The organism is Methylobacterium persicinum (assembly GCF_022179525.1).
Taxonomy (GTDB): Bacteria; Pseudomonadota; Alphaproteobacteria; order Rhizobiales; family Beijerinckiaceae; genus Methylobacterium; species Methylobacterium persicinum.
On sequence record NZ_BPQX01000011.1, the window covers coordinates 56,932 to 114,433 of the forward strand.

49 protein-coding genes (1 of these 49 cut by a window edge) are annotated in these 57,502 nt (G+C 70.4%); 22 read left to right on the forward strand and 27 right to left on the reverse strand.

What is annotated here, in order from left to right:
• Both MFF22_RS02590 and MFF22_RS02595 read right to left on the reverse strand, forming a co-directional pair.
• Positions 1-1,477 carry the 5' portion of a PAS domain S-box protein gene (locus MFF22_RS02590; RefSeq protein WP_238247512.1) on the reverse strand. Its footprint begins 785 nt before the window's first position, so 1,477 of the gene's 2,262 nt are visible here — the first part of the coding sequence; it begins with the start codon at positions 1,475-1,477; the stop codon falls past the left edge of the window.
• Positions 1,478-2,005: 528 nt separating this feature from the next.
• Positions 2,006-2,206, reverse strand: a complete 201-nt coding sequence (locus MFF22_RS02595; protein ID WP_163006056.1) for a hypothetical protein — start codon at positions 2,204-2,206, stop codon at positions 2,006-2,008.
• Positions 2,207-2,407: 201 nt separating this feature from the next.
• Between MFF22_RS02595 and MFF22_RS02600 the strand changes: the two genes are divergently transcribed.
• Positions 2,408-2,776, forward strand: a complete 369-nt coding sequence (locus tag MFF22_RS02600) for a hypothetical protein (RefSeq protein ID WP_238247513.1) — start codon at positions 2,408-2,410, stop codon at positions 2,774-2,776.
• A gap of 308 nt (positions 2,777-3,084) precedes the next feature.
• Here the strand turns inward: MFF22_RS02600 and MFF22_RS02605 are convergent, their stop codons facing one another.
• From MFF22_RS02605 to MFF22_RS02620, 4 genes are all read right to left on the reverse strand, one after another.
• Positions 3,085-3,459 (reverse strand): response regulator, encoded by a 375-nt coding sequence (locus tag MFF22_RS02605; protein ID WP_122160872.1) that lies wholly within the window; start codon positions 3,457-3,459, stop codon positions 3,085-3,087.
• 97 nt (positions 3,460-3,556) lie between these two features.
• Positions 3,557-5,794: a PAS domain S-box protein gene (locus MFF22_RS02610; RefSeq protein ID WP_209649739.1), complete on the reverse strand. Its 2,238-nt coding sequence runs from the start codon at positions 5,792-5,794 to the stop codon at positions 3,557-3,559.
• Positions 5,795-6,826: 1,032 nt separating this feature from the next.
• The gene (locus MFF22_RS02615) at positions 6,827-8,278 is read right to left on the reverse strand and encodes a HAMP domain-containing sensor histidine kinase (RefSeq protein ID WP_122162806.1); all 1,452 of its coding nucleotides are present in this window, start codon (positions 8,276-8,278) and stop codon (positions 6,827-6,829) included.
• Complete coding sequence (locus tag MFF22_RS02620; protein ID WP_122160874.1) at positions 8,271-8,948, reverse strand: response regulator transcription factor; 678 nt, start codon at positions 8,946-8,948, stop codon at positions 8,271-8,273. Before MFF22_RS02620 ends, MFF22_RS02615 begins: the two co-directional genes overlap by 8 nt.
• Before the next feature lie 166 nt (positions 8,949-9,114).
• On the opposite strand from MFF22_RS02620, the gene MFF22_RS02625 reads away from it, so the two are divergent.
• The 3 genes from MFF22_RS02625 to MFF22_RS02635 all read left to right on the forward strand — a co-directional run bounded on the left by MFF22_RS02625 (position 9,115) and on the right by MFF22_RS02635 (position 13,958).
• Positions 9,115-10,488, forward strand: coding sequence for an efflux RND transporter periplasmic adaptor subunit (locus MFF22_RS02625; RefSeq protein ID WP_370877481.1), 1,374 nt, complete (start codon positions 9,115-9,117; stop codon positions 10,486-10,488).
• A gap of 4 nt (positions 10,489-10,492) precedes the next feature.
• Positions 10,493-13,630, forward strand: coding sequence for an efflux RND transporter permease subunit (locus tag MFF22_RS02630; RefSeq protein WP_122160876.1), 3,138 nt, complete (start codon positions 10,493-10,495; stop codon positions 13,628-13,630).
• A gap of 103 nt (positions 13,631-13,733) precedes the next feature.
• Positions 13,734-13,958 carry a hypothetical protein gene (locus MFF22_RS02635; protein WP_238247514.1) on the forward strand — a complete coding sequence of 75 codons (225 nt, stop codon included), beginning with the start codon at positions 13,734-13,736 and terminating at the stop codon, positions 13,956-13,958.
• Positions 13,959-14,397: 439 nt separating this feature from the next.
• Here MFF22_RS02635 and MFF22_RS02640 read toward each other — a convergent pair whose 3' ends face one another.
• Complete coding sequence (locus MFF22_RS02640) at positions 14,398-15,771, reverse strand: sensor histidine kinase (RefSeq protein ID WP_209735460.1); 1,374 nt, start codon at positions 15,769-15,771, stop codon at positions 14,398-14,400.
• Positions 15,755-16,435: a winged helix-turn-helix domain-containing protein gene (locus MFF22_RS02645; RefSeq protein WP_122162807.1), complete on the reverse strand. Its 681-nt coding sequence runs from the start codon at positions 16,433-16,435 to the stop codon at positions 15,755-15,757. Before MFF22_RS02645 ends, MFF22_RS02640 begins: the two co-directional genes overlap by 17 nt.
• Before the next feature lie 316 nt (positions 16,436-16,751).
• Here MFF22_RS02645 and MFF22_RS02650 point away from each other — a divergent pair, with 316 nt between their 5' ends.
• From MFF22_RS02650 to MFF22_RS02715, 14 genes are all read left to right on the forward strand, one after another.
• Positions 16,752-16,949 carry a hypothetical protein gene (locus tag MFF22_RS02650; protein ID WP_238247515.1) on the forward strand — a complete coding sequence of 66 codons (198 nt, stop codon included), beginning with the start codon at positions 16,752-16,754 and terminating at the stop codon, positions 16,947-16,949.
• Between the two features lie 50 nt (positions 16,950-16,999).
• Positions 17,000-17,404 carry a hypothetical protein gene (locus tag MFF22_RS02655; RefSeq protein ID WP_209650961.1) on the forward strand — a complete coding sequence of 135 codons (405 nt, stop codon included), beginning with the start codon at positions 17,000-17,002 and terminating at the stop codon, positions 17,402-17,404.
• Entirely contained in the window at positions 17,404-18,267 is an 864-nt protein-coding gene (locus tag MFF22_RS02660) for a MipA/OmpV family protein (protein WP_163006058.1), read from the forward strand. The genes MFF22_RS02655 and MFF22_RS02660 overlap by 1 nt, the downstream gene beginning before the upstream one ends.
• A 334-nt stretch (positions 18,268-18,601) precedes the next feature.
• Positions 18,602-19,009 carry a Ros/MucR family transcriptional regulator gene (locus tag MFF22_RS02665; protein WP_122162808.1) on the forward strand — a complete coding sequence of 136 codons (408 nt, stop codon included), beginning with the start codon at positions 18,602-18,604 and terminating at the stop codon, positions 19,007-19,009.
• 328 nt (positions 19,010-19,337) lie between these two features.
• Positions 19,338-19,997 (forward strand): response regulator transcription factor, encoded by a 660-nt coding sequence (locus MFF22_RS02670; protein ID WP_122160881.1) that lies wholly within the window; start codon positions 19,338-19,340, stop codon positions 19,995-19,997.
• Positions 19,994-21,289: a sensor histidine kinase gene (locus MFF22_RS02675; protein ID WP_122160882.1), complete on the forward strand. Its 1,296-nt coding sequence runs from the start codon at positions 19,994-19,996 to the stop codon at positions 21,287-21,289. Before MFF22_RS02670 ends, MFF22_RS02675 begins: the two co-directional genes overlap by 4 nt.
• 92 nt (positions 21,290-21,381) lie before the next feature.
• Positions 21,382-22,158 carry a COG4705 family protein gene (locus tag MFF22_RS02680; RefSeq protein ID WP_122160883.1) on the forward strand — a complete coding sequence of 259 codons (777 nt, stop codon included), beginning with the start codon at positions 21,382-21,384 and terminating at the stop codon, positions 22,156-22,158.
• Positions 22,159-22,226: 68 nt separating this feature from the next.
• Positions 22,227-22,634, forward strand: coding sequence for a histidine kinase (locus tag MFF22_RS02685; RefSeq protein WP_122160884.1), 408 nt, complete (start codon positions 22,227-22,229; stop codon positions 22,632-22,634).
• 29 nt (positions 22,635-22,663) lie between these two features.
• Positions 22,664-23,446: a COG4705 family protein gene (locus tag MFF22_RS02690; RefSeq protein WP_238247516.1), complete on the forward strand. Its 783-nt coding sequence runs from the start codon at positions 22,664-22,666 to the stop codon at positions 23,444-23,446.
• Between the two features lie 29 nt (positions 23,447-23,475).
• Complete coding sequence (locus MFF22_RS02695; protein WP_122160885.1) at positions 23,476-24,255, forward strand: COG4705 family protein; 780 nt, start codon at positions 23,476-23,478, stop codon at positions 24,253-24,255.
• Positions 24,256-24,545: 290 nt separating this feature from the next.
• Entirely contained in the window at positions 24,546-26,171 is a 1,626-nt protein-coding gene (locus MFF22_RS02700) for an anti-phage dCTP deaminase (RefSeq protein ID WP_238247517.1), read from the forward strand.
• A gap of 128 nt (positions 26,172-26,299) precedes the next feature.
• On the forward strand, positions 26,300-26,710 hold the full coding sequence (locus tag MFF22_RS02705) for a hypothetical protein (protein WP_238247518.1): 411 nt from the start codon (positions 26,300-26,302) through the stop codon (positions 26,708-26,710).
• 540 nt (positions 26,711-27,250) lie between these two features.
• Complete coding sequence (locus MFF22_RS02710) at positions 27,251-29,554, forward strand: argonaute/piwi family protein (protein WP_209649733.1); 2,304 nt, start codon at positions 27,251-27,253, stop codon at positions 29,552-29,554.
• On the forward strand, positions 29,542-30,849 hold the full coding sequence (locus MFF22_RS02715) for a PD-(D/E)XK nuclease domain-containing protein (RefSeq protein ID WP_238247519.1): 1,308 nt from the start codon (positions 29,542-29,544) through the stop codon (positions 30,847-30,849). The genes MFF22_RS02710 and MFF22_RS02715 overlap by 13 nt, the downstream gene beginning before the upstream one ends.
• A gap of 680 nt (positions 30,850-31,529) precedes the next feature.
• Here the strand turns inward: MFF22_RS02715 and MFF22_RS02720 are convergent.
• Both MFF22_RS02720 and MFF22_RS02725 read right to left on the reverse strand, forming a co-directional pair.
• Positions 31,530-33,101, reverse strand: a complete 1,572-nt coding sequence (locus tag MFF22_RS02720) for a MarR family winged helix-turn-helix transcriptional regulator (protein WP_122160891.1) — start codon at positions 33,099-33,101, stop codon at positions 31,530-31,532.
• Between the two features lie 64 nt (positions 33,102-33,165).
• Positions 33,166-34,476, reverse strand: a complete 1,311-nt coding sequence (locus MFF22_RS02725) for a hypothetical protein (protein ID WP_122160892.1) — start codon at positions 34,474-34,476, stop codon at positions 33,166-33,168.
• Positions 34,477-34,851: 375 nt separating this feature from the next.
• Here MFF22_RS02725 and MFF22_RS02730 point away from each other — a divergent pair, with 375 nt between their 5' ends.
• Together MFF22_RS02730 and MFF22_RS02735 are read left to right on the forward strand one after the other, a co-directional pair.
• Positions 34,852-35,196: a hypothetical protein gene (locus MFF22_RS02730; protein WP_122160893.1), complete on the forward strand. Its 345-nt coding sequence runs from the start codon at positions 34,852-34,854 to the stop codon at positions 35,194-35,196.
• A gap of 1,499 nt (positions 35,197-36,695) precedes the next feature.
• On the forward strand, positions 36,696-37,946 hold the full coding sequence (locus MFF22_RS02735; RefSeq protein ID WP_238247520.1) for a hypothetical protein: 1,251 nt from the start codon (positions 36,696-36,698) through the stop codon (positions 37,944-37,946).
• A gap of 6 nt (positions 37,947-37,952) precedes the next feature.
• On the opposite strand, the gene MFF22_RS02740 is transcribed toward MFF22_RS02735, so the two are convergent.
• The 5 genes from MFF22_RS02740 to MFF22_RS02760 all read right to left on the reverse strand — a co-directional run bounded on the left by MFF22_RS02740 (position 37,953) and on the right by MFF22_RS02760 (position 43,733).
• Positions 37,953-39,197 (reverse strand): hypothetical protein, encoded by a 1,245-nt coding sequence (locus tag MFF22_RS02740; RefSeq protein ID WP_012753011.1) that lies wholly within the window; start codon positions 39,195-39,197, stop codon positions 37,953-37,955.
• 1,567 nt (positions 39,198-40,764) lie between these two features.
• Positions 40,765-42,132, reverse strand: coding sequence for a ThiF family adenylyltransferase (locus MFF22_RS02745; RefSeq protein WP_012753009.1), 1,368 nt, complete (start codon positions 42,130-42,132; stop codon positions 40,765-40,767).
• Entirely contained in the window at positions 42,129-42,599 is a 471-nt protein-coding gene (locus MFF22_RS02750; protein ID WP_009865918.1) for a Mov34/MPN/PAD-1 family protein, read from the reverse strand. Before MFF22_RS02750 ends, MFF22_RS02745 begins: the two co-directional genes overlap by 4 nt.
• Positions 42,596-43,033, reverse strand: coding sequence for a putative metal-binding protein (locus tag MFF22_RS02755; RefSeq protein ID WP_043766874.1), 438 nt, complete (start codon positions 43,031-43,033; stop codon positions 42,596-42,598). The genes MFF22_RS02750 and MFF22_RS02755 overlap by 4 nt, the downstream gene beginning before the upstream one ends.
• Positions 43,026-43,733, reverse strand: a complete 708-nt coding sequence (locus MFF22_RS02760; RefSeq protein WP_238247521.1) for a multiubiquitin domain-containing protein — start codon at positions 43,731-43,733, stop codon at positions 43,026-43,028. The genes MFF22_RS02755 and MFF22_RS02760 overlap by 8 nt, the downstream gene beginning before the upstream one ends.
• A gap of 163 nt (positions 43,734-43,896) precedes the next feature.
• Here MFF22_RS02760 and MFF22_RS02765 point away from each other — a divergent pair, with 163 nt between their 5' ends.
• Both MFF22_RS02765 and MFF22_RS02770 read left to right on the forward strand, forming a co-directional pair.
• Positions 43,897-44,286 (forward strand): MbcA/ParS/Xre antitoxin family protein, encoded by a 390-nt coding sequence (locus MFF22_RS02765; RefSeq protein ID WP_012753006.1) that lies wholly within the window; start codon positions 43,897-43,899, stop codon positions 44,284-44,286.
• Entirely contained in the window at positions 44,267-44,989 is a 723-nt protein-coding gene (locus MFF22_RS02770; protein WP_012753005.1) for an RES family NAD+ phosphorylase, read from the forward strand. The genes MFF22_RS02765 and MFF22_RS02770 overlap by 20 nt, the downstream gene beginning before the upstream one ends.
• Before the next feature lie 13 nt (positions 44,990-45,002).
• Here MFF22_RS02770 and MFF22_RS02775 read toward each other — a convergent pair whose 3' ends face one another.
• The 12 genes from MFF22_RS02775 to MFF22_RS02830 all read right to left on the reverse strand — a co-directional run bounded on the left by MFF22_RS02775 (position 45,003) and on the right by MFF22_RS02830 (position 57,478).
• Positions 45,003-45,347: a hypothetical protein gene (locus MFF22_RS02775; RefSeq protein ID WP_012753004.1), complete on the reverse strand. Its 345-nt coding sequence runs from the start codon at positions 45,345-45,347 to the stop codon at positions 45,003-45,005.
• 484 nt (positions 45,348-45,831) lie between these two features.
• Positions 45,832-47,691, reverse strand: coding sequence for a TniQ family protein (locus tag MFF22_RS02780; protein WP_066923656.1), 1,860 nt, complete (start codon positions 47,689-47,691; stop codon positions 45,832-45,834).
• Between the two features lie 10 nt (positions 47,692-47,701).
• Positions 47,702-48,823: an ATP-binding protein gene (locus tag MFF22_RS02785; protein WP_066923658.1), complete on the reverse strand. Its 1,122-nt coding sequence runs from the start codon at positions 48,821-48,823 to the stop codon at positions 47,702-47,704.
• A gap of 10 nt (positions 48,824-48,833) precedes the next feature.
• Positions 48,834-51,080 (reverse strand): TnsB C-terminal domain-containing protein, encoded by a 2,247-nt coding sequence (locus MFF22_RS02790; protein ID WP_082222805.1) that lies wholly within the window; start codon positions 51,078-51,080, stop codon positions 48,834-48,836.
• A gap of 2 nt (positions 51,081-51,082) precedes the next feature.
• The gene (locus MFF22_RS02795) at positions 51,083-51,295 is read right to left on the reverse strand and encodes a hypothetical protein (protein ID WP_066927220.1); all 213 of its coding nucleotides are present in this window, start codon (positions 51,293-51,295) and stop codon (positions 51,083-51,085) included.
• A gap of 4 nt (positions 51,296-51,299) precedes the next feature.
• Positions 51,300-51,986 carry a TnsA endonuclease N-terminal domain-containing protein gene (locus MFF22_RS02800; RefSeq protein WP_012752999.1) on the reverse strand — a complete coding sequence of 229 codons (687 nt, stop codon included), beginning with the start codon at positions 51,984-51,986 and terminating at the stop codon, positions 51,300-51,302.
• Entirely contained in the window at positions 51,986-53,149 is a 1,164-nt protein-coding gene (locus tag MFF22_RS02805; protein WP_238247522.1) for a hypothetical protein, read from the reverse strand. The genes MFF22_RS02800 and MFF22_RS02805 overlap by 1 nt, the downstream gene beginning before the upstream one ends.
• A 91-nt stretch (positions 53,150-53,240) precedes the next feature.
• Entirely contained in the window at positions 53,241-53,393 is a 153-nt protein-coding gene (locus MFF22_RS02810; RefSeq protein WP_009863639.1) for a hypothetical protein, read from the reverse strand.
• 459 nt (positions 53,394-53,852) lie between these two features.
• The gene (locus tag MFF22_RS02815; protein WP_158022375.1) at positions 53,853-54,344 is read right to left on the reverse strand and encodes a hypothetical protein; all 492 of its coding nucleotides are present in this window, start codon (positions 54,342-54,344) and stop codon (positions 53,853-53,855) included.
• Positions 54,345-54,602: 258 nt separating this feature from the next.
• Positions 54,603-55,979, reverse strand: coding sequence for a hypothetical protein (locus MFF22_RS02820; RefSeq protein ID WP_153874032.1), 1,377 nt, complete (start codon positions 55,977-55,979; stop codon positions 54,603-54,605).
• A gap of 206 nt (positions 55,980-56,185) precedes the next feature.
• Positions 56,186-56,584 (reverse strand): hypothetical protein, encoded by a 399-nt coding sequence (locus tag MFF22_RS02825; RefSeq protein WP_153874033.1) that lies wholly within the window; start codon positions 56,582-56,584, stop codon positions 56,186-56,188.
• Between the two features lie 57 nt (positions 56,585-56,641).
• A complete protein-coding gene (locus tag MFF22_RS02830) occupies positions 56,642-57,478 on the reverse strand; it encodes a hypothetical protein (RefSeq protein WP_153874034.1) in 837 nt (278 codons plus the stop codon).
• Positions 57,479-57,502 lie beyond the last annotated feature (24 nt).

Below are 57,502 nucleotides of genomic sequence, written 5' to 3' on the forward strand. Positions count from 1 at the left end.
TCGAGAAGTTGCGGAACGAAAGGTCGCCTTCCCAGAAGCCGCTCTCGCGCGCCGCCGGGAGCGCCTCCTCCAGCACCGTCGACCTGTCGCCGGGCTCGAAGAAGTCCGCCACGTCGTAACGGCGGGCTTCCTCCAGGCTCGCGAGGCCCACGAGCCTGCGCCCCGCCTCGTTCAGGAACTCGGCCTTGCCGCCGAGGCCGGCGAGACCGATGAAGTCGCTCGACTGCTCGACGAGGGCCGCCAGACGGCGCGCGCTCGCCTCGGCGGCTCGGGCCTCGGTGATGTCACGGACCGTCCCGACGAAGCGCACCGGCCGCCCGTCCCGGAAGACGGTGTTGCCCCTCGCGGCCAGCACGCGCTCCACGCCGTCGTGCCGGCCGACGACGCGGTACTCGATGTCGAAGCCGTCGCGCGAGCCGATGGCGGCCTGGACGGCGCGGTCGGCCCGCTCGCGGTCGTCCGGGTGAACCCCCGGAAGGAAGGCGCCTTCGTAGGAGACCGGGTCGTCGTCGGAGAGCCCGAACAGGGCGCGGGTGCGCGCGTCCCAGGTCAGCATGCCGGTGACGAGGTCGTAGTCGTAGATGCCGGTGCCGGCCCCCTCCAGCGCGAGCCGGAGCCGGTCCTCCGCCTCCTGCAAGTCGGCCTGCGCGGCCTGGCGCTCCGCGATGTCGGTGACCATGACGAAGATGCCGTCGACGGTCCCGTCCACGGCCCGGCGCGGGATGTAGCGGATCTCCGATTGGCGGCTTGCGCCGTCGCGGTAGGGCATCAGCCCGTCGAAGGCGATGTCCTCGCCGGCGAGCGCCCGCGCCATGAGGGGCAGTCGCGCCTGGTAGACGGCCTCACCGACGACCTCGCGCACCCGCCGATCGAGGATCTCGCTGGCCGGGCGCCCAAACCAGGTCTCGTAGTAGCGGTTCACGAACCGGTAGACATAATCCCGGTCGATGAAGGAGATCAGCACCGGCAGCGCGTCGGTGACGACCTGGAGCTCGTCCCGGACACGGCGTGTCTCGCCCTCGCTCGCCGTCGCCTCGGTGCGGTCGCGCAGGATCTTGAGGAAGCCCAGGCTGGCGCCCTCGGGCGACCGGAGGGGCATCAGTTCGCCGCTCGCCCAGAAGCGGGTGCCGTCCTTGCGCAGGTGCCAGCGCTCGTCGTTGGCCCGCCCGGTCTCCGCGGCGCACCGCATTTCCGTCTCCGGCCAGCCGGCCACGCGGTCCTCGGGCGTGAAGAAGGTCGAGGTCGGCTGCCCGACCATTTCCCCTGCCGACCAGCCCAGGATGCGTTCGGCACCCGGGTTCCAGGCCGTGACCCGGCCATTCCGGTCCGTGGTGATGATGGCGAAGTCGACGGCGCTGCCGAATATCGCCGCGTAGTGTCCTGCCGGCGACGAGGAGCGGTCGTCCCGAAGCCGCGCCACCTCCGCCTCCAGCTCGCGCTCGCGTCGCCGCAGCCGCTCGATCTCGGCCCCGCTCACGGACGCACCCCGACCCATGCAAAGCATGGGACCCGGCGATCCGGCTCCCGAGAACGCAGGGGCTTGGCCAGGCAAGACGCGGAACGGGAGAACGCGGACGTGATCAAACCGGGTAACCGACGGCAGCGGCAAGGGTGGAATCGCCTGCCTAAGTAGGACGGGCAAGGCTCGGCGGTAGCAGGGGCGTAGGCCAGACCCGTCCCTTTACGCAATCATGCCCCGCCGGAAGCCGGCGCAGGTGTCTCGCGCTTCGGCCCTTGGGGAGGATCACCGGCCGGCCCCCGAGCCCGGCCGCCCTTCGCCTCCACAAGGGCTTGCGAACGGCGCGCCGCGTGGCGCGTTCAGTCCGGACCGGTAAGGCCGGCTCAACCGGTATTCTCGCCGGGGTAGTCCAGGGAGTCCGGGAGGGTTGGCGTTCCAAGGGTCAATCTGCGCCCGGTCGGGAGGGTGCTGCACGCGGCCATCGCGCGGAAGCCCAAGGTTCGCGCCGCGTCCACCAACGCTTGACCGTATCAGGATGGCGAAATGCTAGTCGCCGCTCTCCGCCACGGTGCCTACGGCGGCTTGAAGGACGGCCAGGTTGCCGCGAAGCGCCAGACCGTTGATGCGATGCCGGCGGCCCATGTGGCGGAGCATGTCCGCGGTGGCGTGGTGGCCGTCCTGCTCCAGCTCATGGGCTAGCCCAGCCAACTCGCGGGCCAAGCCCTCTTCCTCGACAATCTCCAGCATTGTCGCGTCCATAACCTGCCTTCGCGTGTCGGGCATGCGTCGTCGTCAGCGTGTGAGGATGCCTCGCGATCTGGGAATTCCCCATGACGGCTCCAATGCTTATGGATGACGACCTGTCCTGCCCCGGCGACATGACCGGCCCCCTGGACGGGACAGCCAAGTCGTAGGCCGGCTGAAGTCTGAACAAGCGGGAAGCCGGCCATGACCGACCGCTCGACCGCCCAGGCCGGGGCACCGGATCAGGGCGGCGGGCTCGCTGAGGAACTGGCCTACCGCCTGCGCCAGCAGCAGCTCACCGCCGAGTACGGGCGCTTCGCGCGCAGGACCCACGATGCCGCCATCTGGACAGGGGGCCGAGGCGGAGACATCCGAGAGCGAATGGCAGAAACCTCACGCTTGGCACCCGTCGCCGAGGACTGCTCGCGACCCATTGCCGGTTCTGCAGAGGCCAGCTTTGAGGCTATCTACGAGGCGGACGCCTACGATAGGTTAGTCTATGAGCAACGCTTGATCACTCAAGGCAAATGCCTACGGTATATCCGTGGCCCAATGCTGGGTGCTTGCGGTTGAAGCAGCGGCTTACGCGGGCCGCCCCATACCACATTGGTTTCCCCGGCCCGACCACCTTAATCGGGTAGATATCAGCGGTTCCGATTGCATTCACACAGGTTTAGTATCGGCCGCAACAGGCGCGAATACCACCTCATGAGAAGCTACTGACCTTTCGCCTATTGCCCGACGCGTCTCTGTTCTTTCGACCTCTGGTCGGATACTGATCGTCAGCCTACGGGCTTATTACCGAAGCCTCCTTTGCACCTTGAGCGGACCCGTGCGTTTGGGTGCCAAGCGCCAGGTTTCGACCATTAGGAAGGCGACGACTAGGCAGCCGTGTCGATGGCCTTCAGGAGCTGCGCCTGGCGGTAGGGCTTGAGCAGGAAGCGCCCGTCGTCCGGCATGTCGGCATCGCGTAGCCCGGCCCGGCCGGACGTCACGACGAGCCGGATATGGGGCCAGCGCTCGGCAACCCGGCTGGCGAGCGCCAAGCCGTCCATCGAGCCCGGCATGTCGATGTCGGTGAACAAAACGCCGACTTCCTCAGCCCTCTCAAGGATCGCCCAGGCGGCGTCGGCCGTGGCGGCCTGCAAGACGGGGAACCCGGCATCCTCCAGCATGTCGACGGCGATTAGGCGGACCAGGCTCTCGTCCTCCACGACGAGGACGGCGGATGGCGTCGCGGTGGGTTCGCTCGTCATTGCTGAGGTGGGGTCCAGGAAGCGGGAAAGGGAGAACCGATTTAACGAGCGTTAGTTTCAGCTTGGCGGATGCCTCGCCGACCCTGCGCGCCGCACCTCAGGCGACGGCCTCGTCGCGCGGCTCCTGCAACGAGGCGAGCGGCGCCTCCAGGCGGCAGGTCAGTCCGGTCGGCGCGTAGGTGAGCTTGACCTCCCCGCCGACCTCGGCCGCGAAACTGCGCTCGATCAGGCGCGAGCCGAAGCCACGGCGCGTGGGCAGGGCGAGGATGGGCGGGCCGCCTTGCTCGGACCACGTTAGGCAGAAGCGGGGCGCGTCGTCCTCGTGCACAACGTGCCAGCGCAGATCGACCATGCCGCGCTCGCTGGAGAGGGCGCCGTACTTGGCGGCGTTGGTCGCGAGTTCGTGCAGCGCCAGCGCCAGCGCGAGGGCCGCCTTCGCGGAGAGGAGCACGTTCGGACCGCTTGTGCGGATGCGGGCCGCGGCGGCCCCCCGATGCACGGCGAGGGCGCCCTCCACGACCTCGGCGATGGGCGCCTCGGTCCAGCTCGACCGCGTCAGGATGTCGTGGGCGCGCCCGAGCGAGATCAGACGCTCGGTGAACGCCTCGCGGGCCGCGTCCAGGTCGGCGGCGTTGCGGAAGGTCTGGCTGGCGATGGCCTGGACCATCGCCAGCGTATTCTTGACCCGGTGCTGCAGCTCGCCCGTGAGCAGGCGCTGCCGCTCCTCCGCCTGGCGCCTGTCGTGGATGTCACTGTTGCTGCCGAGCCAGCCGACCACCGCGCCGCTGGCGTCCCGCAGTGGCTCGGCCCGGATCAGGAACCAGCGATATGCGCCGTCGTGGCGGCGCAGGCGCGCCTCGGTGTCGTAGACGACCTCGTGGGTGCGGGCATGCTCCCATACCCCGAGCAGGCCGGGCAGGTCGTCCGGGTGGATGACTTCGCCCCAGCCGAGGGGCAATGCCTGCTCGGGCGTCTGGCCGGTGTAGGCGTACCAACGGTCGTTCAGGTAGCTGAGGCTGCCGTCGGGGTTGCCGAACCAGATGATGGCCGGCGCAAGCTCGGTGAGCGCCGCGAACCGCTCCTCGGCGACCTTGCGCTCGTGGATGTCGAGGGTCGTGCCGATCCAGCTCGTCAGCGTGCCGGCCTCGTCCCGCACTGGCTTCGCGCGCGACAGGAACCAGCGGTACTGGCCGTCTGCCCGCCGCAGCGGAAATTCGACCTCGTAGGGCCGCCCGCTCTCGGACGCCGCAAGCCACGCCGCGCGGGTGGCCTCGCGGTAGTCGGGATGGATGGCACCCATCCAGCTCGCCTCGCCGGTCTCACCGGGAGGCAGCCCCGTGTAGTCGTACCAGTAGGCGTTGCAGTAGGTGACGTTGCCCGCGGCGTCGCCGAACCACACCACCTGCGGGCTGACCTCGACGAGGGAGCGGTAGCGCAACTCGCTCGCCTTCAGGGCGGCGCCGGCCTCGCGCTGGCCGGTGCGGTCGCGCAGGATCTTGAGGAACCCGAGGAGATCGCCGTCCTCGGAGCGCAGCGGCGTCGTCTCGCCCGATGCCCAGAACCGGGTGCCGTCCTTGCGCACGTGCCAACGCTCGTCGGGCGCGCTGCCGTTCTCCAGCGAGAGCCGCGCCTCCGTACCCGGCCAGCCGGCCGCGCGGTCCTCCGGCGTGAAGAACGCCTCGACCGTGCGGCCCAGCATCTCGGTTTCCGCCCAGCACAGGATGCGCTCGGCGCCGGCGTTCCAGCGGGTGATGCGCCCCTGGGGGTCGGTGGCGATGATGGCGTAGTCGGTGGCGCTGTCGAGGATGCGCTCGTGCAGCAGGCGCTGCTCGGCCTGCTCGCGGAGCGACCGGCGCAGCTCCATCTGCACCATGGTTTGGCGCGCGAGGCGCATCAGGCCCTTGCGCTGCCGCTCGGTGATCGCGTGCGGCTTGGTGTCGAGGACGCAGACCGTGCCGATGGGCTGGCCCTCGTCCGTCTTCAGAAGGGCGCCGGCATAGAAACGCAGGCCGGGCTCGCCGGTGACGAGCGGGTTGCCCTTGAAACGGGGGTCCCGTGTCGCGTCAGGCACGTACAGGAAGTCCTCCTGCAGGATGGCCTGTCGGCAGAAGGAGGTATCGAGCGGGGTCTCGCGGACACCGAGTCCCACCTCGGCCTTGAAGAACTGGCGCCCTTCGCCGATCAGGTTGATCACCGCGATGGGCGCCTCGCACAACTCGGCAGCGGCCTCCGCGATCTCGTCGAAGTCCCGCTCGCGCGGGGTGTCGAGCAGACGGTAGCGGTCGAGGGCGCGAAGGCGTTCGGCTTCAGCCTCGCTGGTACAGGCGCGGTCCATCGTACAGACAGGCTTGAGGGGACTAAGTGGTTCCGTGAGATGAGGCGCCCGGCGGAGAATGCCAGGGCAATCCCCGCAATTGCCTGGGCGCCCGACCGGCCTTGATCCGACTCGATCCGTTAGGCCAGCCTAACTCGGTTCGCGAGGGCGAGCCCGCATGACGTTCGCGAAGCATGTGGGATGAGGAACGCCCTCAAGACGCCCATGTACATATCTGCGCTGTCGTCCTCGCTGACCAACGTGGCTCTCGCGCAGCTTTGGGACCGCGGGCCGACATGGGTCGCGCTACTAATTCGGGCTGCGAACCTCCACTGATTCGGTCGCCGGCAACCTTGAAAAGGCAGGGCCCCCCTCTTTCGAGAGCGGCCCCAGATCTACTCTAGGTTTCACTGATGCGGAACTTCGGTGTCCAAAACCACATCACTGGGTCGGCTATCACTTGTCGGTCCTGCCGCGATCCGCGTGGCCTGCCGGCGCTGTTGTCCACCACGCCGCGTGGGGCCGCCGCCGACATCGGCGAGGAGTTGGCGCCGCACGGTGGCGCGTGCCACGTCGTGGCCAGGCCGATGGCGCCGGCGGTTCCGGCCACTTTGCCGCGCCGGATGCCAGGATCCGGAAGGTTCCGAGCGACCGGGAGACGGAAGACTTGGGCGGCCTCGACTGGCAAGCCCGGCTTTCCAGATCAACTCGATCATCGGATGTATCTCATTTTGGGACCGGGGCGGGCGCTCGGCATCACTACCTCCGTAGCTCCGACCTCCCCGCACGAGAGGATCCGCATCGTCGTAGGCTCTGGAGCGACCGCCGTGTCGGCCGACGTGTTCGGCGGCCGGCGGCCGGAATCGGGCGAGCACCGGTGTAAGCGCGGTCGTGGCGAGTACAAACGCGACCGCAAGCGCGCGGGTTGGGCGGGTCATCGGTGTCGCTTCGATTTATTTGACACGAATGCTGCGCAGGACCGCGAAAAACATAGGCCTGCAAAGCCCGAAAAAGGCTAAACCACTAACCCCACGTTCCGGCATGACATCGAGTTTACGGTCGGATGCCGGCTCGCGGACCCGGCACACCATCGGGTGCGGGCAGGGGGCGGCCAACGAAGCCGCGCGCCCATTCCCGCCCATTTGCCTCTCCCTGATGGCATTGGACTGCGAAGCGGGCACCGCCACCGGGCGAAGCCCGCAGATCCACCGTGAACCCGTGCAGCTTTGCAATCGCGGCGACGAGGCCGAGCCCCAGTCCGTTGCCCGGCGTCCGGCGAGCGCGCTCCGCCCGATAGAAGCGTTGGAACACCTGATCGCGCTCGGCCGGAGGGATGCCGGGCCCGGTGTCCTCGACGAGGATGACGACGCCCCCCTCCTCACGCGCCAGGCCGATCCGGACGCGGCCGCCGGGCGGTGTGAACTTCACGGCGTTGTCGACGAGGTTCGACACGGTCTCGAAGAGAAGGTCGCGGTCGCCCTCGACTGGCGGGATTCCCGCCTCGACCGCGACATCGAGGGAAACGGTTTTTTCCTCGGCGACCGGCTCGAAGAATTCTGCCGCCTCGCGAACGACCTCGGCGAGGTCGACCGGCGCGAAGCCCGCGAAGCGCCGACCGTGCTCGATCTCGCCGATACGTAGCACGGCCGTCACCATCGCGAGCGTCTGGTCGATCCAGGCAAGGCCCTGATCCACCGCCTCGCGGAACTCCGCGACGCTGCTGGCTTGCTCACGGGTCCGCTCCAGCCTCGCCCGCAGCCTGGTCAGCGGCGTTCGTAAGTCGTGCGCGACCGCGTCGCTCACGCTGCTGACCTCGCCCAGCAGGCGCTCGATCTCATCGAGCATCCGGTTGACGTTGCCAGCCAGCCTGTCGAACTCGTCGTTCCCGCCGCCGACCGGCAGACGCTTGCGCAGGTCTCCGCGCATCACCTGGGCCACCGCGGCCTCCGTCGCCGCCAGGCGCCTTCGCGCCCGGCCCGCGAGCAGCAGTCCTCCAAGACCCGAGAGCGCGAGCGTCGGCATCAGGCCGAGGCCGAGCGCGCGCAGGGTGGTGGCTTGCACCCGGTCGATCTCGTCGGTGTCGTGTGCGATGACCACCGTCCTTCCGTCAGGGAGCGCGAGCGCGGCCGCCCAGATCTCGTCCCGCATTGCGCGGCCCGCGATGTCGACGTTGGCGCTGACCCGGTAGGCGTCACCGTCGCGCGCCAAGCCGTCGGGTACGGCGCCGAGATTGCCGGAGCGACGTTCGCCCTCGGATCCGAAAAGTCCGCCGAAATGCGTGGCGTGCAGGTCCATGGCAATCCAGGTCTCCACGCGCATCGCGGTCGCGGCCGGATCCGCCGCTGCCGCCCGGACCTCCAGCCGGAGCGTCTCGGCCAGCTCCTCCCGAAGATAGGCGGCCGTCTGCCAGTACACGAAGGAGAACGTCGTCAGCACGAGCAGGACGGACCAGATCGCGATGCCCAGCGCCCACCGGAACGTTGTGGAGCGCAGTAGGTCAGTCATCGGGCGCAAGGGTGAAGCCGATGCCGCGCACGTTGTGGATCAGGGGCGGCTCGCCCTCCGCCTCCAGCTTGCGGCGCAGACGGCCGAGATGGACGTCGATGAGGTTCGACTTCGGCGTGAACCGATAGTTCCAGACTTCCTCGAACAACAGCGTCCGGGTCACGACCTGTCGCGGACGCCGCATCAGGTATTCGAGGAGCTTGAGCTCGCGCGGCAACAGGTCGAGGTCGCGGGCGCCACGCCGGCCCGTGCCGCCGATCAGGTCGATCTCCAGACTACCGACCCGCAGGATCGTCTCGCGGGCGTCGACGGGACGGCGCAGCAGCGCCTCGATGCGGGCCGCGAGCTCCGCGAGCACGAAGGGCTTGGCAAGGTAGTCGTCGCCACCCGCCCGCAAGCCGCGGATGCGCTCGTCGACGTCGCCGAGCGTGCTGAGAACAAGGGCCGGCGTCCGGTTCCCTGAGCGCCTCAGGTCCTGCAGCACGCTCAGCCCATCGAGCCCGGGCAGCATGCGGTCGAGGATGATCGCGTCCCAAGCCTCGTCGCGGGCGTAGGCCGCGCCTTCCGGGCCGGTCGATGCCCAGCCGACGACGTGGCCGCGCCCGCGTAGGTCGCCATGCACCTCGCGCGCCGTCTCGGCATCGTCCTCGATCAGCAGCAGCCTCGCCACGTCCTTAAGCCTGCCTCGAACGCCCTTGCAGCCAACACACGATCCAATGCCGCAACGCGCCGCCGCCGTCCCGGCGAAACGTCAGAATGAACGCGAATTTAGTGGCGCCGGGCACCCTTCAACGTAGGTGTTGGAACGGCTCTAATCTAGCGGGACGAACGCGGGCGTGCTCTTGACCGTCGAGACAGTTTCACGCCTCGCCGGCGAAGGTGACCCCGTCTCCGACCCGTTCGACGCGAGGGCCCGGTCCGAGCCGGACCCTTCGACACAGGGTCCGATGGGAAAGCCGCCGGCCCGAGGCTGGGTTCTGCTGGTCGCGGCGGTCGCGCTCGCCTCCGCGGGCTGGTGGCAACGCGGGGCCGCGGAAGCCTATGTCGGACCTGCGCTCACCTGGCTCGGCGTCGAAGTCCCTTTCTCCGGTCAGGCCAAGCGGGCGGAACGGGCCGACGCGCCGCCACAGGCGAATCCGAACCTCGTGGTGCTCGACGGGGCCGGGCAGAAGCGCCTGGATCTGGCCTTCGCGAAAGCGCAGACCCGCAGGATCGTCCTGCCGGTCCGGTCACCCGGCACGGTCACCTTCGACGAGCGGCGCGTCACCCGCCTCAAGCCGCGTACGCAAGGGCGCGTTCTTAGTCTGGCGGTCCAACCGGGCGATCCCGTGCGCGCCGGGCAGACGCTCGCGACCCTCGACGCCGCCGGCGTGCTCGACGCCCGCAACGGCCTCGCCGAAGCGAAGGCGAGCCTTGTTGAGGCGCAAGCGACGGAGAAGGTCGCCGAGACGAACCTGAAGCGCGGCCAGGACCTCCTCAAGGTCTCGGGCGTTGCCCAGGCCGACGTCGACCGGCGCCAAGTCGACCTTGCCAAGGCGCACGCGTCCACGCTCTCCGCCCAGGCCAAGGTCGAACTCTACACGGCGCAGTACGAGCGCCTCGCGCCCGAGCCCGGCGCACATGTCGGCACCAGCGCCATCGTCTCGCCAATCGACGGCGTCGTGACGAGCGCGAACATCACGCTTGGCGAGGTTGTCGATAGCAACCGCGACGCGTTCACGGTGGCCGATCCCTCTCGCATCCTCGTCCTTGCCAACCTCTACGGGCGCGACATCGGCAGGGTGGAAGCGGGGGACGTGGCCGAGGTCCGGGCGCCGGTGCCGGACCACCCCGCCTTCGAGGGCCGCGTGCGCTCGGTGAACGCCGCGCTCGATCCCGCCAGCAACACCGCCCCGGCGCGCATCGAGATCGCCAACCCGGGCGGATACCTCCGCGCCAACATGTTCGTCTGGGTCGAGATCGCCGCCGACCTCGGACGGGAGGGCGTGACCGTCCCGGCCACCGCCGTGCAGCAGACCGAGGGCGGCCCCGTCGCTTTCGTGCGCGCGGCGGAGAACCGTTTCGAGAAGCGCGTGCTGAAGCTCGGGGTGCAGCGGTCCGACTGGGTCGAGGTCACGGAAGGCGTGGCGGCCGGCGAGACGGTGGTCACCGATGGCAGCTTCGGCCTCAAGGCCGTCCTGCTGCGCGCGCTGCTCGGCTCGACGGATTGACCCGATGAAGGCTTGGTTCGCCCTCCTGATCCGCCGTCGTTGGCTCGTCCTCGTGGTCGCGCTCGCTGGGACCGCTGGCGGCATAGTCAACCTCGAAGGGTTATCCATCGACGCGGTGCCCGACATCTCGCCCAAGCAGGTGATGATCCTGACGCTCTCGCCCGGCCTCGGCCCGCAGGAGGTGGAGCGCCTCGTCAGCTTCCCCGTGGAGAGCGCGATGGCGGGCGCTCCGGGCCTCACCGGCATCCGCTCGGTCTCCCGCTTCGGCGTCTCGGCGGTCTACGTCACCTTCGAGGACGGCATGGCCGTCACGGAGGCGCGGGTCCAGGTCTTCCAGCGCCTGCCCCAGGCCAAGGCAATGATGCCGGCCGGCGTCGGCGAGCCGCAGATGGGGCCGATGGCGACCGGGCTGGGCGAGATCTACCAGTTCGAGCTGCGCGGGCCGGCCTATTCGCCGATGGAGCTGAAGCGCATCCTGCAATGGACTATCGCACCACGGCTGAAGCTGACGCCCGGCGTCGCGGACGTGAACATCTACGGCGGCCAGTTGCCGACCTACGAGGCCCGGGTCTCCGCCGAGGCGCTGCATCGCTACGGGGTGACACTCGGCCAAGTCTACGCGGCGCTCGCCGAGAACAACATGGCTCGTGGCGGCGCCTACATCGAGCACAACGACCAGCAGGAGGTGATCCGCGGCCTCGGCCTGGCGAAGGGACCCGCGGACATCGCCAACATCGTGGTGGCCACGAACGCGGGTGGCCTGCCCGTCACCGTCGGCACCTTGGGCGAGGTGGTGGAGGCGCCGAAGGTCCGCCTCGGCGCGGTGAGCCACGACGCGGCTGGCGAGACCGTCGTCGGCATCGCCATGATGCAGCAGGGCGAGAACGCGAGCGCCGTCGTGGAGCGGGTCAAGGCCGCCATCGGGGACCTGCGCCCACAATTGCCGCCCGGCATCGAGGTCGTACCCTACTACGACCGCTCGGCCCTGGTGGAGCGCACGATCCGCACGGTCGAGCACAACCTGCTGGAGGGTGCGGTGCTGGTCGTCATGGTGCTCCTCCTCCTGCTCGGCAACCTGCGCGCCGGCCTCGTCGTCGCGGTCGCGATCCCGCTCTCCATGCTGATGGCCTTCGCCGGCATGCGGCTCATCGGTCTCTCGGGCAACCTCATGAGCCTCGGCGCCATCGATTTCGGCCTCATCGTCGACGGCGCCGTGGTGATGGTCGAGAACGTGCTGCGCGCCCGTGGCGAGCACCCCGGGCGACCGGCCCTCGACGTCATCCGCGACGCCACCGCCGAGGTCGCCAGGCCCATCCTGTTCGCGGTGGCGATCATCATCCTCGTCTACCTGCCGGTGCTGGCGCTCGAAGGGGTGGCGGGCAAGATGTTCCGGCCGATGGCTTTGACCGTCATCCTGGCGCTCGCCGGGTCGCTGGTCCTGACCATGACCCTGATGCCCGCGCTCGCGGCCCTCGCGCTTGCGGGCCGCGGCGTCGGCGAGCGCGAGACGCGCCTCGTCCACGGGGTTCGGGCGCTCTACACGCCGGTGCTGCGGCTCGCCGAGCGCCGGGCGGGTGCCACGGCGCTCCTCACCATCGCCCTGTTCGCGGGCAGTTGCCTCATCGCCACCCGGCTCGGCGGCGAGTTCCTGCCCAAGCTCTCGGAGGGGTCGGTGGTCGTCACCTCGGAGAAGCTGCCCGGGATCAACCTCGACGCCTCGCTCAAGGCCGTCCACCGGATCGAGACGGTCCTGGAATCCTTTCCCGAGGTCAAGCGGGTCGTCTCGCTAACCGGCAGCGCCGAGATCCCCACCGACCCGATGGGAGTGGAATCGACCGACAGCTTCATCACGCTCGCGGATCGCTCGACCTGGACGACGGCGGAGACGCAGGACGGACTCGTGGCCGCCTTCGACAAGCGCCTGCGCGAGGAGGTGCCGGGGGTGGCCTACTCCTTCTCGCAGCCGATCCAGATGCGCATGGACGATCTGCTGGAGGGCGTGCGCGGCGACGTGGCGATCAGCCTGTACGGCGACGACCTCGCCGTGCTGAAGGAGAAGGCCGACGCCATCGTGCGCGCCGTCTCGGACGTGCCGGGCGCGGCGGACGTGAAGGCCGAGGCGCAGGCCGGGATGCCGGCCCTGTCGATCCAGGTCGACCGTGCGGCGGCCGCCCGCTACGGCATCAACGTCAGCGACGTCCTCGACACCGTCGAGGCCATCGGCGGCCGCCCTGCAGGCATGGTCTACCGCGACGACAACGCCATCACCGAGATCGTGGTGCGGCTCGCTGCCGCCGACCGCAGCGACGTCGAACGCATCCGCGCGCTGCCGGTCGGACGCAACGGCAAGGCCCTCGTCCCGCTCTCCCTCGTCGCGTCGGTCGACGTCGCCACCGGTCCGGCCCAGATCAGCCGCGAGCGCCTGCAGCGGCGGATCTCGGTCCAGGCCAACGTGCGCGGGCGCGACGTGCAGAGCTTCGTGTCGGAGGCGCAGGCGACGGTGAAGGCGCAGGTCAGCCTGCCGCCGCGCTACGCCCTCCAGTGGAGCGGACAGTTCCAGAACCTGCAGGAGGCGACGGGCCGGCTTTCCGTGGTGGTGCCGGCCGCCATGGCCGCGATCCTGGTGCTGCTCGTGGTGATGTTCGGCGACATCCGCCTCGCCGGGCTGATCTTCCTCAACGTGCCGGTGGCGGCCACCGGCGGGATTCTGGCGCTATACCTGCGCGGACTGCCGTTCTCGGTTTCGGCCGCCATCGGCTTCATCGCCACCTTCGGCATCGCCGTGCTGAACGGCGTCGTGCTGACGAGCTACATCAGGGACCTGGAGCGCAAGGGCCTCGACGCGGTCCAGGCGGCGACCGAGGCCGCGGAGATGCGGCTGCGCCCGGTGTTGACGACCGCCCTCGTCGCGACGTTGGGCTTCCTGCCGATGGCGCTCTCGACCAGCGCCGGCGCCGAGGTGCAGCGTCCGCTCGCCACCGTGGTGATCGGCGGCCTGATTACGGCGACGCTCCTCACGCTCGTCGTGCTTCCGGCCGTCTACCCCTACGTCTCCAGGCTGCGGCTGCCCATCGGAGGCCGCGGTTCGCAGCGTGACGTCCATCCGCCAAACGCCAAGCGCCGGGTCGGGTCCGATGCCTAGGAGGGCGGCATCGTACCCACTCGCCCTGGCCTTGGTCGTCGCCTGTGGCGTCCCTGCACCCGCAGCGGCCGCTGCTCCCTTCGCGTGCTCGGACTTCCTGCGGATGCATGGGCTGCTCCGGCGCGCGTCGGCGATCTGCGGCTACTCCGCCTACAACCCCGCCATCGTCGAGCGCGCGAGGCGTTGCTTCGAGGCGGTCGGTTCCCGGGAGGGCGCTCGCCAGATGTACGCCGGCGCGTCGGAGTACGACCGGATGGAGGCCGTTCGCAATCGGGACGCGCTCTGCCTCAGCCTGGCCAGCAAGTTCCCGATGGTGGTGCGCCCATGATGAACGCGTTCGAGGCGTTCGGAGGTTGCTCCGAGGCGGGCCGGCCCGGCCGCGGGCCTATCAGTTGCTTCGCGACAGCGAGATCGAACCCGGCGCCCGAGCCGGAACGGTCGTCCATGAGCTCACGGGTTGGGACTAAGGCTGCGCATCGGCCGACACGAAGACGACGGGATCCCTTTGCCGAAGCGTCAGCCTGCGGCGAGACGGCCAGCCGCCGTTCTTCGTCGTCCCGATCCAAGGCTCAGGCCCGGCCGTAACCCAAAGTGGCCGAACCGCCGAGGCGGGATGAGTTTCGATCCGGACGTCCCTACGACCCGGAAGAGGGCGGGGCCACCGTTCGCATGGTTCGAGCCGACCGTCGTGATCCCATGCGATCCGGAGGCTTGGAGCCGGCCACGGTGATTCGGGACGAGTGCCAGTCCCGAACGATGGTCAGGGGTCATCCCCCGAGCCGAAAATCCAGTCCGACGCGCAGCCCAGGCCGATTGTCCGACAGGGACATGCGCGTCTGGTGAAGGTCTGCGATGGCCGCCGCCATGCTGAGACCAAGCCCGTTTCCGGGCGTGGTCCGGCTTTGTTCCAGCCGGTAGAAGCGGCGGAACACCTTCTCGCGCTCCGGGGTGGGAATGCCCGGACCGGCGTCGGACACGCTTGCGTGGCCGAATCGACCGTCGTCGCTCCGTTCCAGTTCGACCCGAATGCCCGTTCCCGCCGGCGTGTGCCCAATCGCGTTCTCCAGCAGGTTGGCGAAGAGCTGCGTCAGCAATTCACGGTCGCCCTCGACCGTGATGCCAGGGGCCAGGGCGACCGCGAAGGGGCGACCGCCGTCCTCGATGGTCGGTGCGTAGGCCTCGCAGACGGTTTGGATGGTGTCGGTCAGGTCGACCGCCTGGAAGGCCGAGCGTCGGGCGCCGGCCTCGATCTGGGCGATCCGGAGAAGGGCCGAGAAGGTTGCGAGCAGACCGTCCGCCTCGACCATCGCCTTGGCCACGGCCGCGTCGTAATCCGCCATCGTCCCGCTATGCCGACGGGCATCCTCAAGGGTCTGGCGTAGGCGTGCCAGTGGTGTCCGCAAGTCGTGCGCGACGTCGTTCGAAACTTGGCGCACGCTCTCCATCAGCGCGCAGATCCGGTCGAGCATGAGGTTGAGCGTCGCCGACAGGCGGTCGAAATCGTCGCCCGATCCGGTTCGGGCGATCCGGCGCGACAGGTCGCCGGCGTTGATGGCCTCGGCCGTGCGCGTGACCGCATCCAGGCGGTTCAGGAGCGTCCGGGAGAGCAGCAGGCCGGTCCCGAGGCCGAGCGCGAGCGACATCGCCAGCACGACGTAGAAGGCACCGGAGACGACGTCCTCGACGTCCTCGACGCTGTCGAGGTCGATGGCCGCGACGAGCAGGCTGCCGTCCGAGAGCGGTCGGACCGCCGCGAGCATGGTGTCGTAGGGCTTGCGCCCGATCTCATGAACCACGCTGCCGCCGGGCCCGGCCTCGTCTCGGGATGCCTGAGCCAGGACTGGGTCGCCCGTGGCGACTTGTCCGTCGCGCCCCAAGATAGCGTAGTGCAGGCGGTTCTCGCGCATGGCGAACCGCGCGGAGACGAGCTTGCGGAGGTGCTCCGGCCCGCGCTCACGATACTGCGTGAAGAGTTCAGCCGCCTCGCTCTCGATGCGCGCGCGCGCCTGCCGCTTCAGCGCGTGGGTGACGAGGGCTTCGGCCGTGAGGCCGATGACGGCCACCAGGGCGACGAAGACGAGCGTATGGAGGAGGGCGAAGCGGAAGCCGGCGCTGCGCGCGGCTCTAGGCAAACGTGGCACGTAGCAAATACCCGGTCCCGCGCACGGTCTCGATCAGCTCGGGCTCGAAGCCCTTGTCGACCTTCGAGCGAAGGCGGCTGATGTGGGTCTCCACGATGTTGGTCCTGGGATCGAAGTGGAACTCCCAGACTTGCTCCAGCAACATGGTCCTGGTCACCACCCGGCCAGCGTTGCGAAGCAGGTACTCCAGGAGCCGAAACTCCCGGGGTTGCAGGTCGATCTCCCGACCCCCACGTCGGACCTTTCGGGAGATCAGGTCCATCTCCAGGTTGGCCGCCCGAAGGACCGTGTCGGCCTGCACCACCGGGCGCCGCCGACCGAGCGCGTGGACGCGGGCGAGCAACTCGACGAAGGCGAAGGGCTTGACGAGGTAATCGTCGCCTCCCGCTTCGAGGCCTGCGACCCGGTCCCCGATCCCCGCCATCGTCGTGAGGAACAGGACCGGCGTCTGCACCTCGGCGGCCCGCAGGGTCTTGACGAGGCCCAGCCCGTCGAGCCCCGGCAACATCCGGTCGACGATCAGCACGTCGTAGGTTCCGCCCGCGGCATGGAAGAGGCCGTCCCGACCGCTATTAGCCTGATCGACGACGTGCCCCTGCTCCCTCAGGCCGCGGCTGATGAAGCGAGCCATCTCGCCGTCGTCCTCGATCACCAGGACCTTCATCGTCTCGGCTCCCAGCGGCATACGGGATGTTGGACCGGGCTCGGCACGTAGGGGCGAATCGCCGGCTTTTCGACCGCAACCTAGAGCCGGTCCCCCTGAGGGTCGACGCACCTGTGCCCGCTGCGCCAGGTCACCGACTATACAAATCCGTATACTTGCGGTCACAGCCTCCCAAGGTCCGCTGCGCTTTGATCGGGCGCGCCGCATGAGCGGGAAAGGACCTTGCCCGCCGATGGTTGCGCCTTCCGGGACCAGACACGCCGACCGAGCCTGCACGCTTCCCGTGCCGGCCCGCGGCCAATCCACCGCAGCGTTCATGCTGAGCCTGTGCCTAGGGGCCATCACGGCAGCACTCCGCGCAGACGGCGGTCACATCCGCATCGGCCACGGCGACCGGACGCCCGGCCTTCCCGGCAAGGCCGACTGGACCTCGCGGACCTTCTCCCGCGGCGCGACGCAGGCGTCCGAGTTCGCGTCCAGGACGCATTCGGTCCGCCCGGCGCAGGGGCGATGAGGTCCCCGCCCGGCTACCGTCGGCGGGGCCGACTTGTCGGAACGGCCGTGTTGGCCTTCGGCATCCAAGCTGCTCTGGCGGGAACCGCCGGAGCCGGCGGCTCATCGCCAGCTAGCCTGTTGGATGGCTTGGCCGCCGAATGGGAAGCCTTCACCGGATCGGTCGCCCGCCGTTTGTCGGACACCGCACAGGCGGTCGCAGACATGCCCGACTTGGACCTGACGCCTACCGTCATCCGCGGGCGGCGGTCCTGCCCGATCCCCGCGCCCGGGCGAAGTGCCGACTGCGCGGCCGCCGCACTCCGGCTCTGCAATGAGCAGGGCTTCCTGTCGGGCCAGGAGTTGGACATCGAATCCGGCCAGGTATGCAGGGGCACGCAGTTGGGTCTTTGGGGCGGACAACCCGGAACCCCGTGCAAGTCCAAGAACTGGATCACCGAGGCGGTCTGCTGGTAATGGATCGGCCTGCCCTCCCGCCGCGGTGCGGCCAGCGGCGTCTGGCCGCGTTCTGCCTCGTCGGCGCGTTCCTGAGCCGACCCGTCTCGGCCGCGGACGCGGGAAGCAGCTACGCGCTCCCGCCGGCCGGCGCACAATCGCGCATCGTCTCCCTCGGCGTGTTCTCCCTATACGGGCCGAGGTATCTCGGCGCGGAACGCGACGGGCCATTCGCATACCCGACGCTCGGCATCCGTCGTCCCGACGAGCCCTTCGCCCTCGATTCGCCTGACGACGGCTTGAGCTTCACGGTCCTTGATACGTCGCGTCTCAAGCTCGGGCCTGTCGCGAGCCCGCGCCAGGGTCGCGATGCGGGTGTCGACCGCCGCTTCGCCGGCCTCGATCACGACCCCTGGGCCATCGAGGCCGGCATCTTCGTCGACTATTGGCTGCTGCCGGACCGGTTGCGGACGCGCGCCGAGTTGCGCCACGGCCTGCGGGGACGGGACGGCTTCGCCCTCGATCTCTCCGCGGACCTGTTCGAACGAACCGGGCGGTTCACACTCTCCATCGGTCCTCGGCTGGGCCTGCTGGACGCCGCCCTGGCACAATTGCAGTTCGGGGTCAGCCCGGCCGCGTCGGCGCGCACGGGGTTCTTCGCACCTTACGCGGCCTCCGGAGGGCTGCAGACCGTCGGCTTGAGTTCGGCCGTCGCCTATGACTGGTCGGACGCATGGCGAACGACGCTATATGGGCGCTACGACCGCCTCGTCGGGGACGCGGCTGCCAGCACGATCACGCAGCGTCTCGGAGCCGTCGACCAATTCACGGCCGGGCTCGGGATCACCTACTCCTTTCGCAGCGACCTGCCATTCCTGCCGTGATGTCAGTGGCGGCCGGCTCGCAGACTGTTCTCGCCCCAGTCAGCGGCGCTGGACCGTCTCGCCCGGGACGGCGCCGTCACGTTCGCGAGCCTCGGTCGCACGGCTTTCTTGGCAATGACGTCTCGACCGCCACCACAGGTCCAAGTCAATCATCCCATAGCCTGCTCGACCGTATCTCAGCCGAAGATGGAGGCAGCATCGAGGGACGAGCTAGCTGCAGGTTTATGCAGCAAAATGGTGCAAAATAAAACTAACCCCCAATCATAGTTCCTGCCAGGCTCATCGCAAGCAGAAATACAGATTAACAGATCTTCCACTGTCGGGAATGCGCAAGATGCCAAGATTTCATCTCACAGACACCGAAGCGCGCACGTATTTCACAACCAGCATAGTTTGCGCCTATGTGCGAAACAATGCCGCCCCACCCCGTGAGTTGCCTCGCCTTATCGCATCCGTCCATTCGGCCTTGACGGGCTTGTCGAGGCCCGTCGGAACGGCGTTCGAACGGCCGCCGAAACGCTCGCCGGCGGAGGTGAGAAGTTCGATCACGCCGGATGCGCTCATCAGCTTCATCAACGGCAAGTCCTACGCGATCCTCAAGCGGCATTTGGCGAGCCATGGATTGACCCCCCGCTCGTACCGGGAACGCTACGGCTTGCCTGATGACTATCCCATGGTGGCGCCGCAGTATTCGAAACGTCGGTCGACGCTGGCAAAGGCGATCAGGTTGGGCCAGAGGTGAAACCATCCGAAAAAGATCGTCTGCGCCGCATTCACGGCGCGGGCATCTCCAGTAATGCGATTCCGGGTCGCCCAGCGCCGCCCCCCTGATCGGGGACGGCGCGGGGCGAAAGGCGTATCGGCGGTGCCGGCCCCCTGTGCGCCCGCGCACCGCTACCTCGGGCCCAGCCCGCGATGGTCCTTCGGTCGCCCGTTGAGCGGTCTTGCCGTCGATGATGTCGAGCTGCAGGCTGGACCGGTCCATGGCGGGGATCCGCACCCGTCGCGGCTAACCGAGCGGTGACGGCATGCACGCCGCCGCGAAGGTTCCGACACGAACGAAGCGACCGATGCGCGTGCTGCTGATTGAGGACGACCGCATGATCGGCGAAGGGCTGTCGCACGGCCTTGCCGCGGAAGGCTATTCCGTCGACTGGGTGCGCGACGGACCCACGGCCGAAACGGCGCTGCGGGTCGGCGGCCATGCCCTGGCCCTCCTGGACCTCGGACTGCCGGGCGCCGACGGCCTGCAGGTTCTCAGGTCCGCGCGGACGGCGGGCAACGACACGTCGGTGCTCATCATCACAGCGCGGGACGGACTCGACAGCCGCGTCGTCGGCCTCGACCTCGGGGCCGACGACTACCTGGTCAAGCCGTTCGAGATGCGCGAGCTGCTCGCCCGGATGCGGGCGATCCTGCGGCGCCGCGCCGGTCGGGCGACCGGGCGGCTCGTGGCCGCCGAGACAGAACTCGACACGGAGAGCCATGTGCTATCCCACGCCGGAACCGTCGCGGTCCTGTCGGCGCGCGAATACGCCCTCATTCACGCGCTCATGGAGCGACCGGGGCGCATTCTCTCTCGGGCGCAGATCGAGGAACGCATCTACGGGTGGGGCGAGGAGGTCGAGAGCAACGCGGTGGACGCCCTCATCCTCACGGTCCGCCGCAAGGTCGGCAAGGGCGTCATCCTCAACGTCCGCGGCGCAGGCTGGATGGTGCCCAAGCCATGAGGGCCGCCTCCCTGCGCCGCACGACGCTCGGCTGGATGACCGCCCTGCTCGCCGGTATCGGCTTGGCCGCGATGGTCGCGGCCTATAGCCTCGCGCGGATCGAGGCGGCCGATTTCCTCGATGGGCAGTTGCGGCAGGTCGCCCTCAACGCCGGTCCCGGCCTCCCGGATGCGGACGCGCCGCCCGCCGCCGACCAGGACCCGGAGGACCAACTCGCCGTCACCATCTGGAAGGACGGGCAGGTCCTGCGCGACGACCGCGGCGTCGACGTCCGCCATCCCGGCCGCACGGGATACGCGAACGTCGTCATGGGCGGCGAGCTCTGGCGCACCTACACGACCGCCAACGGCACCACGACGGTCCGGGTCGCCCAGCGCGACGTCGTGAGGGCCGAGTTCGCACGCAACGCGGCGCTCGGCGCCGTGGCCCCCCTGCTGCTCCTCGTCCCGCTGTCGTGGATCGTCGTCGGCTGGGCGATGAACCGGGCGCTCGGGCGGCTCGACGGCTTGGTGCATGACCTCGCCGGGCGCGGCGCCGCCGCCCAAGGCCCCTTGCCGACGCGCGGCGTGCCGACGGAGGTGGCGCCCCTCGTCGAGGCCATGAACGGGCTCATCCTGCGCCTGCAGACCGCTCTGGCCGCCCAGAAGCGGTTCGTCGCCGACGCGGCGCACGAACTGCGTACGCCGCTTGCCGCGATGCAGATCCAACTCGACTCCCTCGGCGGCCCTGCCAGTGGCGGGGGCGACGCGCGGCGTATGGCGCTGGCGGACGGCCTCCGGAGGGCGAACCGGCTGGTGGATCAACTGCTCCGTCTCGCCCGGCTCGACGACGGTGGCGAGGCCCGTCCTGCATGCGTCGCCCTCGGCCAACTCCTGCTCGACTGCGTCGCCGACCACGTCGTGCTCGCCCGGCGCAAGGACATCGACCTGGGCGTGCATATCGAGACACCCGCCACGCTTCACGCGTCGGAGGATGAGGTCCGCGTCCTGTTCGCCAACCTGGTCGACAACGCCCTGCGCTACACGCCGTCGGGAGGGCAGGTCGACGTCCGTCTGCTGAACCGGGACGGTGCGTGCGTCGTCACGGTTCGGGACACCGGCTGTGGGCTGCCGCCGGGAAGCGAGGACCGCCTGTTCGACCGCTTTTTCCGGGCCGCGCCACCGGACGTCGAAGGCACGGGGCTCGGGCTCGCCATCGCCCGCCGCATCGCGGAGCGCAACGATCTCGGCCTGACGGTCGAGAACCGGCGGGACGGCTGCGGGACCGTCGCAACGGTCAGACTGCCGACTTGAGGCGGAGCCCGCGGCTCCTTCGGACGAAGCTCATTCTGCCCTCATTCTGGCTCGCTATCACCGGCTCCGACCATGACGGACGGGAGACGGGGATGAGCGAGATCCAGCGCCAGGTCTTGAACAAGGTACCGGAGGTCACCGCGGCCTTCTGGGTCATCAAAATACTCTCCACGACCGTCGGCGAGACCGGCGCGGATTACCTCGCGGTGAACGTCGGCCTGGGTGCCGCGGCCACCACCGCCCTCACGGCCGGCCTACTCGCGGCCGTCCTCGCCCTGCAGGTGCGGGAGCGGCGCTATGTGCCATGGACCTATTGGTCGACCGTCGTCCTCGTCAGCGTGGTCGGCACGCAGGTCACCGACATCCTGACCGACAAGCTCGGCGTGAGCCTCTTCGTCAGCACCGGCGTGTTCGCGGCCGCCCTCGCCGCCGTGTACGCGCTCTGGTACGCGACCGAGCGGACGCTCTCGATCCACGCCATCGTGACGCGGCGCCGCGAGGCGTTCTACTGGCTCGCCATCCTCCTGACCTTCGCGCTCGGCACGGCCGCGGGCGACCTGGCCACGGAGGCGCTGGGGCTCGGCTTCAATCTCGGCGTCGTCATCTTCGGCACGATCCTGGCCGCCCTCGCCCTCGCCCGGCGCCTGGGCGCGAACCCGGTGACTACCTTCTGGCTCGCCTACATCGTCACGCGCCCCCTCGGCGCATCGCTGGGCGATCTGCTGTCGCAGGCACGGGAATACGGCGGCTTCGGCTTCGGCACGGCCTCCACCAGCCTCGTCTTCTTCGCCATCATCGCCGCCCTGGTGACGTCCCTGAGCCTTGTCTCCGGACGCCCGGGCGAGCCGACCGGACATCGGCGGGCCTGACCCTCCGCCGCCTCGCGCATCCCCATCCTCCAGTCCTTCCAACGCCGCACGACACGGACTCAACGACCATGCGAAACATCCTCCTCGCCGCCATCGCCGCGACGGTCATCGGCGTCACGGCCGCCCCCCTGGGCCTGCTGGCGATGCAGGACGCCGCCGTCGGAGCGACGCCTACCGCGATGGCGGCGTCGAAGCTCGGCGACCTCTCCAAGTTCCGGACCATCGTCGTCGACGTGAAGGCGATGGCCGACCGGGGCGACCTCGCCGCCGCCAAGGCGCGCATCAAGGACCTGGAATTGTCCTGGGACGCGTCCGAGGCCGGCCTGAAGCCGCGAGACGCCGCCGACTGGCACGTCGTGGACAAGGCCATCGACCGCGCCCTCGACGCGCTGCGGGCGTCGAATCCCGATCCGGCCGCCTGCCGTCGCGCGGTCGACGACCTGCTCGCCATCATCGACCAGACCCACACCGCCTGAGCCGGCCCTCGCTTTCCCACGGCAGCCCGATGCAACCGACCGAGCGACCCGGACACATCGAACCCGCCAAGGTGCCCGAAGCCACCGCCGGGTTTTGGGCCATCAAGATCGTGGCCACGACCCTGGGCGAGGTGGGCGGCAACGCCGTCACGTTGACGCTTGGCCTCGGCTATCTCGCCGGCACGGCGATCTTCGGATCCGCCCTGGCGGTGCTGCTCGCCGCCCAGGTCCGGGCGGACCGCTTCCATCCACTCCTGTACTGGTCCGTGGTCACCGCGACCACGCTCGCCGGCACGACCCTCGCCGACTTCTGCGACCGGTCCCTCGGCATCGGCTACGCGGGCGGGTCCCTGGTGCTACTCGGATCGGTCGCTGCGACCCTGATCCTGTGGAAGCGCGCGCTCGGCACGGTCGCCGTCGAGACGGTGCGATCCCCGCGGGCCGAGGGTTTCTACTGGGCCACCGTCATGTTCTCCCAAACGCTCGGCACCGCGCTGGGCGACTGGATGGCCGACAGCAGCGGGCTCGGGTACAGCGGGAGCGCCCTCCTCATCCTCGTCGCGCTCGCCGGGGTCACGGCCCTCCATCTGCGAACGCGCGTTTCCAGGCCGATGCTGTTCTGGACGGCGTTCGTCCTGACGCGGCCGCTCGGCGCCACCCTCGCCAACTCGCTCGACAAGCCGGTCGCTTCCGGCGGCCTGGGCATCGACGACATCACGATCTCCGGGCTCCTCGCGCTCGTCATGGCCGGGCTCGTCCTCCTCATCCCGCAGCGTGCCGGTCGCAGGGCGGCCTGCGCCGACGCGCCGTGAGGTTTCCCCTCGAACAAGGAGCAGGTCCGATGGACGACCGTCACGAACGCGCCCTAAGCAAGGTACCCGAGGTCACGCTGGGATTCTGGGTCGTCAAGATCCTGGCCACCACGCTCGGCGAGACCGGCGGCGACACCGTCACCATGACCCTCAATTGGGGTTACCTGGCCGGCACCGCCCTGTTCGCCGTGCTGCTGGTCGGGCTCGTGGTCGCCCAGATCATGTCGAAGCGGTTCCACCCGGTCCTGTACTGGTCCACGATCGTCGCCTCGACCACTTTTGGCACGACGATGGCGGACTTCGCCGACCGCTCGCTCGGCATCGGGTACACCGGCGGGTCGACCCTGCTCCTCGCCTGCCTCGCGGCCGTGCTCGGGCTCTGGTACGCGACCGAGGGCACCGTGTCGGTGGACACGGTCTCGACCCCCCGGGTCGAGGCGTTCTATTGGGGGGCGATCACCTTCTCGCAGACGTTGGGCACCGCGCTCGGCGACTGGCTCGCCGACACCGGCGGCCTCGGCTACGAGGGCGGCGCCCTCGTCTTCGGGGCGGCGCTCGCGGTGGTCATCCTCCTGTACTACCGGACCTCCGTTTCACGGGTCACGCTTTTCTGGGCGGCGTTCATCCTGACCCGACCGCTCGGGGCCACGGTCGGCGACTTCCTCGACAAGCCGGTCAGCGACGGCGGCTTGAACCTGAGCCGGCCCCTCGCCTCGGCGGTCATCGCGGCCTTCATCGTCGCCCTGATCGTCCTGCTGCCGCAGCGCGCGGGTCAGCATCCGGGCGTCGACGCACAGGCGTCGCCATGACCCGACACCTTTCCGCCGGAGCGCACGACGGCCAAGGATCGCATCACCCGCCCGCGTGACCGGTCCAATGAGGTCGGCTCCACGCTTCACGTTCGCACTTCAGCGTATGACCGGTTGGCCGTGGAGGGCAGAACATGTCGTCGGACGGAGAGGGCAGCGGAGACAACCTGGGATGGCCACTTCACAGCCCAGGGCCGCCGTGTCATCTCCGCGGCGTTCGATCAGTGCGACCGTGACCACGGCATTCCGAGAGTCGACCCCCAATGGCCGATGCAGCGACAGCCGGACGTTTGCCAACCGCGGCCGGCCCGCGCCCGGGCGAGACGAGCCAGAGCCTGCTTCGGAGCTTTCGCGCGAACGAGCTCTTCATCGCGGTCGTCGGACCGGGAGGTTCCGGGGCAGGCCGAGCCGCTCAGATCGTCAAGGAATTCCTTGAAACGCAGTCGGTCGGGGACGGCGGATACGAGGTCCGCATCGTCAAGGCGAGCGCAGAGATCAAGGCCTGGGCCAGGAACAACGGCCGCGACCTCGGCCCGGTTGGCGGTCGCAAGACGCTCGCCGGCGTCGTGCACATGCAGGATCTGGGCGACGCGATGCGGCTGGCCTTCGACGACAATGCCGCGGTCGCCCGCGCGGTCGTCGCGCGCATCCGCGCCCTCCGCGCGGAGGCGAGCGGCAGGCCGGAGGGCGAGATCGACGGGAAGCCTCGTGCCTACATCATCGACTCCCTGCGCCATCCTGCGGAGGCGCATCTCCTCCGCAGGATCTACCAGGACGCCTTCACGCTCGTCGGTGTCGTATGCGACGACGATGCCCGCCATGGCCGACTGACCCGGGAGCTGTTCGACTTCAACGACAGGGGCCGTCAGGAAACGCGCCGGGCGGTCACGGCCTTCATGGACCGGGACGGCGATGCGCCGGAGAGCCACGGCCAGCACGTCGTCGATACCTTTCACGAGGCGGATTTCTTCGTCGACAATTCGAAGGATGCCGGCGACGATCCGAAGAACACCGGGATGAACGAGCCGCTGCGGCGCCTGGTGCGGATCCTCACGGCGTCGGAGGTCATCCGGCCGAACGTCGCCGAGACGGCGATGCATCAGGCCCATTCGGCGCAACTGAGGAGCGCTTGCCTGTCGCGGCAGGTCGGGGCGGCGCTCGTGGACGCGAAGGGAAACATCGTCGCGACCGGCACCAACGACGTGCCCAGGGCGGGCGGAGGGCTTTACGGGACCGATCTCGACGGGGAGGCCTCCGACCATCGCTGCGCGTTCCGGCCGGACAAGTTCTGCAGCAGCAACCGCGAGCAGAACGAGATCATCGGCGAACTCATCGACAAGTACCCGGCCCTGGCCGAGGGGAAGGAGAAAGTGCGGGCGGTGGCCGAGCTTCGGCGCACGAAGATCGGCGGGCTGATCGAGTTCAGCCGGGCGGTCCATGCGGAGATGGACGCGATCCTGACCGCCGCCCGGACCGGCACCTCGCCGAGGGGATGCCGTCTCTATGTCAGCACCTTCCCCTGCCATTACTGCGCCCGGCATATCGTCGCCGCCGGGATCGATGAGGTGCAGTACATCGAGCCCTATCCCAAGAGCCGGGCGATCAGCCTCCATTGCGACGCCATCACGACGGCTGTGGACGGCTGGGAACCGCCCTCGGGCGTGCAGGGTTCGGGAACTGTCGTCCCCGCACGGCCCGGTGTTCCAGCCTCCACGGCCAACGCGAAGGTCCTGTTCCATCCGTTCGTCGGGGTCGCACCGAGGATGTACGCCCGCGCGTTCCTGAAGGACCGTGACTACAAGGACAAGCTGACCGGGGATTACCGGGTCGGCGAGCCGGTTTGGGGTGGTCACTCGGAGGTGCTGCGGGTACATTATCTGGATCTCGAATCGGGCCTGGGAGCGCTGCAAGCGTGAGCAAACCACTCCTCCGCCTCGTCGAGACAACATCCTGGGAGAGCGAGGGTTTTCCGGGGTCGTCGACGCCGGTGCGGCAGCTCTCGCTCTTCGACCATCGCCCCGTTCGCCGGGTTTCGTGCCTGCCCATGGCCGAGGTCCACGGCGTGACGTTCAAGCGTGCCGTTTTCATGAGCCCGCACGCGCTGGTGGTCGATGCCCGGCTCTACCCGTACTTCGATCTTCCCGGGTTGAGCAGACCGTCGGTCTTCCGACTGTTCGAAGACCTGTCATGCCGTTACCTGCACGTGCCGATAGACCTGCGTCCGCCAAGGGATCAGTCGGCCCGATGGCAGCGGCGACAATCCGTGCGGGAGGCGATGGCGCGTGTGGTCGGACAGGACGGCAATCCGATGCGGTCTTCGACCATCGTGTTGGTCAACCGCCTACCCGACGTCGATGTCCTCGACGAGACCCTGCGCGGCGTGGTCGGCGACGGGGACCCTATCTGGAAGGTTCAGCCTCACGACGCGCTCGCCCTCACCGGCAACGGCAGCTGAACTAACCGAGGCGCTCCGAAACGCGCTGGCCAAATCGTCTGAGCGATACCGGCCGGTGATGTCCGAAGCGGCTGCTCAGGCCCCCAAGGCCGGGTCATTGTCGCCACGGGGCTAGTCTTCGCATTCCAGGATGTGACGCCCGCACGACCCCGACGCCATACCGGTGCCGTTGCCCTAGCGAGCGATTTTCGACGCCCCCGTGGCGATGACGACCGGGGGGCGGGCCGAAACTTGGACTTTCCTCTCGGCGTATTCACGGCGGCTGCGGGACCTGGCGGTGCGGTCGGGGGCCGTGGTCCGGCACGTGCCGACCTGCCGGTTGATCGATGACGCGGTCGCCGCTCCGGATATTGGGTTGGGCTTATCCGAGATCCGCCAAGGCCGGAGGGCTTTCTCTCAACGCTCGCGCGACGTGTCGAAGGTCGGCGTACGGGTTCCTTGGTTTTGACCGCTCCGGGATTTTGACCGCATAGGGTGTGGACGGCCGCGCGGCAGGACGGTTGCGGCTCGTCTGGACGCGACCGCCGGGTATAGTGCGGCATGGCTTTCCGTCCCGGCGAAAGGGTCCGCCCGCAGCTCGCCCTGAACGCAATCCGCGTCCTGACGCCTCCGGGAACGATCCCGGCCTCGGTGGTCCCGTTCGACCGTGCGCTGCTCCACGCCTACCTCGACCGGTCGGAGAACGACGTGTTCGCGACGCGGCACGACGAGACGGACATGGCGGTCGTGCCCCTCACCGCCGGGGCGCACCTCCCGACGGACAGGACGGAACTGCCCGCGGCCGAGCACCTGCGGCTCGTGTCGGCTTTGACCCGAGAGGCGGTCTTCCGTTTGCTCGCGGCCTCTCCGGAGGCTGACCTCCTGATCCGCAGGAGACCGCCCACCGTCGCCGGCAAGAGGGAGAACGTACTCGCGGACGACATCGGCCTACCCGATTGGCTGAAGAAGCGGCTGGTCCTGGAATTCGACACGCGCATCCTGCGACCGCCCCGGGGCGATGCCTTCGTCGTCCTCACCTGCTCCAAGCGGCTGCGCACGATCATCGACGCGTCGTGTCGGACCCTCCTCGAACTCGGCGTGCCGCTGACCGGTGTGGCGGTCTCGTCCTGGCGCGAGGATCCCGACCCGAAGGTATCGCGGCGGCTCGCCTACGCGGGCCGCGTCGTCGAGGTCGGGCAGGATACGCTGACGCTGGACGATCATGGGGCAGGCCCGTCCGTCGTGTCGAGCGAGGAGGTCTTCCTCGAACCCACGCGCGCCAACTTCAACAAGGTGGTCGAGGTCATCACGCAAGGGCGTTCCGAGCGGGCGTTCAAGGCGGTCCAGAAGGCCGAGGCGGAGTGGCATGGCGGCAGGCGGACCATCGAGATCGTGCATGGGGTGCTCAACCAGCTCGGGAATCGGTCGATGAACCTGGCCGACGGCGTTCCACTCCGCCTGGAGGAGCTGATCGATCAGGCCGTCGACGCAGGCGCCTTCCCGCCCGCCGAGGCCGTCTGGCGGCCGAAGCTGTCGTTCGACCCTGTCCATTCGCCCGAGACCTCGAACAGCTGGAAACAGCAGAGCCTCGACCGCATCGGGCCGTTCGACCGGCAGACGTTCGAGCCGAAGAGGCCGCGCATCGCTGTCCTTCACGAGGCCGGTCGTCGTGACGAGGTCGCCGCGGCGATCCGGGATTTCCTGCACGGCAGGCCCGACATCGCGAGCGACACGGGTCTCGTTCCCCACGGCCGCGGGCTTCTCGGCCGTTTCAGGCTCGACGAGCCCGAGGTCCGTTACTTCGAGGCCGCCGGTCGCGGCGGCCCGGCCTATGCCGAAGCCGCGCGGGCCGCCCTGAGGGATGCGGCGGCGCGCGACGAGCCATTGGACCTCGCCATGGTGCAGGTGGAGCGGGCCCTGCAGGAACGGCCGCACGCGGATAGCCCGTACTGGATGAGCAAGGCGACGTTTCTCAAGCGGGACGTGCCGGTCCAGGCGCTCTCGACCGAGATGCTGGGCCTCGACGCGTTCGGGTACGCGAACGCGTTGGCCAACATGAGCCTGGCGACATACGCCAAGCTCGGCGGCGCTCCCTGGCTGCTGGTCGCGCGCTCGCCGACCGACCATGAACTCGTCGTCGGGCTCGGGTCGCACACGCTCAAGGAAGGCCGTCGCGGAGCCGGCGAGCGGTTCGTCGGCATCGCGACGGTCTTCTCCAGCCAAGGCCACTACTTGCTGGACGCCCGGACCGCGGCGGTTCCGTTCGAGGCCTACCCGGCCGCTTTGAGCGAGAGCATCGTCGACGCCATCGGGCGCATCGGTCGGGAGGAGGCTTGGCGTCCCGGCGACGCGGTCAGGCTCGTCTTCCACGCGTTCACGCAGCTCAGCCGGGAGACGGTTCAGGCCGTCGAGACGGCGGTCGCCGGGATCGGCGCGACGAACGTCAGCTTCGCGTTCCTGCACGTCGTCGAGGATCATCCGTTCACGATGTTCGACCGCGCCTGGCCCGACGGCAAGGGAGCGTTCGCGCCGGAGCGGGGGCAGGCGGTGCGGTTGAGCGAGAGGGAGTGGCTCCTCTCGCTGACGGGGCGCAAGGAGGTGAAGGCGGCCGCGCACGGCCTGCCCGGTCCCGTGCTTCTGCGCCTGCACGACAGCTCGACGTATCGCGACATGGCGGTCCTCGTGCGTCAGGCGTCGGATTTCGCGTTCCATTCCTGGCGGACCTTCGGGCCCTCCGGCCTGCCCATCCCACTCATTTACGCCGACGAGGTCGCCAAGCAGCTGTCAGGCCTGGAGCGGACGCCGGGTTGGGACACGGATGCCGCCGAAGGCGGTCGCATCATGAGGAAGCCGTGGTTTCTTTGAGCGACGGGCCCGGTGTCGCCGACGTCCGAGCCGGCCTCGCCGCCGCCTCCCGTGAAGAGGACGCGTCCCCCCTCGTCCGGGCCTTTCGCGCCTGGGTCCTCGGAGACGCGGATCCGCTGGGGGATCTCGCCGCGGCTGCGGCGACGGCCCTTGGGTTGCCCGGCGGGCGCTCCGCCGGGCACGTGGCGATCCTCGGCTACGCCGCGACCGATCCAAGCCTTGCCGGGACATACCGCGAGGCGTTCCGCGAAGGGGTCGCGTGGCTCGTGGCGCGAAGCTGGTTCAGGCCGCATCTGCCGCCGACCCTTGAGGCCGACGGCCTGTCCGGCCTCGGCCTCGCGCTGGGCGTGCACCGCCTGCTCGACCGCCGGGATGCCGCGTGGCTCGGCGCGCTGGTGGTGCGCGGCGCCGCGGCCGCCGGGCTTTCGGAGTTCAACCGTTCCCTGATGGTCGCGGCGGCACACAACCTCGAAGCGCCCGCGCGGCGCGACCTCGCGACGATGCTGCCTGAAGCGAGGGTCGCGCTCGCCGACCTCGGCATCGTTCCGGCTGACCCGGAATGCCGAGGGCCCGCTTGGCGCAACGCGTTGCGCTACGAGCCCGCAATGGCCGGCCCGGCGCAGGCGGCGCTGTGCCTCCGGGCCTTCGACGCCCTGTGCGCGACCAACATGCCGGCCCGCATCGGGCGCCTCGAACCAGGGGACGTCCTGCGGGTGCTGCGGGGCGTCGAGCGGTCGTTGCGGCTTTGGACGTGCGAGGAGCGACCGCGCACGCCCAGGTCGCGGCTTGTTCGTTGGGACATCGAGAACGAGTACCACGTCCAGAACATGCTCTGGGCGATTCTGGCCCCGCTTTTCCCGGACCTCAACGCGGAGGAGTACACGCCGCCGGTCGGGCACAAGAACCCTCGGATGGACCTGACCGTACCGAGCCTGGGCCTTGTCATCGAGGTGAAGTTCGTCCGTTCGGGCGTATCGTTCGCCAAGATCGTCGAGGAGATCGCGGCCGACGCGGCGCTCTATCGCGTGGACCCGAAATGGCGCGTGCTGATCCCGTTCGTTTGGGACGACTCGTTCCGCACGGAGGAGCACCCGAAGCTGATCGAGGGCCTTCGTAAGCTTGAGATGGTCCACGACGCGGTGGTGGTCCCGCGCCCCGGCAAGATGGGGAGGGATGCCGGGGACCGCATTCGTCCCGGGCGGACCGGGACCCGTCGCGCTTCGAAAGCGGGCGCACCCGGGATCGGCGTCATCTCGCGATGCTCGGATCCCGAAGCATCCGAGCCCCTGCCCTGACCGGGCAACCGGAACCCCGGGGCCTTACCGGATCTCGAACGGCCCTAGGCGGCTGCGAGCGACGGGAGCAGATGGACGAGCCGCTTGGATCTCTCCGGGCGGCTCGGAGGCGACCATTATCGGGACTCCCCGGGTGTCGTCCCAGGATATAAGCCCGGTTCTCCAGGATGTCCCGCCCGAACGCGGCGAGGCGGCTCTCGAACGCCTCCGTCAGGTCAGCCCGCCCGATGACGGCGTGGTAGTTCGCATCAGCCTTCCACCTGCCGAGCGGCTTGGCGATGTCGCTGAATGGCCCCCTCCCGAGCTCCTTATCGGACAGGGCGGACGGAGGCCGTCTCATCCAGCCCGCCGGGTTGTGCATCCCTCACCCCCGATACGTCGCGCCGCCCGGGCCTCGTTCCGGGTGACCATACCTGCCGTCCCCGACCGATTGGTGGATACCCATATGGAAGGGTCGGTTACCCGGATAGTAGGTCGAAGGGATGTCGCCGCCGCCGAATTCCAGGCCGGTGTAGAACCAACGCCCGTCCCCCTGCCCGAACATCTCCTGGGCCAACGTCGTCATCCAACTTACCACGTCGAACCATGACGAGGTCGGGTTGGGCCCGCGGGGGCGGCATGCGCCCCTAGGACCGGGACCAGGCTTGCCGGCACGGGTACAACGACCATGCCCGCGGGCCCTAATCCGACGCCTCCCGGGCGTGCTCCACCCCGCGCGGCACGCTCATCCGGAATTCCACGCCCCGGTCGTGCGAATGAAGGCCGGTGACCCGGACCTCGATCCCCGGCTGGGCCCAGGTCTCCGCGAAGGCATCCATCGCCGCCGCGTCGATCGGCGTGAACGCTCCCGACCGCGACCCTTGGCACTCCCGGGACGGATGACCGACCCCGTGGACCACGACGTTCCGGTCATCCCGATCGATGCTCAACTCCACCGCCCCACATGTGGTCAGCAGGAAATGGCTGAGCGGCTCGACCAGCGCCACGTAGTCGGCCTTCTCGGTGCGCAGCCACTCCGGATACTCCACCGCGACCTTCGCGTTCGTCAGGGCATAGGTCGACTTGACCACGTCCTCGAAGATGGCGCGACCGTCCAGGTGACCGAGGACGTGATACCGCGGCGACAGCATCCGCACGTCCAGGAGGTTGTCGAGCGCCTCCTTGATCGCCACGATCTGCCGATATGGCCTGTCCTCGGCCCGATGCGCGACCCGGGCCTTTCCCCAAGCCCCCGCGTGGACGAGCCTGGCCATGCTGCCCAAGCGGCCGACCGCACGCTCCCGGACGACCTCGACCGAGAGTTGCTGGCGTCGCAGGCGCTTCTCCGCCGCGGCGGCCGCAGCCTCCGCCTTGGCGAGCGTCTCCCGCAGCCCGGCCACCTTCGCCTCGCCGGCCGAGATCCGCATCTCCGCCTCGGCGAGCGCCAAGTGGAGGTCGCTGACGTCGACCCACACGGACGCCGTCCCGCCCTGGACTTCCCCGAACTCGACGCGACGGGCCCAACTCCTCTCGGCGGTCCGTACGTCCACCGGACCGGACCCGCGCGACACCGAAGCGGTCGCCACCTCGGCCGGCGTGCCGATGGCCTCCTCGAACCCGGGATTGGCGGCCGACAGGATCCCGTCGTCGGTCAGGACGCAGATCCCGATGCCGCGGGCCTTCCAGAGGGCCTCGGGCCGCACGTCGCAGGCCCTCCCCGCCAGCTTCGCCACGGCCGCCTTGCCGGCTTCCGTCAGGTACAGCTCGGCCTCCCGTCCCGACCTGTCGCGACGGACCAGCCCATGCCCCTCCAGCATCGTGAGCATGCGGGACAGGTTCGATTGACCGAGCCCCGTCGCCTCCAGGACCGCCGCCCGGCTCGTCGGCCCTACGTTCCCGGCCAGCAACCGCAGCACCTCCGCGACGTGGCGGCGCCCGAGAACCTCGTCGACCGGCTGCGCCTCCAGGAACCGGGCCGTGCGCCCCACCAGGTCGCCGAGCGCCGTCACTTGGTGGGCGACGGCTTCCGCCCCGCCCCGGCGCAGCAACACGCTCGCACGGCCGCAGACGTCGAGCCACTGAGCCGTCTCGGAGCCGGGCGTCCGATCCGAGACTAGGCGCCAGACCACCTCCTGGAGCGCCAGGTAGACGCCCCGGGCGAACTTCGGCGCGTCCTCGGCGAGAAGCTCCCTCACCAGCGCGAAGGCGTCCGACGGGCCGATCTCGCCGAGGGTGATCTCCTCCAGCCTTCGCTGCCTGAGGTCACCGCGCATGGGCATCTCCGATCTTTCACGAAGTTTCACATTGGAGCTTGCAACGCACAAGTCAACGCGGCGTCTACGTCAGGATCGGATAGACGCTGAAAGATTGTGAAACGACGAGCTCGGCTTCGGTACGCTCGACGACGCGCTCCGGGGCCGCCAGGACGAAGCCCAGACCCCCGTCGTCCCGCTTCGGATAGACCTGCTGGACCACGAAGCTCCTGGTGTCGAAGCTGACCTGGAGCTGATGGGCGGCGCTCAGGTGATCCCGCATGGTCCGCCAGTCGCCGCACGAAGGTATGATCATCCAATCCACGTCCAGCTCCGTCAGGACAGGCGTCGCCTTCTGGCAGAAGTCGAGGCACACGCCGAACCCGTACAGCCCGCGCCGGGTCACCAGGATCTCCAGCACCTCGCCCAGCTCGATCCGTTCGTGGCGCCCCTTCTCGTCGCGGTACGGGAAGAGCTTGCGGAACCGCAGGAGCTCCTCTCCGGCGGCGCCGTAGACGACCGCCTCATTCCAGGCGTCCTCCCCGTAGCGCTCGTGCCACGTGCCGGCGACGACGAGGTCGGGACCCGGCACGGCCTCCCCGGCGCGGTTCCACGCGGCCGCGGCGAGCGTCGCCGGCACGACCTCCCGCTTCTCCGGCATCAGCGTCAGTTCCGGGAAGACGTGGGCGAAGCACCCGCTGCGCGCGGCTTCGACGATGTCGGCCCTCACGATCTCCGGCGTCGGCCCGACCGCCTCGCGCGCCAGGAAGTGCCGCTCGTCGGCCTCGTCCTCCGGGAGCACGTCGAAGTCCGCGAACAGGGACGCCCCGAAAGACATGGCAGCGTCCTCAAGCCCCACACGGGGGTGAACGGTGAAGTGCACCGGCAGGCCCCTGATGACCTCCGGGATGATGCGGAAACGCAGCAGGGCCCGCCGGGTGAACGGCCGCGGCAAGGCGCCGGGCAAGTAGGCGGGCCGCCATGCGCTGCGCGGCACCGGGACAAGGAAAAAGCCCTCCCCGTCGGCCTCGTGGTGCCAATCCTCGTTCGGGTCCCGGACCGGCCGCCCGGTATCCATCTCGGCGATCTTCCGCTCGGCGGCGCGAAGCCAGCCGCCCAATCCGGTCAGCCGTTCCGCGTCGCTCCCGCACCCGCTCAGGTCCAGGGCACCCGGCGCCACGCCGCCGATGGCGTAGGCCGCGTCGCCCGCGGCCACGATGTCGGCCTCCGGCAGGGTCCCGTAGGCGCCTTGGACAGTCACCGGCGCGAGCGGCAGCAACGTCCAGGCGCGCACGAGCGCCTGCCGCCACGTGGCCGGGTCGTCGCCGTCGATGCCGAGGGCCGCCGAGACCTGTTCGATCTTGGCCAGCCAGGCCGCTCGGGTCAGGCTCTGCATGTGGGCCTCCGGCGGATGGGGGCCGGAGCGGTCGCTCGGGCGCGGGGATGCGGATGCGCGAACTGCGCCGTACGAGGAGGGGACATGTTCGGGCTGGGCGGTCGGGGGGAGCGCGTCATCACTGCGGCGGCAGCCGGCGTCAAGCCCGTCCGCAGCCGCGGCGGACCGCTCGCCATACGCGCTCCACCGTCGGGTCGCCGCGGCACCGTGGTGGGATGTCCTCGGCAGACCGACGCTGCCATTCCTGATCGATCCTGCTCACGGCGCGCCCGCGGCACCACTCGGGTGACGCACGGGATCCTCTATGGCCGCTCCGCCCTCCCCGGCCGGATTACCCTCCGATACGCGTTGGCTAACAGATGGAAGGAGCGCCGGGTGCTGCACGCCGCCTTCAACGTGGCCCTCATGCTGTACTGCCACGACAAGAAGTTGCCGCACCCCGGATTCGTCGTGTTGGACACGCCCCTGCTGACTTACCGCGAGCCGATGGACGAGAAGCATGGGGACTTGGCCGACGACGAACTCGCGATCAAGACGACCAGCCTCAACAAGCGCTTCTCTGCGCACCTTGCCGGGATCGCAGCCATCGGTCAGGTCATCGTGCTGGAAAATACGGACCCGCCGGCCGACATCGAGCCCCTCGGTGCTGTGACGACCTTCACCAAACGCGTCGGCGGCGACACGCGCTATGGCTTCCTCACAGTCGATTGGCCGCCCTGAAACGCCGCCCGGCTCTCACGGTGTGGGCGAGAACTGAACTACGCAAGCCGAGCCATCGATTGACAGTGGCGAACATCTCTGAATCAATGGCCTCGCGACCGCATTGCGAAAGCCGAACAGTCGCGAGGGACAGGCTTCTCAGTAAATCAGGACAAGTTACTCGTTCGTAGGGTCAAGATCTACTGAGAAATTACAGAGGATGTAATTCCTCAACGAAGTTTGTCCTGATTTCGGGGGGCGCCCGAGGGACCTCCTCAATCGAATTTAACTCGACTCTCTTAGAACATTGCCCTTGCGTGCTGCTGCTCTCAAAGAACTTTGACTTTGATGACAATCGGCCTCTGCAGCCCTCCTAGTCGCGCGCTCATGCGTTCGGCACGATAGCACAACGTAGGGCTCTCCTGCGCTCCGATGAGGGGCGGAGCTTGGGGAGTTGGCGGGCTCCCATGAGGCTGCACTCACGCCAGCGTAAGGCCATCTGAGTGCAAGGGGACGCCAGGGACGGATTGCGGCACCCAGGGCGACCGGTTTCGACACCGCCACGGCCCGAACTTGCTCGCTGCGCCGGATCGATCGGGGCCTCGACATCTCCCGACGAGCTGGGTCGGCTTCAACCACAACGTCGAACCTTGTCGCGCATCCGCGGCGGGACCGCAGGCTCCGCGACGTCGTCCGGGACGCGGCCCCATGACAATTCGTTCGCACTTCGCCGGCCTGGTTGAGCAACCCAACCGCCGGGATGGGGGCCGCGCAAGAATGATCGGAGAAGCCGGGCGTGCCCCCCACCCTCCGGCGGGATAAATTCTCTAGAAAGCCTGTCCTGATTTTGGCGTGCGCTGAAGGCGCGCTCTCAACAAAGTTTGTCTCGATTGCCAGAGAAGGCTGAACTTCGTGGGGTTTGTCGCGATCAGGCCAGCGCGTCGCGGCTGCACGGAGGGCGTGAACGGGGCCTTCCGAACGCCTCTGGCAGCCCCCGTCTGGCCCGCCTCCGGTGACGGACGGGATGCGCTGGGTCGAACGCGCCTCCACGAGCGTCCGCGAGCCCAGGAGCCAGGCGCGGAAGCGATCTGTCGGCCGCGCTCGGTCGGGACAGGAGCCGTGACTGACCCCGCTTCACGAACCCGAAAAGGCCGTCGTGCCTGCGCCTGCGGGGGCGGGAACCGGAACTGGGGCCAGAATCGACCGGCGGGCGGGATCGACTTCGGGTGAAGCTGCCATCCCAATGGCTCTCGCGGGCCCGCCCTATCGGTCCGCCCCACTTTGCTTTCGGCAAGGCTGCAAGGACAATGCCGACGTGGCGGATTCGCGACGGCCGGAGCCGCAGAGGAAGACAGCACGTGCGCGTACAACCTCTTGACCTGACGACCGACGGTGACCCGCACCCGATCAAGAGGCTTGCCCGCCTTGCGCTGCCCGAACCGCTCCGTGAGGCGGATGTCGCAGAGGATTTCGACCGTTGGATACGCGACAACGTCCCGAGCGAGAGGGACCGGATCGGCATGTTCGACCGGTTCGGAACACCGCCGCTGACGCAGCGCGAGCACGCCTTGTTCACGCTGCTGTCGATCCTGGCGATCGAGCACGGCGCCTGGCCGCTGGAAGAAGGATGCGGTCGGGCAATCCGGTGCCTGGAGGAGATCCAACGCCACTGGGCGCCCTCCGACCCAGTATCCTCATACCTTCGAGGGAAGGCCGCCGCGTTCGTCGCCCAAGGCTTTCGATGCGCGCGCGGCGAACCCGGGCGCCTGTTGTCGTTCCTGAACGGCGCGCCGCTCCGGGTCTGCGGGGACGGTACGGCGGCGCTGGCCTTCGGCGTGACCGCGCCGGTCAGCGACCTCATCTTCGATTTCAGGGACGACGCCTTTGCGCTCCACAGCCTGCGTTCCATGGTCGAAGGCGACCGAACCGCGTTCGACGCCGCCGTCCTCGCTCAAGCGGAAATCCTTGCTCCCGCGATCGAACGGGGGGTAGCCCGCCTCTTCGAGCGCTGCGCACCGCCCCCGGGAGACTACCTCGCCGCCTTCCGGGACGTTCTGTCCGACGAGAGGTGGCTCCCAACGCTGCTCGGGAAGCTTGAGGGCCGTGCCGACCTGCGGGACAGGGTTGGCGGCATGCCAGCCGCTGCGGAATGGCTGCGGGCCATCGCCGGCGCACGCGCCTGGAAAGCCAACGACATCCGGCGTCTCGTTCGGCTCGAACCGCTCTTCGACGACGATCCAGAGGCCTTCATAGCGGCAATCGTCTCGGGTGTCCGCGCCTTGGAGGGCTCGGAGCCGGCAAGCGCGGTGTTCGCTGCCTTGAGCCTCCTGCACCTCGCGCGCCGGCGTCGCGCGGTCCGCTCGGAGTTGGCCGACGCCGAGCGAGAGGAGGCCTTCGTCTTGGCGCTACGGGATCTTCCGTCAGGGGAAATGATCGTCCGTTTGCACGCCCAGCTTGCCGACCTGCCCATGGATATCCCAGGCGCCCGCGCCGTGTGGCGCCATTTGGGCAACGCGGAGAAGGGCCTGTGGCAGTGGCGGATCCGAGCGGTCGTCGGCGACGACCGAGCCCTGCGGCGCGGCTTGGCCGAGTTCCTTCTCGCCTGGATGTCGCAGGACGTCTACCGCGACGTCGAGCGCCTGGTCGTCGATCTCTTGCCGCCCGCGCAGGAACTGGACGTCCTCCGCACGCTGGCCCAATCGTGCGACCGGCTCACCTCGCTGCGCGCGGGTTGCCTCGCCCGAGAGATGACCTTCGGCCTGCCGGACTGAACGGTCTCACCAACCGGGCGCAAACGGGTCGCCCGGACTTCCCGCCTCGTCGCGGCGGTGCGCGGCATGACGCCTGGACGGAAAGGACGAGACCCGTCCGTCCCCGTACCCCAGGCTGGCGGTCGCATCGATGAAGTCGCGGAGCGCGAGCCTTCCCGTCCGGTCGATGGCGATGATGTCGGCCGCCAAGGGTTGCCTGCGGTCGTCCGCGAGAGCCTCGGCGGCGGTCTCGGCGTCCGGGAAGAGACGCCCCAACGACAGGTCGCGGCCGGAGGACATGGCGATGCTGACGAACGACGCGAAATCCCACCCGGGCGAGCGCTCGCCGCCATAGGCGTCGACCTGCCCGAAGGCCGGCGCCTGACCGTGGGCCCAGACATCGTGGAACACCTCGGTCGCCGGCCTGACGGTCGTGATGAAGGCCCCCTTCCTCGCCCAGGCCGGGTAGAAGAGGTACCAGCCCATCCCGGTCGAGAGGAACGTGTCGAGCTGCCGTCCCTCGTTCCTCCCGACGTCGGTCAAGCCCGTCGCGGTCGCGTTCTTGGCTTGGAAGAGGACGATCCGGTACATCGGGCGCCCGAGGACGTGCACGCCGGCGACGACCGCGAGGTCCGCCGCGAGAAGATCCCGGCCCTCCTGCATGGAGGCGGTGCCGAGGTCGAGCGTGTATGTTTCCGGCAGGCCGGCTCCCGCCTCGTCCATGGCCGGGATCACACGGTGCTCGACCGCGCTTTGGATGTAATGGAGCACCGCTTCCGTCTTGAGCGGCTCGGGCTTGCAGCGTCCGCGACGGAGGGCGACTTCCAATCCGTACTGCAGGGCCGTGAACAGAATGGCCTGAACCGGGTCGGCCCAGTATCTGGGCGACATCGCGAGCAGCTGTGCGACGAGATGGTGCCGCCCTTCCTCCGCGGCTCGATCCGGATCGAACGCTCCCGCCCCGAGGCCGAGCGTCGGGGCAAGTTGACGCCAGCCGACGCCACGCGACGTCACTTCGCCGGTCGACGCCATCGCGCCCAGGCCTCGCCGCGTGTCCTCGGCCAGGCTCGGCCGGACGCCACCGGCGTACAACCGCTCCAGGGCTGCCAGGAGGACGCCCCGCTGCCGCGGGCTCAACCTCGCGGGTAGGGATGCGATGCCGGCGAGCTTCCCAATGGCGACCGTGGTGCGCAGGCGGCCGAATGCCCGGATGACCGGGTGGTCGGTTTGCCATGCGTCTGATTTGTCCCAGTCGTGGAAATCGGAAGCCATCGCGTCGCTCTCAGCGAGGCGCGAGGGGATAGCCGACCCGGTCCCTGCGGGCCAGGGATTGCCGCGCAACTTCCCCGAGGGATGCCCCGAGGCGGCGGCTCCCAAGGGCGGGCATCCCGTCGGTCCGCGGTGACCATCAAGCCCTGCGCGGGCTCCATGGCGGCGCGCTCGCACGATGGAGTGCGCCCTGTTTGGATAGGTGACGAGCCGGTGCACGTGGCCATCCTCGCCCGGCACTCGACAGCGAGAGAAGCTCGACGCCGTCCCGTTCGCCGAACCGGGTCACCTCGGCTGGCACATCAGCGTCGCGCAGCTCACCCCTGAAAGAGCGCGCGTGCCGATGCCGCAACCGGCCGATCGGGCGATCGTCGCGGAAAGGGCTCATGCCCGCACTCGACCCACCTCATCGGGTGGTGTCAGGCGCCGGCGTCGCCGCCCGGATGCCCGACCATGCACCCGGCGCACCAGACCGAATTCCTCTCGGCAAGCGAGCCTCGCTATGCGCATCCACGGCGCGCCAACTCGCCGCGGTAGCCGCCGGCATATTGGCCCTTGCCATCGGGCCTGCAGCGGCTCCGAACATCGCTCCTTCGCCGTGTCGGCAGAAGGCTCCCGGTCGGGGTGCTGACCGACACTCCCAGACGCCGCTCCATCCCCGCACGCGGGCCCCCTGCCTGTTGCCCACTGGCATTGTACGGGGCACCCCCTTGCGCGAGGGCCGACGCGTAAAGAGCGGCGCTCGCAGCAGCGGCAAACAGGATCGTTTTCATATTCACCTCCGCAATCGACGATGGGGCGCGTACGTCTCGCCGTTTTCTTTGGATTTCGTCCCGCGGATCGCGGTGGTTACACGTCCGCGGATGTCCATGGCTTGTGACCGCGCGTGGCGTCCGATGCCGTGGGCGTTCCGCCGCTCCCGAGCGAGGCGGAGCGATGATGCCGGACGAAGCGACGGTAGCGGTCGATCAGCCCGGCCCTTAGCTTCGCCCCCCGTCCGCGCCTTCGCCACCACGGTGGCGGCTCTACGATCGCCAGGCCAGCGCTCTCGCCCACTCGGCGGGGCTCGCCGCCCGGGGCTTGGAACGGCCGATCCGGCGTGGGCCGGCGGGCCAAGCTATCGCGAAAGCTTGTCCCGATTTCCGGCCTCGCCGAAGGAACGCTCTCAACACAATTTGTCCTGACTTCCCGGGAAGCCTGTCCTTCGAGCGAGCCCGGCTGCCGGACCATGTCTGGGCGTGGCCCGCGGACGGGCGACGCTCGATGGGCGTGGACGTCCTGTCAGCTTCGGCGCCGCCCCTTCCCGGGAGGGCCGACCCGGACGGCCTGCCGTGACCGGCCCCGCTCGGCGCCCGCCCCGAGGTCCGCCCCGGAGCCCGGCGAAGGGCCCGCCTGCCGTCGGCTCTTCCGCCTCATCCGCCGGCGTCGCGGCACTTCGCGCCGTGCCGCCGAGATCGGCCTCGACACCACCTCGCTCAGGGGCCGCCCGACGCTCCGGGCGCCTCGCCGCCCGGAGCGCGCCGCCCCGGAAAACGGTCCCGCGGGCCCGAGCGATCACGGCGTCGGCAGGTCACCCCGCCGCGTTCCGGCCCCAGAGGTGCTCGGCCGCCGCGTCCGATTCGGGCTTGGAGCAGAACTCGCAGTGCGGATCGCGCGCCCGCCGCAGCCGGCGCCGCCCGATGGGGGCCTTCCAGGGATCGACGGCCCAATAGTTGGTCGCCGCCGCCCCCGCGTTCGAGCGCAGAAGTTCGACCACCAGCAAGGCGCCGGCCATGCTCGACACGAACGCGAACGGGGCGAGCACCTGCCTGCCTTCCGGTGTCAGCAGTGTCTGTGCGGCGCAGAGCTGCTTGAAGAGGCTGTCATAGGCCGTGCCCACGATCCCCGCGGGATCGATCTGGGGATGGGCCCGATGGATCCGCCCGGCGGCCTCGGCCGAGATGAAACCCTCCCTGACCGCGGCGAGGTCGACGCCCAGCCCATCCGCGATCGAGCGCTCCCGCGCGTGCTCGTCGGGAACGTGACGGTAGATGCAGGCCATGCAGGCATCCTGCGTGGGCTGCCGGTGCGAGTGCACGACGACGCCGCGCACGTCGGTCGTGGACGCGTCGAGGACCCGGCCCGGAAGCTCCTTCTGGATCCCGCGCCGCGCGCGCCTGCTGTCGACCGTGACGATGGCCGTGGCGGGCGGCCCCGCGGATTTGCAATAGGCCGAGAAGTCCTGGACGAGTGGTTCGAACGCGAGCTCGGGGAAGTCGGCCGCGGCGCGCTCGGCGAGCGCGACGGCCTTGTCGCGGCCGACATCCTCGTCGCCCAGGTAGAGGCAGCGGTTGGGATTGCCTGAGCCTACCGTTTTCGGGTCGACGATGCGGAGGCGGCCGACGGCGCGCAGGTGGCGCAGGGCGCGAACGAAGCCGTGGGCCACGGCGCCGGCGCCGACGAGCACGGCGTCCGAGAGATCGACGGTCGTCGCGAGCGCCGCGTCCGGCACGCCGAGCTGGTCGAAGTCCAGCCGGAGCGGGTAGGCGACGGCCGGAAGTGCCGGGTCGTCGAGCAGCATCCGCAGGGTCGCGGCGGCCGCCGGGCATGCGGCGACGGCGGCCAGCAGGGGATGGGGCGGCGGGCCGCCCGTCCGCCCGACGGGGCGGACATCGACGGTGGCGCCGCCGGCGTCGATGGCGGCGTGCAGCCGGGGCAGGTCCGTCCGCGCGGCCGCCTCGCCGATGACGAGTTCGAGCTGCGCCTCCTCGGCCGGCGAGGTCACCACGCCGACGGTCCGCGCGAGCAGGGCCGCCACTTCCGCCGCCCAGGCGGCGTCCGCGCCGCCGGGAGGAGCGGTGACCAGAACCGCCCGGTTGAGGCGCTCGGACGCGTCGTCCTCGTCGCTTCCGAGGATGGCGGCCAGCATCCGGGCGTTCTCTTGGGCGGGCGTGATCATGGCGTCACCTCGATGCGGATGCGCTCGCCCGGCCGGCGCACATGCTCCCACAGTCCAGCGTCCGAGAGCTCGTAGACCATCGCCTCCTCCAGGAAGGTCCCGGGCGTCGCCGTCGCGGCGAAGCGCGGCAGCACCAGGGAGAGGGCCCCGCGATGCCGGACGATGGCCCAGGCGTCGTCCGCCTCGGAATGGAACGCCCTGCCCGGATGGGTATGGACCTGGGCGACGATCTTGAGACGGTGGGCGCGAAGGTGCCCCATCAGCGCGCGCATGCTCGCGGGCGGCAGGTGGAAGTAGTCCTCGGCGGTGGCCTGCTCGGGTTCGTAGACCTCCTGCACGGGCGTCGGCGCCGCCGAGGCCGAGCGCGCGAGCCAGAGCACGGCGCGCTCCTCGCCGCGCCGCCCCCCGACGCGGAGGCGGTCGAGGGTTTCCGCGAGGATGGCGGCGGTGCAAGCGACGGCTGTCATCCGACCGCCCTCTTCCAGCAGCGCCAGATCTGGTCGAGGATGCCGAGCAGATCCAGGCCGGACTGGCCGCGGTAACCGTCCCACCGCTCGCCGACATGGCTGAAGTGGGTGTGGTACTCGCGCGTTCCGCGCATGCAGACGAACATGCGGCCGGTCACGGGATGGGGACTGGGGTGGAAGATGCCGCCGGCCCCGGGGGGAGCCTGCGAGAGGTGTTGCCCGGCGGCGTCGAGCAGTTCGACCGACGGGGGGAGGTCGTCCCAATCGACGCAGGTGAAACGGAGCCTCAGGGGCGCGGCGGTCGGATGCCCGAGGATCACGTCGAGCACGGGATACTCCGCCTGAAGGACCGTCCAGTTGCGGTGGGCCGCGGTTCGGGAATCGAGGCGGCGCACGTCGCGCTCGAACGCGGCCCGGGAGAGCAGCTCAAGCACGGGCGCCCCCACCGCCCTCGCGGGGCCCCCACTCGATCTCGACCTCGCCGGAGAGCCCGTTCCCGGCAAAGGAGGCGGACGGATCGATGTCGCGGTTGCCGACGGTCGTGATCCACGTCGCGGTGTCGCCGAGCTCCAGCTTGCGCGCGGCGCGGACCAGCACGTCCGCGACCGGCGTCGTCGCGGGAACCCGCACCGCCCCCTCGGCCGGGAAAACGCCGCTCGTGGTGAACACGGTCACCAGCACGAAGTCCGGCCGTTGCGCGCGCCGCGAGACGATGTGCTCGACGCCGCGAGTCTCGAACGACACCGCGCCGCCGGGCCGCAGGATCTTGTCGGGCTCGTCCTCGCGCTCCAGCACGAGGTCGTGGCCTGCCGGGACGTGCAGGATGGCGAGGAGCTCGTCGACCTCGATCCGGCCGTCACCCCAGACCTGGCCGACCTCGTCCACCGTGAAGGAGAAGCTGCGGTCGCTGCGGAAGCCGCGAAACGCGCCGCCTTCCTCGGCGACGAGGTCGACCTTGTCGTCCGTGCCCACGAGGTGGGTGCGGCCGCCCCGGACCAGGATGAGCTGGTGCTCGCTCGCGGGCAAGAGGCCGGCCCTGGTGAGGACCTCACGCCCGGTGACCTCGCCGTCGTCGAAGCGAACCGGGGTGCCGTTCACCGGGAACACGAAGCTGCGGGCCCGCGCGTTATCCATAACCTTCATCCTCGTCTCCACCTGCTGGCGCGCGCCGACGTTCCCGTACACACTCTTGACGGACGACGGCCTTGGACTAAAAGACGCTTTCAGTCTCGGCTGGGACTGTATGTATCTGGACTAGGTCGGCCGTCAAGTCCGATTCTGGACCAGGGAGGGGTTGATGACGAATTCTGCCCACGGCGCCCGGAACGAGGCTGGGTCGTCGCGGCTCCCTGTGGAGCTCGAAGCGTTCTTCGCGATGGCCGACAGGTGGCACCTGAGCGCCGACGAGCAGATCGCGCTTCTCGGTTCGCCGGCGCGGTCGACGTTTTTCAAGTGGAAGAAGGAAGGGGGCAGCATCCCGCCGGACACGACGGAGCGGGTGTCTCACCTTCTCTCGATCTGGAAGGCGCTGCGCATCCTGTTTACCGTAGACGAGCGTGGGGACGAGTGGATCAGGGCGCCGAACGAGTATTTCGATGGGGCGAGCGCGCTCGACGTCATGCTCTCGGGGAAATTCGCGGACTTGTACAAGGTCCGCATCTACCTGGATGCTCAGCGTGGCGGCTGAAGATTTTTCCCTGACGACGTGGAAGGGTGACGCGTTCCGCTTGATCCCGTCCCGGTTTCCGCCCGTGTCCGTCTATGACGGGCTCGTGGCCGACGGCAGGGTCGAGGCCCTCGTCGCGGTCGAGGACATCACGAACCCGCGCCTCCGCTCGATTGACCGCCTCGCGCGGCTCCGACCCGGGGTCCCGGCCGATGCCCCGAGGCTGCAGAACTGGAACCACGCGCCCTTCGCCTACGGCAACCCGGAGGGCAGCCGCTTCTTCGATCACCTGAGGCCGTGCCTGGAACTGGCTGCGGACCGCCAGACCGCGCTCGCCGTGTCGGTGGCGCGTCGCGAGAGGTTTCTCGCCCGGACCCGTGAGGCGCCCATCGGCCTCGACATGCGCATGCTGCGGACGCCGGCCGAGGGACGCTTCGTGGACCTTCGCCACGTCCCGGCCGATCTCGACGCGAAGGCGTGCCGCGAGATCGGCGCCCGCGTATCCTCCGAGGCCGACGGGGTTCTCTACCACCCTCCCGAGCGCTCAAGCGCGACGTGCCTGGCCGTGCTCAGGGCAAGCGTGCTCGGCCGCTCGATCCAGACGGTGCACTACCGGTACGTCTGGACCGGCCGCCGCATCGCCCTCCTCTACGCGTTCGACGACGAGGGGCGCGAGGTCAGGCCAGAGACCCTGGGCGGCGAGGAGGACGTGCTCGCCGCCTGAGCTCCGCCGCGCCTCAGCGCAGCTCGCCTGCCGCCCAACCGTCCAGGCGGACGAACTCGTGGAACGTGCAGCCGCGAGCCTGGCAGACGACGCTCGGCAGGACCCGGCCCTCCGCCGTGACCGTGTGGTCCTTCAGCACGAGCGCGTGACCCTGCGAGCAGGTCATCTCGGCCTTGAAGCGCCTCACCGTCGACGGGTGGCAGGCCTTCCAGTGCAGCGGCGGCGGCCTGTCCCCACCGCCGTAGCGGCGGATCGTGACCTGTCGGTGCCGCGGTTCAACGGGACGTTCGGTTCGAGGCGCGTCGCCCGAACGGCCAAGCCAGAGACGGCGCAGGAGGGATCGGAGCCAGTCAAACATGCGGTGTCACCAACATCCACAAGGGCCGTGATTTCGCGAGCGTATGCCGTGCCCTGAGACCGGCCGAACGGTCGGGCACGCCGTCATTACACCATGCCGGCGCCCCCGACATCGTGAGGAGCCTGAACGCGGCGCAAGCTGGGGGCCATCGGTCCATCGCCGACAAGCAGGAGAGCCGGCGCTGGGGGGCCGAGCCCGTTCCCCGGCTGTAGGAGCACAATGGGACGGACTTCGGCGCAGGACGCTTCCCGCGACGAGACCTCAAGCACGGGAGGGCTTCGGCGAGTATTGGGCCGGTCCCGCGATCTTGCAGCACGCTGCTGCGAAATTGCCTTGGGCCGCCATCCTCTTGCGTCTCTCGGGTTCCCGGGCGGCGGCCGCCGCGTCGCAGGACCCGGGCGCCCGGTGCGCCCGCCGCGGGCTCTCGGATGGGGCAGCCCCGCACGGTCCGCTCACGTATCCCGCCGCCGAGGCGCAACCTCCGTTAGAGCGGGCGCGCATGCGTCCTGGGAATGCGGCGCCGGAGGTCCCGCGGTACATCCTCCCGGGACCACACCGTCGTGACCTTACGGCCGGCGGTCGCGAAAACCGGCTTGATGCCGGCCCGGTCGAGGGCTTCCCGCACCCACCGAATGCCGGATCCGATGTCCCTGGCGAGGGCCCCCGTGGTTGCGTACTCGCTCTCGAAGGCCGCCAACGCATCCTCCGGGACGAGGATCTCCCCGCATGCGGTCGCGGTCCCGGTCAGCAGGCCTTGCCGGACGATCAGGCCGACGACGTCGGACGGCACCGTGATGCGCCGGCCGACCTCTGCGAGGGTGAGGCCGCCGCCCCCGCGGGACCGGCGCGCGGCCCTGATGTCCTCCGGGTCGAGGAGGAACCCCGCGAGGCCGGGCGCGTCCCGCAGGACCGCCCTGACCCGGAGCTGTCCGGCCAAGATCATGGCGCAGGTGCCGCGCACGCCGTCGACCTTGCCGTGCTGGCTGGCGCGCGCGAGCGGCAGGAGGCCGGCGGGAGCGGCCTCGACGGTCGGCGCTGGGCCGCGGAGTCGGGCCAGCACGGCGTCGATGGCACCCCGGTCGAATACCTCGGCCTTGATGCCGGCGCGACGATGGATCTCGGCTGGCGGGACGATGCGGGCGGCCACCAGCATCCTGGCCTGTCGCTTGGCCAGCCCGAGCGCGGCGGGCAGGTCGTCCGCGCGGACCGCACGGTCGAGGAGCGCGCGGATCTCGGCGGCGGTCTCGCGGGTGATGCCGATGGGCGTGCCCCGCTTGGTCCGTTCCGGCCACGCACCCAGGGCCTTGACGTAGCCGGCGACGAACTCCGGCCGGCGCCCGCACTGGGCCGCGATCTCGGCGAGGCTGACCAGGGGGACATCGGCATGCCGGATCACCACCGAGGTCTTGTGGACCGGACCCCGTGCCGCGTGATGCGCGAAGAGGATCGCCCGCACCGCGTCACCGCTCCCTCCCGCCGGCAGTCGCTTCGCCCACAGGTACAGGTAGCCATAGACCTGTTCGGCGCCCCAGGCCCCGAGGCCGACATGGTCGGCTCCGGCCATCCCGTCGAGCAGGGCCTCGAAGGCGCGCGGCCAGTCCCGCGCGATGGCGAGGCCGGCCGAAAGCACCTCGGGATGGCGTTCCGCCGGAAACTTCGACAAGGCCCCGTCGGCGCCCCCGTGCCGGGCGACGCCCAGCCGCTCCATGGCGTCGCAAGCCTCTGCGAGCGTCAGCCCGTCGAGAATGGGGACCTCCGTCCTCGGCATGCCGCCGAGGCGGCCGACCACGTAGGCGTCCGCCAGGGTCGTGCCGGGCGCGACCTCGACGCCCTCGCAGGCCAGCAGGGGGTGGCCGTTCCTGCACCGGGTCAGCGAGCCGGCTTCCCAGGTGACGTCCACGCCGCAGGTCGGGCAAGCCGCGGCCAGCAGGACGTGATGCACCGGGCAGGTGCGGACGGCAGCCACGTCCCACCAGAAGCGCCGGTGAACGTTCCAATGGGCGTGACGTCCGGACCGCGGCCGGCGGAGGTCGTCGTCCCAGCAGCGCGGGCACCAGCGACGCGCGTTCGTCGTCCAGTCGTCCCGGTGGATCTCCTCGCCGGCGATCACGACCCTCCGCTTGGTGACCTCCGCCGGGGTCCATCGCAGGAAGGGCTCACCGTCACGGCCGAGCCGGTCCGCGAGGGGCTTGGCGGCGCGCCCCTGCAGGATGTCGCTCAAGGCATGGCCGGCGCTCCTCAGGCGTTCCCGGCTCCACGGCTCGCCATTGACGTCGAAGGCGCGCAGCAGGTGCGCCGCTGCGGATTCGCCCTCGACGACGGGCGGGATGATGGTCAGTCGCACCGACGTCCTCCTACGCGTCGTCCGGGTCGATGTCCGCTTGCGCGGTTCCCATCAGTCGGGTGAGCTTGTCGAACTCGATCTCCTTCAGCTTCGGGCAGGTCGAGATGTCGGGCACCCTGAACGGGTTCCGGTGAGGGCCGAGCTCGAAGATCTCGTCGAAGACGAATGCTAGGTGGTCGAGTTGGCTGATGCTCGGCGCGCCGCTTCGGATGGCGCGGAAGGCCGCCTTCTTGACGAGGTGCATCATCCGGCCGGTGTATCCCGCCGATGCCTTGAGCATGCGCTGGACCATGTCGTGCTCGGACAGGCCGGAGGGGGCCGGGAAGCCGAGCCGCGGCTCGATCAGCTCCAGGAACTTCGTCGCCTTCTTCACACAGGCCGCCGAGTGGCCGAGTGGCCTGATGGGCATGAAGATGCAGCGTCGGAGCAACTGGAAGTCCTCCTTGAGCACCCGCCTCAGCCACGGCATGCCGGAGAGCACGAGCGAGATGGGGCGCATCTCCGCCCCCGGCGGCCGCAGGGGGTCGTTCGGGTCCGGGAGGACGAGGTTCTTCAGCGTCTCGACCAAGGCCCGCCGCTCGTCGCCGGTGCGCCCGCGGAGGGCGTGGTGGAATTCATCGACCATGACGACCGACACGAGTTGGGCGTGCATCTGGTGGCGGACCCTGCGCCAGATGTCGTGCTCCTTCAGGGTGGCGCTGAGTTCCAGATCGGTCAGGGCGACGTACAGCGCGAGCCCCAGCGTCTTCAGGGTGCAGGGGCTGGGCGCCTTGATGAACACCAGCGGGCGCACGGGGCCGACCTCGTCACGGAACGGCACCAGGGACGGGCGCATCTGCAGCCGGGCGAGCAGATGCGACTTCCCGGCCCCGGAAGGAGCCGGAACGACAAGGCACTGGCCCTCGACGTCGTCGGCGAGGTCGGCCAGCATCTGGTCGAAGCGCGCGACCGCCTTGACGACGACGTCCGTGTTCACGTGGATCGTGTTCACGCGTCTCTTCCAGGCGCGCCGCTCCAGATCCTGGGGGCTCAGACGGGTGGCGAACCGCTCCCGGCGCGCGGGAACGGCCTCCTGCGGGGCGAGGACCGTGACGTCGGGGCGGAAGATGTCCGCTTCGTGGGCTTGCAGCATGCGATGGTCCTCACTCGGCAGTCCAGTTATCGGGATCGTCTGCATCGAACCCGATGTCGTCGGCCGCCGCCGCCGGCATGGTCGCCGCCGGCACGGTCGCCGCCGCGGTGACGGGCGGTGATCGTGCCGGCTCGGCGGCGACCGAGTCGTCCTGCGCCGCGCGGACCGGGCGCCCGCCGGTCTTGCGGCCCCCCTGCCCGATGCGGGGCGCAGGCGCCGCCTGGCCGTCGGCCGCGGCCGACGGCGCGGCCTTCCTCGGGCGCCGGGTCCGCAGCCGCTCGGCCTCGTGGGCGTTCTCGTCAGCGACGTCCCAGGCCACCTCGAACATCGGGTCGTCCGCGTGCTCGCGGAACCAGTCGACGTCGGTGCTGGCCAACCGCTGCGGCTTGACGCCGGCCTTGCGGCATTCGGCGCGAAGCAGCTCCATCGCGCGGACGAGGGTCGCGCGTGCGACGCGCTGGCCCTCCAGCGTCATGCGACGCGCCGTCCGGACCACGTCGCGCCACTCGGCAAGGGAGGTGCCGTCCGCCAAGGCGTCGTCGCAGGGAACCCTGATCCACCCGGCCTCCTCGTCCACCAGGACGAGGAGGTGGCCGAGATCGGACGCATCGACCTTGACGAGGAACTCCTCGCCGAAGTGGAAGCCTTTCCTGCGGCGGACGCCCTTCAGCTCGTCCGACTGGAAGGTGAGCCCGAGGAAGGTGATCCCGTGCCGCTGGATGGTCCTCGGGACCACGAGCGCGATGAGCGGGTCGAGGTCGTCGGCCGACGGCGGCAGGCGCGTGCCGTAGCCGATCAGGTCCTGCCAGCGCTGCAGGGGCGTGCGTCCCAGCAGCCCGCCATGCTTGCGGTTGTGATAGATGTCGACGACCCAGATCGTGAAGAATTCGATGAGCTGGGCGAGGGTCAGGGCGGCTTGCCCGACGCTGTCGTAGTCGCCCCGCTCGCGCACGTCCCGGAAGGTCCGGCCCGGCAGGTAGGCGCAGAAGTCGCGCGCGATCGTGCCGAGGGCCCGCTCGACCTTGCCCTTCAGGTGGGGCTTGCGCCGGGGCATGTAGCGAAGCTCGAACCGCAGCTGCCCGGCGGCCGCCTTCATCGAGCGGGAGTGGAATTCCCGTCCGTTGTCGAGCTTGACCACCTCCGGCACGCCGAACACGGGCCAGGACGTCTCGACGCGGACGCGGGTCAGGTCCTTCGGCAGCACCGCCATGCGCAGGCAATGCATCACCGAGGTCCAGGAGGGGCGCTCTTCGCTGAGATGGAACCCGACGATCATCCGGGTGGCCGCACAGATGGCGACCGTGAGCCAGACGCGCTTGGTGCGCTTGTCCTTCCGACGCCGGTTCCGCGCCGGGGTGCCGTCGCCTTCCAGAACCAGCACGTCGAGCGGCGTGTGGTCGATCTCGACGATTTCGAGCGGCCGCGTCGCCTGAGGAGCCTTCTTGACGTGCCGGAAGGCCTGCTCCGCCTCCGCGGGGCCCTGGCGGTGATAGATCTCGTCGAACCGACTGACGTTCGCCTTCACCCAGCGCCGGATGGTCATGGCGTCGGGCACATCGAGGGGCACGGCGCGCGTCTTGTTCTCGCGCTCGACCCGGCCCTGGATGAACAGGATGACGTGGCTGAGGGGGGGGCCGTTCCGGATGAGCCAGTCCTCGCGCACCCGCTCGGCGAGGATCACCTCGACTTCCGGGTCGAGGCGGAAACCCGCCCGCCCCTTCTGGTCGTGCAACGGGATCAGCGCCGCGAGGGCCCTGCCCCCCTTGCGCCAGCGCCCGTACCAACCCTTCAGCGAGGACCCGCTCACCCGTTCGAGCGGCACGTCGTCGGGATGGGAGCCCTCGTTCTCGATGACCCGTTGCCGACGCTCCGCCGCGACGAGCTTCGCGATCTCGGCGTAGCCCTTCAGGACCTTCTTGTGGGTCCGCTCGGCGAAGCACCGGTCGCAGGCCTGCATGTAGTCGAGGCGCATCAGCGCCGCGTCCTGCTGGCGGACATCGAACGTGTCGATGGTGCGGAGGAGGTTGTCCTGGACGCCTTGGGGCAGGCCCGCGGTCGTGTCCTCCACCAGTTGAAGGCGCCTCGGCTCGCCGAAGTAGAGGTCGGCCAGCTCGGCATGGCTCTTCGTGACCGAGACCGGCCTCGCCCCGAGCGTGCGCAGGGTGACGCCGCTCGCGTCGCGCGAGAGCACCTTGTGGTAGACGCCCTCGACGATGACGAGGGCGCCCTCCTGCAGGCGGATCTGGCAAGCGCCCATGTTCAACGCCGCCCCCTCCCGGGCTCGGACACGCGCAGCCGCCCGCTGCGGCAAAGGTCCAGCATCGCGGCCTCGCTCAGGAAAAGCGTGACGGGATCGGGCCCGAGCCGGCGCAAGAGGACGCCGGCCGCGGCGCGCGCGATGGCGTGGGGGATCCCGTCGACGAGCGCGACCGCGCCGCGGTGCGTGCGGATCTGAGACCGATCTCCTGTCATGGGGCTACCTCCGGCTCGGGGAACGGCGGACAAGGGCGTGGTCGTCGAACGGTCGGCCGGGTTCGGTGAGCTCGGCTTCCCCGCGCGCGACCAGGGCGACGACGGCCCGGAAGGCGCGGGTCCCGAGGCCCGAGGCCGCTCGGAGCTCCCGGACGCGGGCCTCGCCGCCGAAGCGGTCCAGGACGACGCGGATGGTGTGCTGCTCCGCCTCGTCGACGACGAAGCTTCGCTCGCTCGCGACGAGCGCCGCGTTCGCGACCCGGAGCGCGTCGATCTCGACCTCGGTCCAGAGCTCGAAGCCGTGGTAGCCGGCCGCGATGGCGCCCGCCGCCAAGCGGGGCCGGATCTCGTCCCAGCCGAGCCTGATCACCCGCTTCAGCGGCTTGACCTCGACGCAGAGGCGCCGCCCGTCGTCGATCTCGACGGCGAAGTCCGGCGTGTAGGTGTGCCACCGGACGCCGTCGTGCCACCGGAACGGGACGGGCTCCTCCTGGTAGCGCAGGACGGCGTCGTCCTGCTCCAGGAGGAGGATGAAATCCCGCGCGAGGAGGCCCTCGTAGGCCACCATGCGGTGGCCCATGCCCGGCTTGCCGGAGGGGATCTCGCCCGTGATGCAGTCCCGCCGTCCGGTGACGATCCGGCGGGACGGATTCGGCTTGCCGACATGCCGGCTTCGCAGGGTCCGGGACATCAGGCCCCTGCCCCGGCGCCGGGCATCCGCGCGGGCGCAGCCGCCGCCCCCAGGCGGATTGGATACCGCGTCCCCCCCTCCTGCCAGCGGTCCAGCGGGGTCCGCCCGTCCCGGCGCGAGCGGCCGAGGTCGTGCTGGCTGAGCCAATCCTGCACCGCGGCCATCAGGCCGTCGGCCGTCGCCACCGCGGCCCCGGTCGCGGCGAGCCATTGCCCCAGGCCCGCCGCCGGCGCGGCCCCGCCCGCGGAGGCCGCCGGGCCGAAGCGCAGCTCGATCCCGAGCGCCGCCGCGGACCGCAGGACCGATTCGCTGCGGAACCGGGGGGCGTGGTCGAGCAGGAGGGCGTCCGGGAGACCGAGGCAGAGGCGGGCGACGCCGAGCGGCTCCGGCGTGGCTGCGGCCGGCCGGGCACCGAAGAGCCCGAGGACGGCGTCGCCGTCGGGCTCCGTCGTGGAGAGCCTCGCCGCGACCGTCACGCCGCTGTAGGCGTCCCGCGCGGTCAGCAGGTGGACGCGATCCGTGTCGAGTTCCGGCAGCGCGATGTCGAGGGTCTCCTCGCCGACGACCACCTCGCCCAAGGGGTGCCCGCTCGACATGTGCAGGAACCGGAAGACCTGCCGGGCGGGCGCCGCGGATCCGCGCGCCGGCGGCCGCATGCGGGCGCGGATCATCCGGCGAAGGGTGCCGGGCGCCGGCACCTGGTCGGGCGCGCACCCGCGGGCCAGGGCCTCTTCCCGGCACCGCTGCAGCGCCGCCTGCGTCAACAGGGAGAGCGAGGGCGCCGGCCGCAGGCGGGCCTGGGCGGCGGCCTCGTCGGCCACGGACCCGATCCAGGCGGCCCAGCGGGGCCGGGCCGGCACGGACCGCCGCCGGTCGGCGAGCGCGGCCACCTGCCCGCCGCTCGTGCGGAGCAGCCGCTGCCACCGCCTGACCTGCCGCAGCGACGGCCACTTGACGTCGTCCACCTCACGGCCGACCGCCGCGAAGGCGGCCGGCACGGCATCGGCGCCGCACGCGCCGGCCGGCAGGCCTTCCAGGGCCTGCACATAGGCCAGGCGCCGTCCGGCGCGGGCGCGCTGCGCCTCCGTCAGCTCCGAGAGGGCCGGCGGATCCGCCGGGGCGAGGGAGTCGCTCTGGACGGGAAAAAGTTCGAGCTGCGTCATGACCGCGGCGGTCCTCTGAAAGCCCGTGGCGGGCGTTGATGGAAGCTGGGCGAGGCGGCCCCGGCACTCGGGCCGGGGCCGGTCGTGCGGGCTAGTCCTCGGGCGCCTGGTCGTCCCAGGCCTCGGGCGTGAACTTGCCGGTGGGGTGGCCGAGAAGGAGGCCGAGGTCGTCGTCCCACGCGTCGAAGGCGGGATCGACGAAGCGGTCGCCGGCGGGCGGCTCGCCGCCGTACTGATCGGTCAAGGGCGTTCTCCTGGGGTCGCGAGGTCGGTGGCCCGGTCGAGGGCGTCCGTCGGACGGCCCCGGCTCGGCGGCATCAGGCGGCCGGGACACCCCAAGGAGGCGACACGCGCAGGCCCTTGCTTTCACGCGCGGGAGCTGGCATACGTGTCGGGCCTCGGCGTGTGCCTCATCCGGTCGGTGCGGTAGTTTCACGGTCGCGGTCGAAAAGGCTCGGACGTCGCTTGGGCCGGGGATTCCACTCCCCTTCCCGGCGCGGTCGAGCGATACACCTGCGGTGGCTTGGTGGTTAGACGCAGGTGATCTCAAGGCGTGCGGCCCTCGGGCCGTGCGCCTTTGTCATGACTCATGGGGCGCGACCGGAGCCGGTCGCGGAGGGTCGCGCGACCGCCCACGGCGGACGCGAACCGGTCTGATCTGGCCGGGCATTGTTACTCTCCCTCGAAGTCCCGGGACGGGACTTTACTCGGTTTCGCCCTGAGACGGCTGCGCCCGGAACTGGCCGAGCGCGTACCACATCTTCGCCTTCCGGTCGTGGATTATTTTCCCATCGCGCTTAAGCTTGGTCTTGGACTTCTCCGAGGCGTCGAGCTGGTAGCCGGCTTTCCGGACGACCTCGTTCACCTCGGCGCCGGACATCCCCCGGGGGCCCGCCTTCGCCAACGCCGTGACGATCACCTTCGCGACCGGGCCGGTGACCGCGGGCAGTTGCAGGGGCTCCGCCCCCGGCCGATCCGCATCCGCGGCCGCCCGCGGGAGGGCCACGGCCGGCGCGAGGCCGGAGCGCTCCAACGTGCCGATCAGGTGGTCGATGCCGGCCAGTTCGGTGGCGATCTCGCGAAGCTTCGCGGCACCGGCCAGCATCGCCGACCGCACGGCTTCGTGCATCTCCGCCTCGGCCTGCCGGGCCTGCTCGCGCAGCCTCTCCCGCGCCTGTTGCAGTTCGGTGAGCACGACCATCCCCCACAAGGCCCGCGGGCGGTCGCGCCCAGGCCGATTTTGAAATCCTACCCGGTCGCGGACCCCGTGGCAACCGGGTGAGACCCGGCCGCAAGGCGCCTGGTTAACGGGGTCCTGCCTGACCGACCCTGCTTCCGGCCGGGTGGCTTCCCGTCCGGACCGGCCGCGCAGACCTGGCCGGGCGCGCCCGCGGGCGGCGAGCCCGGGCCGGGCGTGCCGGCGCGCTCCGGCCGTTGGCCGGGTGACTCGGCGTCACCCCGCCCGGTAGGCCGCGGCCGGACCGACCGGCTCGCGCGACATGAAGGGCTGCCCCCTGCCCTCCGCCCAGGCGAAGCCAAGCGCGGCCAGCGCCGCCGTCAGCTGCGCGTCGTCGGCGGGAGCGATCCGCAGCCCGGCCCCCTCCGCGTCCGCGATCGCGACGAGCCGCTCCAGGAAGCCTGGGCGCGGCGCCCGCCCGGCCAGGCCGCCTACGACCAGGTCCCCCTCCCCCGACAGGCCCAGCGGCAGGTCCGGCAGGTCGTCCCCCCGGGTCAGCCGGCGCATGACCCGGTGCGCGGCGGTGTCGAGCTCGGCCGGGACCGAGGCGTCCAGCAGGGTGTCGGCCGCCGCGTCGGAGACCCGCGCCGCGCCGCCGCCCGGCAGGACCGCCGCGACGGACAGCTCGATCCCGCCGGCCCGGAGGTCGAAGCGGGCCGACAGGACGAGGCGGACAGCGGTGCGCGTCACGGTGATCGCCACCGCCCCGTCGAGTCCCTCGCCCGCGGCGTAGGACGCCGGACCCACCGCCAGTCCCCGATGCCGGCGCAGCAGGCGACCCAGGGCGGGGCCGAGCTCCGCGTCGACGATGTCCCGCGCGAGCGCGTCGGCGAGGCGCCGCCGCCAAGCCGGGCCGTCGCGGTCGCTCCTCCGGGCGCCGGGGGCCGGCAGCGCCCGGAGGACCGCGGCGGCGTGGCGGAAGCGCTGCCCGGCACTCGCGCCCAGCGCCTCTCGGTAGAGCGCATCCGCGACGGCCTCGACCAGCGGCGGCAGCCCCTTGGCCAGGGCCGCCCGCAGCCGCCGGCCGGCCGAGGCGGCCTGCGCCGCCCGGCTTGCCTCGCCGGCATCCGCCATCAGCGCCGCGGCCTGCCGCGCCTCCGGCGCGACCGTGAACGCGAGCGCCTCCAGCTCGTCGGAGGCCCGGAGGACCGCCGGCAGGCAATCGAGGAAGCGGAGGGCGCGCTCGACATGCGCGCGGGCGGAGGCGCCATCCTCGGGGATCCAGCGGGCGGCCCTGAGCAGGGCATCCCGCACCTGCGCGTGATCCGCCGGCGCGAAGGCCCCGGGGAGCGCGCGCAGGAGCGCGCGGTCGGCCGCCGCGCGCGACCGCGCCAGGGGGAGGACGATCCCGTCGTCCCAGACCTGCCGGAGATCCTTCCGGATCGCCCGCCTCAGGGCCGCGATCCGGGTCGCCCGGATGCCGCCGGCCACGAACGCCGCGTGCAGGTTCTCCATCGTCGCGTCGACCGTGTGCCGGGTGGCCGGGTGCGAGAGCGTCGCGATGGTTCGCCACGCCGTCGCGAGCTCTCCCGCGTCCGTTTGCGTGGGGCTGCTTCCGGCGCGGGAGGCCGGGACGACGGGAGCGGGGTGCATGGCCGGAGGATGCCCAGGAACGCGAGCGTCCGGCCGGGCGATAGGCCGCGGGACCGCGCCAGGCCGGCGCGATGGATCCAGGGCGCTTCGATCCGGGCCGCGGACGGCGCCCGGGAATCGGGCGCACGCCCCATTGTGCGGGCCACGGAGCAAGCCACAATCGGCGCCGCCCGGGCCGTGCCGCATCCCCTGCACCGGCGCGCGCCTCAGGTCGCCTCGCCGGTGTCCCAGGACGCCCAGGAGCCCGGCAGCGACGCGGTCTCGCGGGCGAGCCGGACGAAGGTGGCGAGGTCCTCGTTGGCGTCGTCGAAGGCGCCGTCGAGCAGGGTCCACGCCTCCGGCGCGGCGAGCGCCGCGCCATCGGCGAAGCCGCGGTCGTCCGGCCCGGTCCGCCCGCGGTCCCGCGGCGAGGCCGGGTCGACGGCCGCGCCCGGGTCGCGGGCGAGACGGCCGGCGAGCCGCCCGGCGCGGCCCCGGGCGCGGTCCGGGCGGCCCCGGCCCGGCCCGGGCGAGCGCGCCGGCCCGGGCCGGCGGGGCCTGGGATTCGCCGCGCGCCCGGGCGTTGCCCTGGAGGGGGCGCCGCGGGTGTTCGCCAATGTCGTCATCGTCGTCTCCGTCGCAGCAGGATCGATGGGGTGGCGCAGGTCGGAGGGGTTGCCGGCTCACCGAGCCCCCGGCATCGCCGCGCAGGGCTGGCAGGCGGCGGGGCGTCGGCCGGGAACGCGGGGTCCGGGCCTGCGGCGCCTCGGCGGCGGCGCGCGGCGGGGCGCCCGCGCCGCTCGGGAGCCGTCGCCGCCGAGGCGCGCGAAGCTCTCGGCGAGGTCCCTGAGGCGCTCGGCGGTGGCCTGGTCCGCGGGGGAGCCGGCGGGGCTGAGCGCCTCCCCGAGGGCCGCGGCGTCGAGCCGCTGCGCGTCCGGGTCGGCCGCCGCGGCCTCCAGGACGGCCATGAGCAGGGTGCCCGACCGCAGCAGGCTGGCGGCCGGCGTGCCGGCCGCGAGGGCGGCGAGGTCCGCGCGACCGGGCGGGGCGAGGCGGACCGGGAGCGTCCGCAGCCTGCCTTCGAGGCGCCGGCATCCGGAGAGCGCGGCGGACCAGGGCAGCAGCCAGGGGGGCGGCGGGCGCCGGCCGGCCGGGGCGGCCGCGTGCGCGACGGCCCGCAGGGCCCGGGCGGCGTGGAGCGGGCTCATGCCCGTCACGACCGCCACGCCGAGGCGGGCGCGGACCCGGTCCTCGTCCAGCGCGGCGAGCGGCAGCACGAGGAAGACCTCGGACCCGCCCGCCAGGGCTGCCGCCGCGCGGTCGAGCAGGCCCTGGAGCTGCGCCGCCGCGCCGTGGGCGACCAGGGCGGGCGGGCGCCGGCCGGCCGGCGCGGCCGGGCCGGGCGCGTGCCCGGGGTAGGCCAGGACGGTGGCCGGGCGCTCGACGCGCGCGAGGGCGGCGGCGGCCAGCAACGCCGCGTGGTATCCGGACGCATCGTCCGCGAAGAACCCATAGACCATGGCGGCATCCTTTCCGGTTGCGGG

Excerpts from the sequence above, each read along its gene's own strand:
- MFF22_RS02770 (WP_012753005.1), top strand. The coding sequence starts at position 44,267 with ATGCTCAGCGTGGCGGCTGAAGATTTTTCCCTGACGACGTGGAAGGGT.
- MFF22_RS02765 (WP_012753006.1), top strand. The coding sequence starts at position 43,897 with ATGACGAATTCTGCCCACGGCGCCCGGAACGAGGCTGGGTCGTCGCGG.
- MFF22_RS02735 (WP_238247520.1), top strand. The coding sequence starts at position 36,696 with ATGTTCGACCGGTTCGGAACACCGCCGCTGACGCAGCGCGAGCACGCC.
- MFF22_RS02750 (WP_009865918.1), bottom strand. The coding sequence starts at position 42,599 with ATGACAGCCGTCGCTTGCACCGCCGCCATCCTCGCGGAAACCCTCGAC.
- MFF22_RS02635 (WP_238247514.1), top strand. The coding sequence starts at position 13,734 with ATGCATGGGCTGCTCCGGCGCGCGTCGGCGATCTGCGGCTACTCCGCC.
- MFF22_RS02610 (WP_209649739.1), bottom strand. The coding sequence starts at position 5,794 with ATGGACCGCGCCTGTACCAGCGAGGCTGAAGCCGAACGCCTTCGCGCC.
- MFF22_RS02645 (WP_122162807.1), bottom strand. The coding sequence starts at position 16,435 with ATGAAGGTCCTGGTGATCGAGGACGACGGCGAGATGGCTCGCTTCATC.
- MFF22_RS02630 (WP_122160876.1), top strand. The coding sequence starts at position 10,493 with ATGAAGGCTTGGTTCGCCCTCCTGATCCGCCGTCGTTGGCTCGTCCTC.
- MFF22_RS02795 (WP_066927220.1), bottom strand. The coding sequence starts at position 51,295 with ATGACAGGAGATCGGTCTCAGATCCGCACGCACCGCGGCGCGGTCGCG.
- MFF22_RS02685 (WP_122160884.1), top strand. The coding sequence starts at position 22,227 with ATGCGAAACATCCTCCTCGCCGCCATCGCCGCGACGGTCATCGGCGTC.
- MFF22_RS02790 (WP_082222805.1), bottom strand. The coding sequence starts at position 51,080 with ATGGGCGCTTGCCAGATCCGCCTGCAGGAGGGCGCCCTCGTCATCGTC.
- MFF22_RS02710 (WP_209649733.1), top strand. The coding sequence starts at position 27,251 with ATGGCTTTCCGTCCCGGCGAAAGGGTCCGCCCGCAGCTCGCCCTGAAC.
- MFF22_RS02775 (WP_012753004.1), bottom strand. The coding sequence starts at position 45,347 with ATGTTTGACTGGCTCCGATCCCTCCTGCGCCGTCTCTGGCTTGGCCGT.
- MFF22_RS02595 (WP_163006056.1), bottom strand. The coding sequence starts at position 2,206 with ATGCTGGAGATTGTCGAGGAAGAGGGCTTGGCCCGCGAGTTGGCTGGG.
- MFF22_RS02825 (WP_153874033.1), bottom strand. The coding sequence starts at position 56,584 with ATGACGACATTGGCGAACACCCGCGGCGCCCCCTCCAGGGCAACGCCC.
- MFF22_RS02720 (WP_122160891.1), bottom strand. The coding sequence starts at position 33,101 with ATGCGCGGTGACCTCAGGCAGCGAAGGCTGGAGGAGATCACCCTCGGC.
- MFF22_RS02665 (WP_122162808.1), top strand. The coding sequence starts at position 18,602 with ATGCCAAGATTTCATCTCACAGACACCGAAGCGCGCACGTATTTCACA.
- MFF22_RS02760 (WP_238247521.1), bottom strand. The coding sequence starts at position 43,733 with ATGGATAACGCGCGGGCCCGCAGCTTCGTGTTCCCGGTGAACGGCACC.
- MFF22_RS02740 (WP_012753011.1), bottom strand. The coding sequence starts at position 39,197 with ATGGCTTCCGATTTCCACGACTGGGACAAATCAGACGCATGGCAAACC.
- MFF22_RS02680 (WP_122160883.1), top strand. The coding sequence starts at position 21,382 with ATGAGCGAGATCCAGCGCCAGGTCTTGAACAAGGTACCGGAGGTCACC.
- MFF22_RS02690 (WP_238247516.1), top strand. The coding sequence starts at position 22,664 with ATGCAACCGACCGAGCGACCCGGACACATCGAACCCGCCAAGGTGCCC.
- MFF22_RS02785 (WP_066923658.1), bottom strand. The coding sequence starts at position 48,823 with ATGCTGCAAGCCCACGAAGCGGACATCTTCCGCCCCGACGTCACGGTC.
- MFF22_RS02660 (WP_163006058.1), top strand. The coding sequence starts at position 17,404 with ATGGATCGGCCTGCCCTCCCGCCGCGGTGCGGCCAGCGGCGTCTGGCC.
- MFF22_RS02615 (WP_122162806.1), bottom strand. The coding sequence starts at position 8,278 with ATGACTGACCTACTGCGCTCCACAACGTTCCGGTGGGCGCTGGGCATC.
- MFF22_RS02670 (WP_122160881.1), top strand. The coding sequence starts at position 19,338 with ATGCGCGTGCTGCTGATTGAGGACGACCGCATGATCGGCGAAGGGCTG.
- MFF22_RS02745 (WP_012753009.1), bottom strand. The coding sequence starts at position 42,132 with ATGATCACGCCCGCCCAAGAGAACGCCCGGATGCTGGCCGCCATCCTC.
- MFF22_RS02600 (WP_238247513.1), top strand. The coding sequence starts at position 2,408 with ATGACCGACCGCTCGACCGCCCAGGCCGGGGCACCGGATCAGGGCGGC.
- MFF22_RS02675 (WP_122160882.1), top strand. The coding sequence starts at position 19,994 with ATGAGGGCCGCCTCCCTGCGCCGCACGACGCTCGGCTGGATGACCGCC.
- MFF22_RS02705 (WP_238247518.1), top strand. The coding sequence starts at position 26,300 with ATGGCCGAGGTCCACGGCGTGACGTTCAAGCGTGCCGTTTTCATGAGC.
- MFF22_RS02800 (WP_012752999.1), bottom strand. The coding sequence starts at position 51,986 with ATGTCCCGGACCCTGCGAAGCCGGCATGTCGGCAAGCCGAATCCGTCC.
- MFF22_RS02725 (WP_122160892.1), bottom strand. The coding sequence starts at position 34,476 with ATGCAGAGCCTGACCCGAGCGGCCTGGCTGGCCAAGATCGAACAGGTC.
- MFF22_RS02605 (WP_122160872.1), bottom strand. The coding sequence starts at position 3,459 with ATGACGAGCGAACCCACCGCGACGCCATCCGCCGTCCTCGTCGTGGAG.
- MFF22_RS02820 (WP_153874032.1), bottom strand. The coding sequence starts at position 55,979 with ATGCACCCCGCTCCCGTCGTCCCGGCCTCCCGCGCCGGAAGCAGCCCC.
- MFF22_RS02650 (WP_238247515.1), top strand. The coding sequence starts at position 16,752 with ATGCTGAGCCTGTGCCTAGGGGCCATCACGGCAGCACTCCGCGCAGAC.
- MFF22_RS02695 (WP_122160885.1), top strand. The coding sequence starts at position 23,476 with ATGGACGACCGTCACGAACGCGCCCTAAGCAAGGTACCCGAGGTCACG.
- MFF22_RS02830 (WP_153874034.1), bottom strand. The coding sequence starts at position 57,478 with ATGGTCTATGGGTTCTTCGCGGACGATGCGTCCGGATACCACGCGGCG.
- MFF22_RS02805 (WP_238247522.1), bottom strand. The coding sequence starts at position 53,149 with ATGACGCAGCTCGAACTTTTTCCCGTCCAGAGCGACTCCCTCGCCCCG.